Below are 43,638 nucleotides of genomic sequence, written 5' to 3' on the forward strand. Positions count from 1 at the left end.
GGTGCAATACCGAACTCATTTTATCCAAGCTTCCTAAATCAAAATAACCGTGTCTAACTTTTAGGGGTCACTTCACTCCTCCTTTTGAAGAAGTGGAATTCGTTCTTTTGTAATTAATAGAATTAAGCTGTTTGCAAGGCTTCAGTTGAGCCTTTAAGCGTTAGCATGACCATAAAGGAAATGCCATATAGTGCTGCTAAGTAAATCATGACGACTGTCATATCATAACTTTGTAAAATATAGCCGACAAAGATTGGTGAAAATCCTCCTATTGCTCGGCCAAAGTTAAAAATTGTATTTGTTGCTGTACTACGAATTTGCACAGGATAGAAGCTACTAATTAATGCACCGTAGCCAGCAAACATACCATTAGAGAAAAATCCTACAATGGCACCGCCCATTAATATAGCCACAGCTCCTGTCGCAAAGGAGTAGAGAAAGACTGCACATGCAGAAGCCAATAAAAAGATACCAAATGCACGTTTCGCACCAAAACGATCCATAAATCTTCCGAAAGTGAGCATGCCAATAATCATACCGACTGCCGTACTAATTGTCCACAATGCAGAGCTTGAAACAGATAAGCCTTGCGATTTTTGGAGCATTGATGGTAGCCAGATCATCAGACCATTATAGCCTGCAATTTGAACAGTAGCCATTAATATTAGGGAAAGGGTTGTCATAGTGACACGAGGTGTTACAAATAGCTGTGCCAATTTCCCCTTTTTTTGCATGTTGCTTTCATTTTTTTGCGATGCCAGCCATTCTGGTGATTCATGAAGATTTTTTCGTACAATAAAGGCAAAGATCACTGGCAATACACCAATAAAGAATAGTGCTCTCCATCCTAATGTCGGTAAAATAACGGCGCTTAATAAAGCTGCTAATATTACCCCATACTGTGCACCTACACTCACATAGGAAGATGCTCTTCCTTGTTTATTTTTTGGCCAAGCCTCAGCAACAAGCGCCATTCCAATACCGTATTCTCCACCAGCACCTAGTCCAGCGATAAATCTATATACATAAACTTGTTCAATACTGGTTGCTACTCCTGTCAGGGCTGTACCGATTGCAAACAAAATGATCGTATATGTGAACACTTTTACTCGACCATACTTATCTGCGAGCACACCGAAAATAATCCCACCTAAGAGCATGCCTATATTTGTGATGGATGAAATCAATCCACCTGTTGCAAGATCGATGTTAAATTCTGCAATAATCATTGTCATCGCAAAAGAAATAAACATAATGTCCATTCCTTCTAGCGTTAACCCGGCCACTGAAGCGACCACGGTTTTTTTACGATAATCCATTCTTTCTAACCTCCAGATGTTTATTGTCTTTCTCTTTTAGAGTTCAGGTGAATGGATTATAGCTGTCTTGTCCATTCTCTTTTGAAGCCTCACAGGACTTCCTTTAAAAGAGGTGTATTTGAACAAAAATAAAAGCCCTTTAGTCAGAGAAGACAAAAGGGCATGCTAAATTAAAGATATTATAAGCCTAAGAATATCATGTAGCCCTTTTCAGCCTCTCTGGACCGTATTAAAGGTAATTTATTTCGTTCATTTATACCGTTCTACATTCTATAAGATTATGCATAAAAAAGCAATGGTTGAATAGTGGAAACTAACTAGGTAACTCAATAAAGTTTTGAGCAAATTGATAGATAACATGAGCTGGTACAGCCAAATTAAGATTCTGACCATCATCAAATCCAGCTGTAATTAAACCGACCAACCTCCCTTGCATATCCAATAAAGCACCACCGGAACTTCCGTTTGAAATAGCAGCTGTAAATTGAACCATAGACATTTTTCGTATATCCCTAAATCCAGCAACAATTCCATCAGAGATCGAATTAAATAAACCTAGAGGACTGCCAATCGCTACAATCTTTTGTCCTCTGACTAAATGACCATCCATTTTAACAGGTAAAGGTTGGCTTGTTCTGTCCACTTTCAAAATAGCCAAATCATGTATATCATGATATTTCACAAATTGATGCGTAGTATATTCGTTTGAATCATTTTCATATAGCACAGAATAATATTCCCCACCACTTACAACATGCAGGTTCGTTAAAATATAACCCTCTTGATGAAGAACAACACCAGAACCAAAACATATCACTTTGTGATCTACTCCAAAGGTTTTAATCATGACAACTGATGTGGCTAAAGAAGCTAACTGTTCATAACTACACTCTTCTCTTGTAACCATTCTAGAACTAGGGGTTGGGAGAATCGTCGGTTGTTGTGGTGGTATGCTTTTCATTGAGAGCATTTCAGGAATTATGAATTCTTTTTCATAGTAATCCGAACAACTCTGCAAATTAGATGCGGCTGCTATGATAGGATACAAATTAGTGATATCCCCTTTAGGATTCATATAGCATATATCGCAGCCAAGTGTCGATAAGAAATATAAAAATAATGATTCATGCTGCGTAATGTCACCTATAAAAACAATTTTAGGGGATGCTTGATTTTCCTTAGAAAAAATTTGTGGTAAATAATAATCCATCCAATATAAAAATTTAACTGCAAAGTTTTTTAGTAAAGTGTCATTCGCATGCGGCTGTTGTTCTTTAAAAAGATGGAGAATATTTTTAAAGCTAAGCTTTTTTGTCCATTCGAGTTGATTATTCGCTAATTTACCGCATAAAGATGTCTCATACAGTAACTGTATACTATCAGCAGCAGCCTGCCATTCTCCCCAAAGCTCCGACAGTCTATCTGCATCTTTCTTATTATTGATGACCTCAAGCCTATGTAGTCGTAAATAAAATACGCTTTGCTTTGTGAAATACTCATCCATTTTTAAAATATCTTCTTTATAAAGATCTACAGAATCAGGTATACCAATATATCGTAGAAAGACTACTTCCTTCGTAAGGGCATTATTGTTAGGACTGATCTGCATAAACTCCTGAAAAGGATTAGCTAACTTTTTATACTTAATTTTTAACGGTCTCATTGTCACAACCATCTTCATACAACTCCTATAAGCACGTCATTACATATAATGGTACTTATATACAATTCTCTGACATCTCTCTAAATCCTCTATTCCTAACAAACAAAAATGCTCAACTCTATAAAGAATTAGACGTTTACTTCACCTTTCTCAAATAAAAATATGATACATATCACAAGTATGACTAATGGTAGGGCTTTGTATAAATAAAAAGCCATGCATAAAAACAAGAACCCCAGCACCAGCATCTGTAGCTTGAGAGCACCAATAGCTAATGCAAATGGCCATACAGACTGATTGAAAAGTCAAACCAGCTATACGGTGAGCTGTTTGAGAAGAAATCATGCCCGAATAAAATAAAAAGGAATGAACAGTGGAAGGCCTCGCTCAAATAATCGAAAAATTGAGGGCTCATTGGACATTAGCTAAGAGCTAGCTATCTGGAGACAACATAAAAATAGAGAAATCCAAATTTGAATGCCTCGAATTCAGATTTCTCATTAATTGAATAGTTATGTCCCAGTCTCTCAAACGATTCACTTACTTAAATACTTGTGCTGCAGCAACTGCCTTTTTCCATCCTCCATAAATTTTATCACGATGGTCATTACTCATATTTGGTGTAAATTGACGATCTAAATTCCAATACTTGCTGATTTCCTCTGTCGAATGCCAATAGTCAACTGCTAAGCCAGCTAAATACGCTGCACCTAAAGCTGTTGTTTCATTAATAATGGGGCGATCAACAGGAACATCCAATAAATCTGCTTGGAATTGCATTAAGAAATCATTGGCCACAGCTCCGCCATCTACACGTAATTTTGCTAATGGAATATTCGCATCAGCCTCCATTGCCGCTAATACATCCTTTGTTTGATAAGCTAATGATTCTAGTGTCGCACGTACAAAATGCTCCTTCGCTGTTCCTCGTGTTAAGCCAAAGATAGCTCCTCGCACATCAGAATCCCAATATGGTGTTCCTAAGCCAACAAATGCTGGGACAACATACACACCATCTGTTGACTCTACACGTGTTGCATATTGCTCTGATTCACTTGCACTGCGGAACATACGCAAGCCATCACGTAACCATTGAATCGCAGAACCTGCTACAAAAATACTGCCCTCTAAAGCATACGTTACTTTGCCATCTAAGCCCCAAGCTAATGTAGTCAATAGGCCATTATTTGACTTCACAGCCTTTTCTCCAGTGTTCATTAACATAAAGCAACCTGTGCCATATGTGTTCTTGACCATACCTTCCTCAAAGCATGCCTGACCAAATAGTGCTGCTTGTTGGTCACCTGCAGCACCCGCAATTGGGACAGCAGAGCCAAAGAATAATGCCTCCTCTGTATAGCCATAAACTTCAGAAGAAGGACGTACTTCTGGTAGCATTGAGGCTGGAACAGTTAAAATTTCTAATAGTTCTTCATCCCACTTTAAATCATGGATATTATACATCAATGTACGAGAGGCATTTGAATAATCTGTTACATGTACTTTTCCACCGGATAGCTTCCAAATTAGCCAAGTATCAATTGTACCGAATAGCAATTCTCCGGCCTCCGCTTTTTCACGAGCACCCTCAACATGATCTAAAATCCACTTCACTTTTGTACCAGAGAAGTAAGCATCTATTAATAGACCTGTTTTTTCTCGGAATAAATCATTGTAACCGCTTTCCTTTAATCGCTCACAAATATCATTCGTTTGACGTGATTGCCAAACAATTGCGTTATAAACAGGCTTGCCAGTATGTTTATCCCAAACTACTGTTGTTTCACGTTGATTGGTAATCCCAATCCCTGCAATTTGACTTGAACTCACACCTTTTTCTGATAACACTGTTGCAATACAAGATAGAATAGATGACCAAATTTCCTCTGCATGATGCTCTACCCAGCCTGCTTGTGGAAAATGTTGTTGGAATTCTTGTTGTGCTGTGTGTACGATTTTACCCGTTTCATCAAAAAGAATAGCCCTTGAGCTTGTAGTTCCTTGGTCTAACGCTAAAATATATTTTTTTCTGACATAGAAATCCCTCCAAATAAATTAGTCTTCTACTTGAACATTTTTAACGGTTAATTGTGCTCCTATGAAAATAGCAATCACAATCACTGCAACAATCCAAAATGCTAAACTATTTTTCCCTTCGAATATTTGTTGGAAAAACAATGCACCAAATGTACCACCAATAATGGGACCTACAACTGGTATCCAAGCATAACTCCAACCAGAATCACCTTTGCCTGCAATCGGTAAAATAAAATGCGCAATACGCGGACCTAAATCACGTGCTGGATTTATTGCATAGCCGGTAGGGCCCCCTAAAGCCATCCCAATTACAATAATTAACAAACCAACTAAAAATGGATTTAAACCATCTGTAATAGTATTTGTACCTAACGCTAAAATCCCTAAAACTAAAATAAATGTTCCTATCATTTCTGATAATAGATTTGATAAAGGATGCTTAATAGCTGGCATTGTGGAAAATGGTGCTAATTTAACATCAGCATCTGCTGTTGCCTGCCAATGTGGTAAATACATAAAGTAAACAAGCGTAGCCCCTAAAAATGCACCAATCATTTGTGCGGCAATATAGGATGGCACATCTGCCCAAGGAAAATTTCCAATCGTGGCAAGGGCAATGGTTAGTGCCGGATTTAGGTGAGCACCACTGATTCCACCTACTGCATAAGCTGCCATTGCAACCCCAAGCCCCCATGCAAAGGTAATAACAATCCATCCACCACCAAAGCCCTTTGATTTGTTTAACACGGCACCTGCTACTACGCCGCCACCAAATAAAATAAGAATCATTGTGCCGACCAGCTCAGCTGTAAACGTAGACATAGTTTAATCCCCCTTTGTGATAATAGCCCATAGAAAACAAAAAGGAACCCACATCCAATCAAACTACATTACTACATGTAGTTGAACAAATGTGGGTTCCTTTTCCTAACCACGTGCGTATGAACTTATGTCCATTTTAGAGAAAAAAACATACAGAGTCAACTATTTTTTGAAATTTTCCCATAATTGTCTATTGGATGTTGTAACGGCGATAGCACCACCAGCTAATGCTTCTTCAATATTGTCCACTGTACGCACTAAGCCACCTGTAATAACAGGGATTTGTGTACGCTCATAGATTTCCTGAATCATCGATGGAATAATGCCTGGTAATAGCTCAATATAATCAGGCTGCGCTGTTTCAATCATCGAATAACTTTTCTCAAGAGCAATCGTATCAATCAAAAACACACGTTGAATAGCCATAATTCCACGAGCTTTGGCTTTCATTAGCATATTGGAACGAGTTGAAATAATGCCAGCTGGACGAATATCATTACATAAAAAGTCTGCTGCAAAATTATCTGTTTTTAAACCATGAATTAAATCCGCATGAATAATTAATTTTTTTCCATGTCGATATGCCTCACGCTTTAAAGACATCAATAAGCTAATGTGCACCTCCAATAGCACAATATAATCGAATGGACTTGCTATTATCTCGTCAAACTGCTTGACGGTACGCGCAGCAGGAATCACCTGTTGATTATCAAAATGCATTCCATTCTCTCCTTCCCTTATAATACAGTGTGAATGCTCACCCTTATATTATGTTGAGAATAACTACCTCATTATAGCGCAGTTGTCGCTCGTTTTATTTCTTTCTTTACATCTTCTTCATATTGTGTCCGTTGCTGTGTTGTCCAGTTGAGTTGCTTAGCCATTTCATCTAAAATAGCCTCTTCATACTGTTGAACAGTGGCCATTTGAAAGAACATATATCCTGTCCGACGAACCAAAAAATCATTTGGATGAACGACCATTTCATGATGAATCCCATACATTAATTGTGCATATAGCCATGATGGTAAGATGGAATGCCCTTCCTTTACATAATTAAAAACAATCTCTACGTTGCTACCATAATGCTGCGATAAGAATTTCGCCTCCTCCTCCGATAAACCTATTTTCTTACCTAATCTTGTATGGTCATATAAGAAGGCATAAAATTTATTTGAGCCGCCCATATGGCCACCAGAAATCGGAATATTTTTTGTGGTACACGGTGAAGATTTAATGCCAAATTGTTGATCTAGCTCTTGTGCAATCGTATTTAAAACTGTTTCGGCCATTTTACGATAACCTGTTAATTTCCCACCTGCAATTGTTACAAGGCCCGATGGTGAAATCCACACTTCATCCTTACGAGAAATTTCAGATGGATTTTTTCCGTCCTCATGAATTAATGGACGAACACCTGCCCAGCTTGATTCAATATCCGCATCTTCCACCTTCACATTTGGGAACATATAATGAATCGCCTTCATTATATAATTGCGATCTTCTTGATAAATATCCATATTGCGAGCATCGCCCTCATAAAATGTATCTGTTGTACCTACATAGGTTTTTCCTTGTCGAGGGATGGCAAATACCATGCGGCCATCAGGTGTATCAAAATAAACAGCTTGCTTTAATGGGAATTTGGATTCATCAAAAACAATATGCACACCTTTCGATAAAATTAAATGCTTCCCTGCTTGCTTCCCTTCAATTGTGCGCACATCGTCCACCCATGGACCAGCAGCATTAACGACAGCCTTTGCACGAATTTCGATTGGATGATTTGTTAATAAATCCGTTGCAACAATACCCCTTATTTTTTGCTGTTCATTATATAAAAAGTTTTCGGCTTTTATATAATTCAATAATGTTGCCCCTCTTTCAATGGCTGCCTTTGCTACTTCAATGGTTAAACGAGCATCATCCGTACGATACTCTACATACATTCCACCGCCAAGTAATCCCTCAGTTTTCACTAATGGCTCCTTCTCAATGGTTTGACCTGTACTTAACATATAACGGCGCTCTGCTCGTTTAACTCCTGCTAAAAAATCATAGACACGCAAGCCGAGATTTGTAGAGTATTTTCCAAATGTCCCTCCCTTATGAAAAGGTAATAACATCCAAACAGGTGTTGTCACATGTGGACCATTTTCATAAACAATGGCACGTTCCTTCCCTAACTCTGCTACCTCTTTTATTTCAAATTGCTTTAAATAACGTAAACCGCCATGTACTAATTTTGTCGAACGGCTAGAAGTCCCTGCTGCAAAATCCTGCATTTCCACTAATGCTACAGACAGACCGCGAGCAATAGCATCCAGTGCAATACCACACCCTGTAATACCGCCACCAATTACTAATAAATCGTACTCCCTATCTTGAAGCTCCTCTATTGTTTGTTGTCGTTGTAACGCAGAAGCTGTACTCATCATTTATTTCCTCCCTTATCATTTTAACGATAAAAAAGACCATCAAAAGCATATGTACGCTAGGCACATATGTTTTCAATGGTCTCTCAGTTACTCAAACCTGCTATTAACTTACTTTTTATTGTAATATGCACATTCAAAAAAGGCAAGTTTCTGTTTAGTGTCAGGGTACTGCTTACCTCACCCTAATAAAGGTTATTCAACATGATTTGCTTCAAAGCGATCAAGCAATGCACGCACCTCATCTGTTGATTTCGTGTTCATCAATTGGCTTCTTAACTCACTGGCACCTCGGAATCCTTTGACATATATTTTGAAAAAGCGATGAAGTCCTGTGATAGAGCGTGGGAGTACTTCCTCATATTGATCTTGAAGATCGAGCTGCAGTCTTAAAAGGTCAAGATACTCTTTACTGCTATGCTCCTTTGGTTCTTTTTCAAAAGCAAAGGGATTTTTAAAAATACCTCGTCCAATCATTACGCCATCAATACCATATTTTTCGGCGAGCTCTAGCCCGGTTTGTCGATCAGGGATGTCTCCATTGATCGTTAATAGCGTATTAGGTGCGATACGATCGCGTAATTTTTTGATTTCAGGAATGAGCTCCCAATGTGCATCAACTTGGCTCATTTCCTTTCTTGTGCGCAAATGAATCGATAGGTTCGCAATATCTTGTTTGAAAATATGCGTTAACCATTCCTCCCATTCCTCTACATCCTTATAGCCAAGTCGTGTTTTCACACTGACAGGCAGTCCACCCGCTTTGGCAGCTTGAATCAATTCTGCCGCCACATCAGGACGTAAAATAAGGCCACTCCCTTTTCCCCTCGATGCCACATTTGGCACAGGACAGCCCATATTAATATCAATACCTTTAAAGCCTAGCTCTGCCATGCCTCTACTCATTTGACGGAAATACTCAGGATTATCTCCCCAAATATGTGCCACCATCGGCTGTTCATCTTCTGTAAAAATCAAACGGCCACGCACACTTTTCTGCCCCTCTGGATGACAGTAGCTATCTGAATTTGTAAACTCTGTGAAAAATACATCCGGTCTTCCAGCTTCACTGACTACTTGACGAAAAACAACATCTGTTACATCCTCCATCGGTGCCAGTACAAAAAATGGACGCGGCAAATCACGCCAAAAATTATCTATCATGTTCATTCCAAATCCTCTCACTATCTGTATAACTTTAATTCTGACTCAAAAACAAGTGGATGAAAAATTATAAAAAGCAGATGGTATAGATTTTTTCTATATCAACTGCTTTTCTATTATACCAACTCTAACCACGCAACCGCTTCACAATGTGTGGAATGCGGGAACATATCTACTGGCTGAATTTCTTGTGTTTGATAGCCGCCATTCTCCAAAATACGAAGATCGCGTGCTAGTGTAGCTGGATTACAGGAGACATAGACCACTCGTTTTGGACGCTGCTCTAAAATAGTAGTTAAAAGTGCCTCATCACAGCCTTTACGTGGTGGATCTACCACCAGTACGTCTGCTTCCTTTCCTTCCTTATACCATCTAGGTATAACTTCCTCAGCTGGTCCTGCCTCAAAATAAGTATTTGTAAAACCATTGAGTACAGCATTGCGTTTGGCATCTTCAATCGCTTGTGGGACAATTTCTACGCCCATAACTGCCCTTGCCTTTTGTGCCAGGAACAAGGAGATCGTTCCGATTCCACAATAGGCATCAATCACTCGTTCATCTCCTTGTAAGTTAGCATAATCAAGTGCTTGTTTATAAAGGACCTCAGTTTGCTCTGGGTTGACTTGATAGAAGGAGCGAGCAGAAATTTCAAAGCGTACGTCGCCAATTGTGTCAATAATAACGTCCTTGCCCCAAAGGTTCAATGTGTCGTCACCAAAAATCACATTCGTTTTCTCATGATTAACATTTTGCATAATTGAAGTGACGTTCGGAACAAGCTTTTGAATTACTGCAATGGCTGCTTCTTTTTGTGGAAATTTTTTCTTTTTCGTCACGAGAACAACCATGACCTCACCTGTTGCCCGTGCTTTACGAATGACAACATGGCGCAACATTCCTTCGTGGGAAAGTTCATTGTAGGGGCGCATGCCTATCGCCACTAATTCTTTTTTCAAGCCTACTAAAATTGCATCTGCTTCTCCCGTTTGAATCAAGCAACGCTCCATATCCACAATGCTATGCGTCTTCGTTTTATAAAAACCAGCAATAGCTTGTCCTGCTTCATTTTCAGAGAAAGGAATTTGCGCTTTATTCCGATAATGCCAAGGCTCTTTCATTCCTTTTACAGGCAGAACAGGTGCATCTATTTTGCCAATGCGTTGCATCACATTGCGTACCATATTTTCTTTCCATTTGAGCTGCCCCTCATACGATAAATGCTGTAATTGACAGCCTCCGCATTGCTTAAAGTAATCGCATGGAGCTTCTACTCGATCGGGTGATGGCTTAATAATATCTACAACTTTTGCAAAGCCATAATTTTTTAAGGTTTTCATCACATGGATTTCGGCTGTTTCGTTCGGAAGTGCGCCTTGTATAAATAATGGATAGCCATCTACCTTAGCAACACCATTGCCATCATGTGTTAAGTCTTCTATATAAACTGAAAGTCGTTCATTCTTTTTCACGGGTGCTGACATTCGTACATCCTCCATTTCAATCTCCTTATTGTAGCATGTGTTGGCGAATGAAAAAAGAACAAGACTTACCTGTTATGTCGTTCTCCTAACTAACTTGAAAAAAGAGCCGCTATTCGCGACTCTTTCCTTGCTCTTTTGTTATATGATAATCCCTTGGTGCCCACCAAAATGCACACAAGATTCCAAGAATGACGACAATAAAAGGCGCATAAAAAATTAAAAAACTTTGCATACACTCATTTCCTCCTATGCGTGATTGTCTTCTTTTCCAGTCACATAGTTTTTATTGAACAAGAATAATTTCATCAATAAATAAAGTGAAGGGAGCAGGAGACAAAGTCCTAAAATAAAGGCAATAATTAAAGCAATTGCCATTTGTGTACTTGTGAAGCCATCATAAATTGTTAAATATGGATACAGCAAATACGGATATTGCGCAATACCATAAGCGAAGAATGCTACTGCAAATTGAGCAATAAGAAGCGCAACTGCAAGCCCGTATTTTTTACGCAGCGCAATGAGGAGCACTGTAATCATAAATAATATGGCTGATATCGCAAACATCCACCATAGATTCACCATGTGCCCATAACTTTCAGGGTTAATGGACTTCATTTCATACATGATGCCTAACGCGCTAACCATCAAAGGGGCTGCCCATAAAAGTGCATATTTTCTCATTAGCTTCGTAGCTTCCTTGTCATTCGCTTTATGTGCATACCAAGTTAAGAATACTGCCGAAATGTAAAGTACAGCGGCAATACTCAGTACCACAATGCTCCAAGCAAATGGACTCGTATATAAAGTCCAGTAGTTTAAAACAGGCTGCCCATTAACGAGGTCCACATAACCTCCACCAGCAATAGCAAAGACAACAGACAAAGATGCGGGAATTAATAAACCTGCGACACCATATGTCAGCGTGTAACCAATATGTCCTCTCGTACCATACGATTCAAAGGCATAATAGGAACCCCGAATAGCCAATAGGACAAGAGAAATGCTGACTGGTATCAGTAAAATAGTTCCGTAGTAAAAAGCAGTTTGCGGGAAAAATCCTACAATCCCTACAAAGAAGAATACCAAAAAGACATTGGTTACTTCCCAAACAGGCGATAAATACCGTTTAATAATATTCGTTAAAATATGATTCTTCCCTATCAGTAAGCTATAGGCGTTAAAGAAACCAGCACCAAAATCAATCGATGCGACAATGACATAGCCAAATAGGAATATCCACAATACTGAAATACCTAGAATCTCTAATGTCATAGGATGTCACCACCTTTTTCAGAGTGGCGATCTTCAATCTCACGCTCAATTGGATTCTTTTTAAACATTCGCACCAAGACGACAATACTTCCTACCGCTAATACTGCATATACACCTGCAAACAACAACAGCATTAAATCCACATGATCACTCGTTGTGGCTCCTTCTGGTGTTCGCATCAAACCATAAAGAATCCATGGTTGACGTCCAACCTCTGCAAGCCACCAGCCTGCTTCAATGGCAATGATAGAGAGTGGGCCACCCGCCACAATGATCCATCGATACCACCGTGAATGTATAAACTGCCAGCCCCGTGCTTTCCCTACAACATACAGTAATGAAACTAGCACCATAAACATACCTATAGAAACCATGATATCAAAGAGATAATGAATATAGAGAGGTGGTAAATCCTCTTCCTCGAATTGATCTAATCCAATTACCTCTTCATTAGGATTAAAATGTGCAAGAACGCTCAAAGCATACGGAATTTTAATAGCATATTTCACTTCTTCTCCATCTAGTACGCCAAATAAGACAAGAGAAGCCTTACCTTCTGTTTCAAAATGCCATTCTGCTGCGGCTAATTTTTCTGGTTGATATTCCGCTAAGTATTTTCCCGAGAAATCTCCAATCACAGCTGCTGCAATAGAGAAAATTAAACCAATTTTCATCAGCAATAATAATGATTTTTTATGGTATACATGTTTCGATCCTTTCAGCATTCGGTATCCTGCAATAGCTGCTAATACAAATGCAGATGTCATATATGCTGTTACCAGTACATGCGCCACCTTTGTCGGCATAGCAGGGTTAAACATCGCTAAGAAGGGTTGAATATTAACAAGTTCCCCGTCGACAATATCGAAGCCTCTCGGAGCATTCATAAAAGCATTCACGATTGTAATAAATACAGCTGACATCGATGCGCCTACTGCAACTGGAATTAACAATAGCATATGCTTTTTCTGACTATCGAAGCGGTCCCAAGTATATAAATAAATACCCAAAAATATAGCTTCAAAGAAAAATGCAAACGTTTCCAAAAAAAGCGGTAAAGCAATGGTTTGACCAGCTAGTTGCATAAAGTTGGGCCATAATAATGATAATTGTAAGCCAATTGCGGTACCAGTCACAACACCCACTGCAACCGTTATGACGAAACCACGTGCCCAACGTCTTGCCATTAAAATATAATGCTCATCATTCTTTTTATACCCAGTCCATTGAGCAATCATGATCATTAACGGGACACCTACACCTATCGTTGCATAAATAATATGGAACGATAATGTTAATTCCGTTAATGCGCGACTCCAATAGACTGCTGATTCGTTTATCATCTCATTGCCCCCTAGCTTCCAAATATTCTTCCAAGAATGGAAAGTAGCATAATGATTGCAACACCAAAGCTTAGCCAAATAAGCTTCTTCTCCTGTGACTTATACAAAAGCAACACTTCCTTTCCCTTATCCATACCCCATTTTCCACTATTACAACGAAAAAAACCTTTATAATGGACCGGAATTTCAGCCTATTATTAAGGTTTCAAATTTTGTTCAAGTAATATACGCACATTTGCCAAACATTTTTCTTATTTCATTCACAATCCCTAATTCTAAAGGTTGGACTTACTACATATTGAATTTTTCGCTGCTGGTTATTTGATTTAGTCTATTATCTTTTTAATCGTTTCATACGAAATTTTAGTTGCCTATCAAGGAGTTTTTAACTTCGTTTCCTATACACAAAAAAGCTCACCCTCGCTAAAACAAAGATGAGCATTTCCTATTTTAAATACGGTCTTCCTCGCGAATATCTGCAAGAGGGACAAAAATTTCGATATGACGCTTTAAATTTTCAAAGGTAGCTGGAGCGTCTCCACCATATTCTCCATCTAGATTAAGATGGACTTCGTTTTCAGTCGTGACTTTGACAACACTCGCTTTTTTGTAAATGACCCGATCATCATTTAAATGTTCGCCTCTTAATGCCATAGCCGCCAATTGAATAAACTCAGGTAGACTTACTTTCTTTAACACTAATAATGTAAAGTATCCATCATTAATACTTGCATCTGGTGCAAGTTTTTCAAAGCCGCCTACAGAGTTGGTTAAACCACATAAGAACATCATGGCATCACCGTCAAACACTTCTCCATCGTATTCTATGCGCATATGGGAAGCTTTGATGGATGGAATCATCTCTACTGCTTTTAAATAATAGGCTAACTGCCCAAGCATTGTTTTCATTTTACTTGGTACTTCATATGTTAGCTCCGTAATGCGTCCGCCAGCAGCAATATTGATGAAGTAGCGTTCGCCATTTAATAGACCGACATCCACTGGCAATGTATCGCCCTGTATAATAATGTCTACCGCCTCATCAATATTTCGTGGGATATGCACAGCACGGGCAAAATCATTTGTAGTGCCCATTGGAATTAGACCAACTTTTGGACGGTTTTCAAATGGACTTACACCTGAAACAACTTCATTTAAAGTGCCATCTCCACCAACTGCGATGATTATATCAAAGCCACGGTCGACTGCATCTTTTGCTGCAAGTGTTGCATCGCCTTCACCGGTTGTTGCGTGACAGGATGTTTCATAGCCTGCTACTTCTAATTTTTCCAACACCTCTGGTAGATGTTTCTTAAACGCTTCGCGTCCAGATGTAGGATTATAAATGATTCTTGCTCGTTTCATAACATACCTTCCTGCTTCATAAGATTCTATTTCATTCAACGATTTACTCGCTAAAATGTTGCATTACGTTTGTTATTTTTGTAACGCGTTTGACACCTGTTTTTTAAAGTCGTCATAAACATACGTCCAATATGTTGGGTTCGTTATATTTTCCTCGCGAATTTCCGCATAAAGAGCTTTTTGAGCTTCTTCAAATGTGGGATCTTCTTTATCTGGTAAGCTTGCACGCTTCGTTACAACAAGCTCTTGTAATTCAGGTGCACGTGGACCCCACTTTCCAATCACCTCACCAGTGCTATCTAATAGCAAGTAAATAGGAATAGCACGACCACCGTTTGTTAGATAACGATCAATTAGATCTGTGTCCGCATCACGGAAAACTGTTCGCATGTCCAATTCAGCTGCTTCAGCAACACGACGAACAATGGGATTGTTTAACATAGCATCTCCGCACCAATCTTCCGTAATCGTTAAAATTTTAGGTTTTTTGTCTTTTAATAATTCAATAAAGCCATCGTTTGTTGGCACTACATAACTGTCATAAATGCGGAAACTCTCTTCTTTAAGAGTCGTCATATTGTCCATATATTGTTGAATTGAAATAGCTTCATTAAAATATTGTTGTTCTGATTTCATTAGTTCTCGTCCCCCTTATAATTATCTAATCTATATTTTGCTATGAATACTCCTTTTAAACAACTATTAAGTATTATAAATTTCAATATTGTTACATTTATGAAAAATAATAGCCGAGAAAGCAATTAAGCTCTCTCGGCTACTATGTTACAACGAGTAATTATCGTTTGGCAATTTCTTGTTGCAATAATTTATTGACCATTGGTGGGTTAGCTTGACCTTTAGTAGCTTTCATAATTTGACCAACTAAGAAACCAATAGCACGATCCTTACCATTTTTGAAATCTTCAATAGACTGTGCATTATTGTCTAAAACTTCTGTAACAATGGCAAGTAAAGCACCTTCATCAGAAATTTGAACTAAGCCTTTTGCTTTTACAATTTCTTGTGCAGAACCGCCATTTTCAACTAATTCAGCAAACACTTTTTTACCGATTTTAGAAGAAATAGTACCGTCAGTGATTAATTTCACCATTTCAGCAAGGTTTTCAGGTGTTAATGCAGTATCCTTTAAGTCTTTTTGTTCTGCGTTTAAATAAGCAGAAACATCACCCATCAACCAGTTAGCAGAAAGTTTCGCATCTGCACCGTTGACGATCATCGACTCGAAGAAGTCTGAAATTTCTTTAGAAATAACAAGAACTCCTGCATCATATGGTGTTAATCCTAGCTCTTCAACATAACGCTTTTTACGAGCATCTGGAAGCTCAGGAATTTCTGATTTTACGCGCTCTAACCAAGCGTCATCAATAGAAAGACGAACTAAATCTGGCTCTGGGAAGTAACGGTAATCATCTGTTCCTTCTTTCACACGCATTAAAATTGTTTTACCCGTTTTTTCATCGAAACGACGAGTTTCTTGCTCAATAACGCCACCTGATAATAATACATCTGCTTGACGTAATTCCTCATGCTCTAAACCACGACGAACATAGTTGAAAGAGTTCAGGTTTTTAAGCTCTGTTTTTGTACCAAACTCTTCTTGACCATAAGGACGAATAGAAATATTGGCATCACAACGAAGTGAACCTTCTTCCATTTTACAATCAGAAACATCTGTATATTGGATAATTGATTTTAATTTTTCTAAGTAAGCATAAGCTTCATTTGGCGTACGAATATCTGGCTCAGAAACGATTTCAACAAGCGGCGTACCTTGACGGTTAAAGTCCACTAGTGAGTGATCACCCGCATGTGAAAGTTTACCTGCATCTTCTTCCATATGAAGACGAGTAATACCGATACGTTTTGTGTATCCGTCTACTTCGATGTCAATCCAGCCATTTTTGCCGATTGGTTTATCAAATTGTGAAATTTGATAAGCTTTTGGATTATCAGGGTAGAAGTAGTTTTTACGGTCAAATTTCGTTTCTTGTTCGATTTCCATATTTAATGCAAGAGCTGCACGCATAGCGAAATCTACCACATTTTTATTCAGAACTGGTAGGACACCAGGATAACCTAGATCGATTACTGTTGTGTTTGTATTTGGTTCAGCACCAAAGTGAGCAGGTGCTGGTGAGAAGATTTTTGAGTTTGTTTTTAACTCAACGTGTACTTCTAAACCAATGACTGTTTCAAAGTTCATGTTATTTTCCCTCCCACATTTGAGGAACTTGTTTATGGAACTCCGTTGCTTGTTCAAAAGCATGAGCTACACGGTAAATAGTTGCTTCATCAAAGTATTTACCTATAATTTGTAAACCTAGTGGTAGTCCGTTGTCAAAACCACATGGAATGGAAATAGCAGGTACACCCGCTAAGTTCATCGGAATTGTTAAAATATCGTTTGCATACATGGTCATCGGATCATCAACATTTTCACCAATTTTGAAAGCTGGTGTTGGTGATGTAGGTCCAATGATAACATCAAAGTCTTCAAATACTTTGTCATAGTCTGCTTTGATCAGTGTACGTGCTTGTTGTGCTTTTTTGTAATACGCATCATATGTACCTGCGCTTAATGAATAAGTCCCAAGCATGATACGGCGTTTTACTTCATCTCCAAAACCTTGCGCACGTGTTTCTTTATATAGATCCATTAAATTTGTCACGTTTTCTGCACGGAAACCGTAACGAATCCCATCAAAACGAGATAAGTTAGAAGACGCTTCAGATGAAGAAAGGATATAATACGCAGCAAGCGCATATTTAGAATGAGGAAGAGATACTTCTTCTACAGTCGCACCTAAACCTTTTAATACCTCTAATGCTGCAAGCACTGATTGACGTGCTGCTTCTCCTACACCTTCACCGAGGAATTCCTTTGGTACAGCGATACGCAAGCCTTTTACATCTCCAGTAAGAGCAGCAGCATAGTTTGGCACCTCTACGTCAGCAGAAGTAGAATCATTTGGATCTAAGCCTGCAATAGCCTCAAGTAATAACGCGTTATCTTCAACATTGCGTGTAATGGGTCCAATTTGATCTAAAGAAGAGGCGAATGCCACTAGACCAAAACGAGACACACGACCATATGTAGGTTTCATCCCTACAACACCACAGTATGCTGCTGGTTGACGGATTGAACCACCTGTATCTGAACCAAGTGAAAATGGCACTTCCCCTGCTGCTACTGAGGCTGCAGATGCACCTGAAGATCCACCTGGCACATGATTTAAATTCCATGGATTTTTTGTTGTTTTGTAGTATGAGTTTTCATTCGATGAACCCATTGCAAACTCGTCCATGTTTAGTTTACCGACTGTAATCATACCGGCTTCACGTAGCTTGTTGACAACAGTTGCATCGTAAATTGGCATAAAGCCTTCCAAAATTTTAGAGGCACATGTTGTTTCTAAGCCTTCTGTTACAATATTGTCCTTCACACCGATTGGAAGACCAAATAGCGGTCCACGCTCTTCAAATGGTACCTTATCCATTTCAGCAGCTTGTGCAGTTGCTTTTTCTTCGTTTGAAGCAAGGAATGCTTGTACATCGCCATCAAGCTTTGCAATGCGCTCGTATGCTTCTTTCGTTAAGTCAGCGATTGATAAGTTACCTGCTTTAATTTCCGCTTGTAACTCCTTAGCTGAACGTTCAAATAACGTCATGAGGAATCCTCCTATGTTTTAGTATTACATGATAGCTGGTACTTTTACTTGACCATCTTCTTGTTCTCTTACATTTAACATCATTACTTCACGGTCTAGACCTTTTACTGCAACATCTTCACGCATTACATTAACTAATGGTAAAACATGCGTTGTAGGTTCAACATTCGCTGTATCTAGTTCGTTTAATTGCTCTGCAAAGTCAGTAATTTTACCAAGCTGTTCAGCAAACTTCTCAGCTTCCTCTTCAGTAATTGCAAGACGTGCTAAATTTGCCACGTGCTTTACTTCTTCTTTTGTTAATTTAGCCATTTTTTACACCTCCGAATACTTGCTCCATTTATTGTTTTTATTGATAACAATAGGGTTGGATAAAGTTAACCATGCCAATAATCATAACATTTTTCATATTAAAAATCACAACTTTCACCAAAAATATAGAAACTTTCACTACTATAACGAAGTGTTGTGAATCTATACCAGTTGTTTTCCTTTAAGTCTCTCTTTCTACATAAAAATATAGTCAGCACAAAGGCTGACTATATTATTCATAGACATGTACATAAGGGTCCGTGTCATTGGCCTTTTTATTGATTAATGCCTCGGGACCATTGACAGAAGTAATACTCACCTCAACATGAATATTATTAAATCGATTGATTAATATACCTGTCAAATATTGTGTGAATCCAATGATTTCTGCTTTGCCGAAAAATTGGATAGGAATTTCGATCGTCAGTTTTTGGATTTCTTTATTGCGATAGAAACCTGTACCAATAACACTCGTATAATTTGAGAAATATTTATCAACGTCTTGCTTAAAGATTTTGAAGTTTTTACTCACGTCTCGGTATACATCCTGCGAATCATCTGTTGGGAATAATACATAGTTTTCATCTATTCCTTCCCAATCAGCAATGTTGTTCTGTCCAGCTTTTGCTACACCATAGCTAAAATAGGCTCCAGGAATAATCTGATTCCGAGGTTGTTGCTTAAACAGGCCAACAACAATTGGAATATCCTTTAGCTCATCGCGCGTACGTAAACGTGAAACAATCTCAGCGGCCATTTTTTTCCCTTGCTCAACAAGCTCAGACTCTGATATTGGTTTCTCGTAATATTCGCCATACTGTTCTTTTTGATAATAATAAATAGAATTAAGCGCAAGACCTATTGAAATTCCACCTAATTTCACTTTATTATCTTTTGTTTTTGTTAAGTAATTTTGCTCAACAATATGAGATAAATAAATAGGTGCCTTTGTTGCTCGCTCTTCGGGTGTCATTGTATCTGTTGTTGGTGGATTTAATCCGTCTTCTGTCTGAGAGCTTCGAGCAAGCCAAGAGCTCACCGTACTTTCAGCTAAATATTGACCCTCTTGGAAGTAATAGTTTTCAGTGTCAAACTCATTGTGCGAAAGACGCATTAAACCTGCTTCCACTTCCTTCATATCATACTTCGTAAAAATATTTGATACAACTAGGCCTCTACTGGCACTCTCTTTATAAGGAATAAGTGTCTTATAATAAGAATCGTCAATTTGTATACTGGGGATAATGGTTGTTTCAGTTTTTTCATTTTGTTGTGTTTCCTGCGTAAGCTCTGTTCCCCCTTCATTAGAAGGTACACAGCCGACTAACATTGCAGCTGCTACAAGTGCTGGAATGAGTCGAAAAGACTTCATTATATTTAGTGCTCCTTTACTCATAATCAATTTGGTTCGACGAATCACTGAGATATAACCATTTAGCAAAACGCATGTCTTTTATGAGGTTATATCTTCAGTATATTTATTAGATAAGGTTAAGTTGTTCAATTAAGTTGTCTTCATTCCAAACTTCAATACCTAATTGCTCAGCCTTTGCTAGCTTAGAGCCTGCATCCTCGCCTGCGATAACAAGATCCGTTTTTTTACTGACACTACCTGTGACAGTCCCACCTAACTCTTCTATTTTCGCCTTTGCTTCGTTACGTGTCAATTGCTCAAGTTTACCAGTTAAAACAATTGTTTTTCCTGCAAAAGGATTATCGCCTACCACTACTTCTACTTTTTTTCCTTTAAAAGTCATATTCACGCCCACTTCAGCAAGACGTTCAATGACTGCACGTGCGTCATCATTGGAGAAGTATTCCACTAATGACGATGCCATTTTATCGCCAATCTCATAGATAGCCACAAGTTGTTCCTCTGTTGCTGCCATGACAGCTTCCATTGAGCCAAATTGCTCTGATACAATTTTTGCAGCCTTTTCACCAACGTGACGAATTCCTAGACCAATTAATAAACGTTCCATCGAATTTTCCTTCGAGGCTTGAATCGCATTGACTAAATTGGTTGCAGATTTTTCGCCCATCCGTTCTAGCTCAACCAATTGCTCAATGGTTAAATGATATAAATCAGATACATCATGTATTAAATCCGCACGCAATAACTGCTCAACCACTTTATCTCCAAGGCCATCAATATTCATAGCATTACGAGACACAAAATATTTAATGCTTTCTGCAATTTGAGCAAAGCATGCAGGATTTACACAGCGCAAAGCAACCTCACCCTCAATACGAATCAATTCACTATCACAAACCGGACAATTTTTAGGCATCTCAAACGGTACAGAGTTTTCAGGACGCTGCTCGATGAGCACACCAACAACTTGTGGAATAATATCACCGGCCTTTCGAATAATGACCGTATCCCCAAGACGTATATCTTTATCTCGTATAAGATCTTCATTGTGTAAGGAAGCACGCTGCACCGTCGTCCCCGCTACTTGAACAGGCGTTAAAATAGCTGTTGGCGTGACAACCCCTGTACGCCCTACTGTTAAATCAATATCTAGTAATGTCGTGACAACTTCCTCTGCAGGGAATTTATAAGCAATGGCCCAGCGTGGACTTTTTGCCGTATAGCCTAGCTCATCTTGTTGAGCATAGCGGTCGACTTTTATAACGATTCCATCTATTTCATAGGCTAGATGTGGACGATTTTCTGTCCAATGCTCAATAAAGGCCATAACCTCTTCAATTGTAGAGCAACGCTGACGCTCCTTATTGGAAGGGAAACCTAGATCCTCTAAATAATCAAGCATTTCTGCATGTCCATCGATGCCATAGATTTCACCATCTCCTCCAATGGCATAGATGAAAGTTGATAGCTGGCGACTTGCAGCAATTTTAGGGTCTAACTGTCGTAAAGAGCCTGCAGCAGCATTACGTGGGTTAGCAAATAGTTCTTCACCATTGTCAGCACGTTGCGCATTTAATTTTTCAAATGATTTTTTTGGCATGTACGCCTCACCGCGTACTTCGATTGTAATTGGTTCTTTTAAACGCAGAGGAATAGCATGAATGGTCTTTAAATTGGCTGTAATTTCTTCCCCTACAACACCATCTCCTCTTGTTGCACCCTGGACAAACACGCCATTTTCATATTTTAACGAAATGGCAAGACCATCTATTTTCAGCTCACATACATAGGAGAAATGATCACCAATAGCCTGTCGAACCTTACGATCAAATTCTTGTAAATCTGCTTCGTTAAAAGCGTTTGATAGACTTAGCATTGGGTAATCATGTGTCACCTTTTTAAAGCCCTCTACGACAGTTCCGCCAACACGTTGCGTGGGTGAATCGGGAAAAATAAGTGATGGATTGGCCTCTTCTAACGCAATCAATTCATGCAATAATTGATCATAAACACTGTCAGCAACGACTGGTTTATCTAGTACATAATAGGCATAACCATATTCATGTAATAATTTATTTAACTCCGCTATTCGCTGTTCTATTTCGTTCATTTACGTTCCTCCGCTTACGCTTTTTCAATCGGTGCAAATTGTGCCAGTAATCGCTTAATACCAATTGGTTGTGGAAAAGCGATATCAAGCTCTGTACTATCACCTTCGCCTTTTACACTTACAACCATACCTGTGCCCCACTTTTTATGGACGGCTTTGTCTCCAGCCTTCCAGCCGTACTGATCTCCGCCTGTCGATTGTAAGCGCGCTGTGGCAGGCTGAGTTTGTTGAACGGACCCAAGTGTACGTTTTTGATAATTACTTGAACGATTGCTAGTAGCAAACGGTACATTCGTTTTAGCACCAGCTTTGGAGATGGATTCGGTAATATCTTCGGAAATCTCACCTAAAAATCGTGAAGCATTATTAAAGCTCGAACGGCCAAAAATTGTTCGGCTTTGTGCACATGTTAAATATAGACGTTCCTCTGCGCGCGTCACACCAACATACATAAGGCGACGTTCTTCTTCCATTTCATCTTGATCATCAAGGGAGCGCGAATGCGGGAAGATATTTTCCTCCATACCGATAATAAAAACAATAGGAAACTCTAAGCCCTTAGCAGCATGCATCGTCATTAAAATAATATTTCCCTTGGAAGCATCCTCTTTATCAAGTGCATCGATATCAGCAATTAATGCTAAATCTGTTAAAAATGCTATTAAACTTTTATCATCACTGCGCTCCTCAAATGCTTTTGTGACAGATAAGAACTCTTCAATATTCTCTAAACGACTTTCAGCTTCAATCGTCTTTTCATTTTGGAGCATTGTACGGTACCCAGATTTATCAATGACTTGCTCAACAATTTCAGTGACCGATAAATATTCTTGCATTTCAGTAAAACCTTTAATCATTGCATAAAATTGCTCTGCTGAGTTTGCCGCTTTCCCAGATAGACCCATGAAAATAAGATCATTCATAGCATCAAAAATGGAACGATCCTGCTCAATAGCATAACGGGCCATTTTCTCAAAAGAAGTGGCGCCTATACTACGTTTGGGTTCATTAATAATACGTGCAAGTGATAAATCATCGTCATTATTAGCAATAAGGCGCAAATAAGCAAGTAAGTCTTTTATTTCTTTTCGATCATAGAACTTTGTCCCGCCAACAATTTGATACACCATATTGGATTTAACAAGTACTTCCTCCATCACACGTGACTGAGCATTCGTACGATATAAAATGGCAAAATCATCAAATGTACGGTTTTCCTTTTCCATCAACTGTTGGATGGTTTGTACAACAAATTGTGCTTCTTCCTGCTCATTATAAGCTTTGTATAACGCAATTTTTTCTCCCTCTGCATTTTCTGTACGCAGTTCTTTTGGGTAACGTGTTGTATTATTTTGAATGACGTCATTTGCTGCTTGGAGGATGCGTTTAGTTGAACGATAATTTTGCTCAAGCATAATCACCTTAGCATTCGGATAATCCTTTTCAAAGGAAAGGATATTACCGATATCTGCACCACGCCAGCGATAAATTGATTGATCAGAATCCCCTACAACACAAATATTTTTAAATTTTTTAGCTAATAATTGCACAAGTAAGTATTGGGATTTATTGGTATCCTGATATTCATCTACATGAATATATTGAAATTTATTTTGATAGTATTCCAACACCTCTGGTACGCGTTTGAACAACGTAATGGTTGTCATAATTAAATCATCAAAATCGAGGGATTGGTTACGACGTAATCTTTTTTCATAGCCTTTATAAACACGTGCAACGGTTTGTTCATAAGGATTTTTATCATTCATATGACCGGCGTAATCATCTGCTGTAATACACTCATTTTTAGCTGCACTAATAGCATTTAAAATTGCTCTTGGCTCAAAACGCTTTGGATCGATATTCTCATCCTTCATTACATTTTTAATCACTGAAAGTTGATCCGTAGAATCTAGGATGGAGAAATTACGAGATATGCCTAGTTGATCGATATTGCGACGTAAAATTCTTACACACATGGAGTGGAAAGTAGATACCCACATACTATCGCCTGTCCCATTGCCAAGAATACCGTCGATACGCTCTCGCATTTCACGAGCAGCTTTATTAGTAAACGTAATGGCTAAAACTTTGGATGGGTATACTTCCTTTTCTATAATTAAGTAAGCAATACGATGTGTTAATACTCGTGTTTTTCCTGACCCAGCACCAGCCATAATCAGTAGTGGTCCCTCAGTGGTTTTGACCGCTCTTTCTTGTTCAGGATTCATTCCTGCTAGTAAATTTTTTGTTAACTGTTCCATTTCGCACCGCCTTACAAACATTTGTTCTAAAATTATAACGTATTTTTAACAGCCTTAACAGTCGCAAGTGCAGCTTTTAAATCTTCATAAATAATATTTCCAACTACAACCGTGTCTGCATACTGTGCCATTTCCTCTGCCTGCTTGGCTGATGTAATGCCTCCACCATAAAAGAGCTTAGTGTGCTTCAATTCATTTTTCACAGCACTTACTACTTCTGGATTTCCGTAAATTCCACTGTACTCTAAATAAAACACCGGAAGTTTAAAGAAATTTTCTGCCATACGTGCATAGGCTACGATATCGTCTATCGATAAATCTGTTGTAGCACCTGTTACATGTGCCACTTTACAATCCGGATTTAAAATACAATAACCTTCTGCTACTAATTCATCCCACACCATAATATCTCCAAATTCTTTAATAGCTGCATGATGCAAATTTTTAATCCATTTTGGATCATCACTATTTAAGACCGTCGGAATAAAGTAATAGTCATAGCCTGGTGTAATCGCATCAATCGTTGAAATTTCCAAAGCTATCGGGACTTCGAACCGCCTAACACGAACAAGTAAATCTAATACCCCATCCAATGTCACATTGTCTGTGCCACCGACTAAAATAACGTCAGTTCCAGATTCACAAATTTTTTCTAAGTCTTCATCTGATATGTCCTTTGCAGGATCTAACTTGAACACATGTCTCCATTCTAAATAATCCATTTATTTTACCACCTATCGTTTTCTATCTATTCGTTTACAAGTATAGCTTATGATGGACCACAAAAAAATGAAAAAGACTGGGTAGAACATCTACCCAGTCTCTTTTTCAACTATTCTTTTGGTGCTTGAAATGGTTTCTCATCAGGATACAAACGACCTAGCATTTCATCATATGTATCGTTTCCATAATCGAAGCAACGTCGAACACGTGAAATCGTTGCTGTACTTGCACCTGTTTCCTTTTTAATGGATTCATAGGTTTTCTTTAAACGTAATAAATGTGCAACCTCAAAGCGTTGTGCCAACGATTGAATTTCACTAATCGTACATAAATCATCAAAAAACTTATAGCATTCTTCGATGTCTTTCAGCTCTAACACTGCTTTAAATAACTGATCTGTTTGATGCCCTCGAATTTTTTCGATTTGCATGCAATTTTCCTCCCTTTAAGGCTGCGTTTTCACCATTGCTTGTAACCCTGGTGAGGATGGTACAAAATGGACCCACGACTTTCCAGGTACTAGCTTTACAGGCTCCCCTGATTGCTCAACAGCCGTTGGTATTCCATTCACATTAGCCCATTTGACTTCCCTCAAATAGCCATTTTGAAATACGTACGCATTTCCACCAGAAGTTAAATCAATTGTTTGGCGACCAATATCATCGACTATTTGGTGATCCATTTCAAAAAATAGAACATTTGCCAATGATAATGCTTCGCCGGTTAACATATCTTTTGTGTCCACGCCAGCCGATTGTCGTTCATAATAATTACTTTGATGATCATACACATACGAATTGTGGAAATCTTCATTATTCCCGTAGTAAATATCAACTTGACTTGTTTCAATGCCTATTTTACCACGTTCATCGGGTTCATAAAAAGCCTGAAGTACTTTTTCACTGTAATTCATTGAAGCGCCTACCATTTCAGCACCTTTTCTGATCTTTTCCGATGTAATATATGAATTATGTGGTGCAACTCGTTCGCTTGAACGTTTAAAAAGTATACCATCATAAGCCATTCCGTTGATATTGTCGACTACACGATTATCGAGCATTGTTTTCGCCTCTGGACTATAACCATGAGCTACATAAAAGGCATTGAATCCTTTTGCTATATCGATAAAATAAGAGCGTGCACTACGAACCGGCCCTATATTTTCAGGTAGCTCACTTTGATAAACTGCTAAAAAGCGAGTCACATTGCCTTCCGCAAGCATCTCATAAATGATATCCGCTGCAGCTAATCCTGATTGCGGACGTGCAGCTGGATGATTATTAATCGTCACGACAATAGGCCGTTGAGTAATTTCCTCTTGCACTGCCTCTCCTGTAAGTGGCGCAACAAATGCTGGTTTCTGTATTTGCTCCTCAACTACTTTTTCTTCCTGTGTTACCCTCTCATCATCTTCTTTAACCTTGGGTGTATCCTTTGAGCATCCTCCGATCACTAAAGCGCTAAATGCCATAGTCATCCATAATTTCTTCGTTTTGAACACAAGCATTACTCTCCTTTGAACATTTCCATATGAAAGTACCTGTTTACACTTTCATATATTAGCGCATAACAGCAGGCAATAATAACTTATTCTTCATTACATCGAAAATCCCTTTCGGTGTTATACGAATATAGGGTAAATGAGTGGACTGTAAAAATAATAGCGTGTAAATAGCATCTCCTAAATGATACCCACGCTCTGCTAAAGCTTGCTTTAAAGCCTTTTCTTTCTCTGCTAGTGTCAATACATCCCCATCATATAAAAGTCCACCAATTGATAATGGTATATCTGCTATGACTTCCCCTTTTTCTACAAGGACGATACCACCATTCATGGCCTTCATTTCTTCGAAGGCTTTGATCATATCTTCTTTATTTTTTCCGATTAATAAAATATCGCCTGTGTTTGAGTAGGACGATGCAAAGCCTTGAACACCTGTTGCAAACCCTTTAATCATTGTATTAACATGCCAGTGACCTTGCCTGTTTATTAGCATTAAATAGCACTCATCGTGATCCGCTAGTTGCCCTTCTCTAGTAATTAATGAATTATACGGTTTTGTAATGACATCATTAACAAGCTGAATTCCAAAAGGCATAGAAAACTGGAAATCTTGTGCGTCTAATGAAAAATCTAAATGAAATGCGGGGATAGCAGAATAATCAATGGCTGCCAGCCTATGCACACGATCTCCATCACGTTTTAGCCAAACGCCTTTTGATAGGACACTTTCAGGTACAGGATGATATTCATCTTGTAAAATATTAAGTGAGGCAAAGCGACCTGTCGCGATAAAACCATGTAAATTGGACATATTATAATAGCGCGCTACATTATACGAAGCCATTTGGTAGGCATCGATTGGAGAAACTCCTGCATCTAGGGCTGCTTGTATACACTTATCCATCACCCCATCCTCATGGAACGAAGGTGGTGAACCATCTGTTGTCATCATTAAATGATCAAAAATAGGAAGCTCTTTTTCTACGATTCCTTTTAATAGGTGCGGTAAATCTGGTCGAATAGAAGAATGACGTAATGTAACAGCATAACCTTGCATTATACGACGTTCCACTTCTTCCACCATCATCGCCTCATGATCACCATCCGCACCAAGAAGTTTCATACGAGCTAAAGTTCTCTCAGAGGCTCCTGGAAAATGACCTTCGATTTTTTTACCTAGTCCCTTTGCCATTTGCATGCGATAAAGCATTTGATCGTCCCCATGTAATAGCTTAGGCCAGCCTGTCAACTCTCCCCCAAGCAAAACATCACTTCGCTCTAACCATTCTAATATAGACGTGTTAGAGAAAACTTCTTCCTCCTGCTCCAACTCAGTTTGCGAATCAAAGCGAGTCCACCAATAAAAAGAAAACGGCAACTTTTTTAAATGATCTAAAATTGAAAACGCTTTCTTATTTTCTAAATTTAAAACAAAACTTAAATTATCAGAAATAAAAGTTGTTGTCCCTAGCTGACCACAAAAATCTGCAAAGGATTGTGGGTGATAAAGCTGGAAAGGATGTACATGTGGCTCAATATAGCCTGGTACAACTGTTTTCCCTGTACAATCCACTACTTGTGTTCCTTCTATTAAAGGAGGCATCCTGTCACCAGCATAGACAATGCGGTCCCCTAAAATCCAAATGTTTCCTACAATCCACTGTTTCATCATACTATGCAAGTACCTTGCATTTTTCAGCACAATATCAGGCGCCTTTTTTCCATCAATTACAGCTAATTGCTGACGTATTTTTGTTATTTTCCATACTGGATCCATGCTATTCGCTCCTTCCTAAATTACGTAATTTTTCATTGTGTAAAATCAACCTTGAATCACATACTACTATTGCATAATCGCATACTTTCATAAAATTTATGCTTTATGCAATCATCTTGTTTCAATCGTAACACAGCACTTTCATAAAGCAAAGTGCACCTCGCTTAATTTTTTCCACAATGACTAAAGGAGGAAGTAATATGATGCAGCAAGCAAATTTAAGCGAAAAAAATGCATTTTGTCGTTTTGCCATGGGTACAAGTTTGACAGCATTCGGTATCGCTAAAGTTTCAAGAAATCCTAATTGTACAAAAGGTCGATTAATGATTGCATTAGGAGCCATGAAAATGGCAGAAGGAATCTTTAAATATTGCCCTGCCAAGGCTCTCATGAGCACCAATATGCAAAATGCCATGAACACCTCTATGCAAAGTATGTTCAGCGGGCAAAATTCTATGTCCTCTGAGCAAATCGATAAACTCATGAAGGATTTCTCTTCTGCAATAGCTGGCAATTCCTCAGGTTCACAAGATACCGCTTCAACGCAATCTGATACCAGCACTTCAACTCAAAATTCCTCAACAAGGAGCAATTCGACATCGAATACTGCTCAAAACCCTTCTTAGTCAAAGGAGCCGTCCCAATCTAATTTGGAGACGGCTCTTACCTCTTACGTTTGAAACTTTAAGAGGTTTCAAAAGAGGATTAAAAATATTTTAAATTTTAGTAAAAATAATGATTATTTTTTGAACGTACGCCATCCAATATCTTTGCGGAAGAAAAAGTGATCCCATGTTTCTTTAGTCATGCCAGCATATACTTTTTCCTGTGCTTCCTGTAAAGTAGGCGCTTTAGCCCCAACTAACAGAACACGACCACCATTCCCAACAAATTGGCCATCTACTAATTTTGTACCTGCATGGAATACAGCATATGACTTGGATATCTCCGCTAAATTGGGTAATGTTTTACCTTTTTCAACATCGCCAGGATATCCTTCAGCTGCAATGACAACGCCCAGCATAGCATCTTCAGACCATTGCAAATCAAAGGGTTGCTCGTTCATTAATGCCACCATAAATGCACCAAAGTCAGAAGCCATTCGAGGTAAAACTACTTGTGTTTCTGGATCACCAAAGCGTGCATTAAACTCAATAACCTTAGGACCCTTCTTCGTTAAAATTAAGCCTGCATATAAAATACCTGTAAAGGAAGCGCCATCCGCCTCCATCCCTTTGACAGTTGGCTTAACAATCGTTTGGTAAGCGATATCTACAACTTCTTGTGAGATTTGTGGTACTGGTGAGTAAGCACCCATCCCACCTGTATTAGGTCCTCTATCACCGTCATAGGCACGTTTATGGTCCTGTGCAATCACCATGGGATATATTTGTCCTTTATGCACAAAGGACATAAAGGAGAACTCTTCCCCGTCTAAAAATTCTTCGATGACAACGCGAGAAGATGATTCACCAAAGCGTTGATTGCCAATCATATCTTGCACAGCTTCAATGGCTTCTTGCTCTGTCATCGCCACAACAACGCCCTTACCAGCTGCTAAACCATCCGCTTTAATAACAATGGGTGCGCCCTGTTCTTTAATATAGGCAATAGCTTGTTCTGCATCAGTAAATGTTTTATGGGCGGCTGTTGGTATATTGTATTTACTCATCACATCTTTTGCATACGACTTACTACTTTCTAATTGAGCAGCCATCTTTGTCGGACCAAAAATTTGTAATCCACGAGCTGTGAAGAAATCGACAATCCCTTCAGCAAGTGGTTGTTCTGGGCCGACAAATGTTAAAGTAATATCATTTTCCTTAGCAAATTGGGCAAGTCCTGCAAAATCCATTGTGTCAATACTAACTACTTCTACCTCGCCTCGCATCCCGTCATTTCCTGGTGCTACAAATACTTGGTTAACGGATGGAGAAATGTTAAATTGTCTAGCGATTGCATGCTCACGACCGCCACTTCCGATTACTAATACATTCATTTTAGAGAATCCTCCTCTTTGTGAGTAAGACCGAGATGAACCCACATCTCGGTCTGTTTTATGTCAATATTAATTAGTGTTTAAAATGGCGTACGCCTGTAAATATCATCGTAATACCATATTCATTTGCTTTATCGATTGAATCTTGATCTTTAATAGATCCACCTGGTTGAATAATAGCTGTAATACCTGCTGCCGCTGCAGCCTCAACAGTATCACTCATTGGGAAAAATGCATCTGATGCCAATGCAGCACCCTTTGCTTTTTCACCAGCCTGCTCAAAGGCAATTTTAGCAGCGCCAACGCGGTTCATTTGACCAGCGCCTACTCCAAGTGTCATTTGAGAATCCGTTACAACGATCGCGTTTGATTTAACATGCTTCACAACAGACCACCCCAGTTGCAATGCTTCCCATTCCTGTTTTGTTGGTTCACGATCTGTTACTACCTTTATATCTGCATTGGCAAAACCATAGCGATCTGGTTCCTGTACAAGCAGACCGCCCTCTACAGATACTACATTAAATTGATCTTGCTTAGCTTGCTCGAATGGAATTGTTAATAAGCGAATATTTTTCTTTTTCGTTAAAATATCGAGTGCCTCTTGTGAAAAAGCAGGAGCAATAATAATTTCTAGGAAAATATGGCTTAGCTTCTCAGCAGTTGCTGCATCCACTTCCATATTAAGAGCGATAATTCCACCAAAAATAGATGTTGGATCTGCCTCATACGCTTTATCAAATGCTTCCTCTAATGTGACGCCTGTTCCAACTCCACAAGGATTCATATGCTTTACAGCAACTGCAGCTGGCATTTCAAACTCTTTCACGATTTGCAAAGCTGCATTCCCATCTTGAATGTTGTTATAGGATAACTCTTTACCATGTAATTGTGTGGCATAAGCTAATGAGAAATCAGACCCTAGACGTTTTTGGTAAAATGCCGCTTTTTGGTGAGGATTTTCACCATAGCGTAAGTTCTGCTTTAATTCATACGTCATTGTTAGGCTCTCTGGGAACTCTTCTTCTGTCAAATAATTCGAGATATACGAATCATAGGCGGCTGTGTGACGGAAAACCTTTGCAGCCAATTTACGACGTGTCTCAATTGTTGTGGCACCACCAGCTTTTAGTTCCTCTAACACTGTTGCATAGTCATTGCTGTCTACGATGACTGTTACATATTGATGGTTTTTTGCAGCAGATCGTAACATTGTAGGACCACCGATATCTATGTTCTCAATCGCATCATCCCATGTTACATTAGGCTTTGAAATTGTTTCAACGAATGGATAAAGATTGACACAAACAATTTCTATTGGCTCAATTCCATGCTCATTCATTTGTGCCTGATGAGAGTCATCATCAAATTTCCCTAATAAACCACCGTGAATCATTGGATTTAAAGTTTTAACACGGCCATCTAAAATTTCAGGAAACTTCGTTACTTCATCTACTGCCGTTACAGCTACTGCATTGTCCTGTAGCATTTTTTTAGTACCGCCTGTTGATAAAATTTCATAACCTAATGCTACTAATTCCTTTGCAAATTCTAAAATACCATCTTTATTGGAAACACTGATTAATGCACGTTTTGTCACAACAATATCCTCCTAATTTTTATCGTGCTTGCACGAACTAACTTGCTGTCATAGATTTATAGAGTTAGGTGTTGAGTAAGGTTCTCGACCTAACTCCTCCTTCAGTTATTGTAATAATTGCTGTAAAGCCTTTGTATATAATAAATGCTCTTGCTTATGAATAGCAGCTTCTGTTGCCTCTCGATTTCCTTCAATGACAGATACAGCAGCCTGTGCGATAATTGGGCCAGTATCCATTCCTTCATCAACAAAATGTACCGTTACGCCCGTTATTTTCACCCCATGATTCAATGCTTGTCCGATAGCATCCTTCCCAGGAAAGGCTGGCAATAAGGAAGGATGAATATTAACAATTCGCTGCGGAAAGGCCGCCAATAATACATCACTGATTAAACGCATATATCCCGCAAGCACAATCCATTTCACATCGCACTCATGTAGTGCATCGACAATTACTTTCTCGTAAGCTGCTTTCGAGGCAAAATCTTTTGGGTTCAAGGCTAATACAGGAATCCCCAAGTGTTCAGCACGTGTCACTACATATGCACCAGGCTTATCTGTCACTACTAGCTCAATCTTTGCATGCAGTTCCTTTCGTTCAATAGCCTCTTGAATGGCTTGAAAATTACTACCGCTCCCTGATGCGAACACGGCAATTTTTGTTGGTGCAGTCATTACACTAAACTCCCATCATGTGTTCCATTAAACACTACTCCATTGCCTTTAATAACACGACCGATTGTATAAGCCTTTTCACCATTTGCTTCTACTGCTGCCATCACTTTATCGGCTTCTGCTGCTGGAGCAGCTATGACAAAACCTATCCCCATATTAAACACATTATATAAATCCTTATCTTCTAACTGACCTTTATCCTTTAGGAATTCAAAGATACGTAATACTGGCCATGAACCTAAGTCAATTTCTGTAGCTAATCCTTCAGGCATCATACGTGGTAAATTTTCATAGAAACCTCCACCAGTAACGTGGGCACAGCCGTGTACATCTGCTGCTTTTAAAGCCGCTAATACAGGCTTAGCATAAAGCTTTGTTGGCACTAATAGCGCCTCGCCGATTGGTCCTAAATCCTCATAATTTTCTACAATGGCATCCACCGCATATTGACGATCTGCAAAGACAATTTTACGCACTAAAGAATAACCGTTTGAATGCACACCACTTGAAGCAATACCAATAAGTACATCGCCCTCGACAATTCTTTCTCCTGTCACAATGGCAGACTTTTCACAAGCCCCCACTGCAAAGCCAGCTAAATCATATTCATCCTCTTCATATAGACCTGGCATTTCTGCTGTTTCGCCACCAATTAGAGCTGCACCTGATTGCACACAGCCATCCGCAACACCTTTAACAATTTGCTCAATTTTTGCAGGTTCTGCTTTTCCAAGTGCTACGTAATCTAAAAAGTATAGCGGCTCCGCTCCTTGTGCAACGATATCATTCACGCACATTGCTACACAATCCACACCAATTGTATCGTGCTTGTCTACCATAAAGGCTAGCTTTAGCTTTGTCCCAACACCATCAGTTCCTGAAATAAGAACAGGTTCTTTTAGATTTAGTTCTGACAAGTCAAACATACCACCAAAGCCACCAAACGTTCCCATGACACCTAGACGGTTTGTCCGTTCAACATGAGATTTCATTCGTTTTACAGCTTCATAGCCCGCTTCAATATTTACTCCTGCTTGTTCATATGCCTTTGACACGCAGAGTTCCTCCTTATCATCTAAATCGCCTACCAGTATCCTAGAATTCATTTTTCAACCTTCTAGTAGACACTAATTCACTGCGATGTTTTTTTAACGTAAAAGTTCTTTTTCATGTGGTAAGATGGTATCCGGGAAAATCTCTGTTGGATATTTACCTGTAAAGCATGCAAGGCATAGTCCACGGTTTTCATCTTCATATGGACGTGCAATGGTCTCAACCATACCTTCAACAGAAAGGAATGTCAGAGAATCTGCACCAATTACTTCACGAATTTCATCCACATTATGACTGGAAGCAATAAGTTCTTCATGTGTTGACGTATCGATGCCATAATAACAAGGGTTTGTCATAGGTGGTGACGAAATGACCACGTGAACCTCTGCTGCACCAGCGTCTTTTAACATTTTGACAATTCGACGTGAAGTTGTTCCACGTACAATAGAATCGTCTACCATCACTACGCGTTTACCTTTGACAACTTGAACAACTGGTGAAAGCTTCATTTTCACACCACGTTCTCGTAATTCCTGTGTCGGTTGAATAAAAGTACGCCCTACATAACGGTTTTTAATCAGACCAAGTTCATAAGGAATACCACTTTCTTCTGCAAAACCGATAGCAGCTGAAATACTAGAATCCGGTACCCCCGTTACAACATCAGCCTCAATATGCGCGCATTCACGAGCAAGCTGTTTCCCCATACGTTTACGTGCCATATGGACATTAATACCATCAATATCCGAATCAGGACGTGCTAGATACACATATTCCATCGCACACATAGAACGCTTTTCCATCTCAGCAAAGCGGTCTGACTTTACACCCTCATCGTTAATAATTAATAATTCACCTGGTTCTACAGAACGAACGAACTCCGCTCCTATTAAATCAAATGCACAAGTTTCAGAAGCTACTACCCAGCCTTCTCCTAGCTTACCAAGAGAGAGCGGGCGTAAACCATGTGGATCACGTGCAACAAGCATTTCATCCTTTGTCATAATTAAGCAAGAATACGCACCCTTTAATAAAGAAAGGGCATTTTTCACTTTAGCCCGAAATGGTGAATGCGAACTTTTCTTAATAAGATGCGCCAGCACTTCTGTATCAGAGCTAGAGTGGAAAATACTACCTTGTCGCTCTAAATACTGTTTAAGATGTGTCGCATTGACTAAGTTACCGTTATGGGCAATAGAAAGGCTACCAGTTGAGGAATGAAATAGTAATGGCTGTACATTTTCAATACCGCCACCACCAGCAGTTGTATAACGAACATGGGCAATGGCTGCTTTGCCGTTCACTGCCTTTAATTTATCTTCGTTGAAAACATCATTAACTAGTCCTTCGCCTTTTACCGCGCGAAGGTGCTGACCATCGGAAACGACGATACCTGCGCCTTCTTGACCACGGTGTTGAAGAGCATGAAGCCCGTAATAACTAAGGTGTGCTGGATTTGGGTTACCCCAAATACCAAACACCCCACATTCTTCATTTAAGCCTCTGAGTTCAGCAAGCATGGGATTGCTCCTTTCCAATTAGAACGGAATTCCTCCACTGTACCTTCTACAAGCACACCTTTGTCCCCGTTGATTTTAACAAGTGCATCGTTTGTTACGACGCCAATTTTATGAGCATCTTTGATGATTTCGACAAATGTAGCTGCATGTTCTTCTTTAACAGTAACAACAAATCGTGATTGACTTTCACTGAATAACGCAGTTGTAGCAGAACCTGTTAATGTAACCTCAACACCAAGACCATTTGCACTGAAAGTTTTTTCTGCAATAGCCACTGCAAGACCACCCTCAGCCACATCATGCGCAGACTGCACAATACCAGCTTTTATAGCCTTTAATAAAGCCTGCTGACGTGCTGCTTCTATCTCTAAATCGATAGCTGGTGCTTTCCCAGAAATAACGCCATTATTTAATAATTTTTGAAGCTCTGAACCACCGAACTCAGTCGTTGTTTCACCAATGACAAATACGATATCTCCTGCGCCCTTTACTTCCTGTGTTGTAACATGCGCTAAGTCTTCGATTAGACCTACCATACCAATTGTCGGTGTTGGATAAACGGCTTCACCAGAGCGCTCATTATAAAGCGATACGTTACCGCCAATTACTGGTGCATTCAATGCTGTACATGCTGCCGAAATACCATCAGCAGATTTTTCAATTTGCCAGAAGATTTCTGGCTTCTCTGGATTACCAAAATTTAAGCAGTCTGTAATTGCAAGTGGTGTACCACCAGTAGCAACAATATTACGAGCTGCTTCAGCCACTGCAATAGCGCCACCGACTTCTGGATCTAAATAAATATAGCGAGAGTTGCAGTCTGTTGTCATTGCTAAACCTTTATTTGTACCACGTACACGAATAACTGCAGCATCTGAACCTGGTTTAACAACAGTTGACGTACGAACCTGATAATCGTACTGATCGTAAACCCATTCTTTTGAAGCAATTGTCGGTGCTTTTAATAAAGCATTTAACGTTTCTTTATAATCTGTTACAACTGGCTCTGTATTTTCAATTGCTTGGAACTGAGCATAGTAAGCAGGTTCAGCAGATGGCTTATGGTAAACTGGAGCATCCTCGGCTAACGCATCCGCAGGTACTTCTGCCACTATTTGTCCATTGTGTAAAAGGCGAAGCATTTTATCATCTGTTACACGACCAATTGCTACCGCATCTAAATCATATTTATCAAAAATAGCCTTAATTTCATCCTCGCGACCCTTTTTCACGACTAGCAGCATACGCTCTTGAGATTCAGATAGCATCATTTCGTATGCTGTCATACCTGTCTCACGTTGAGGTACTAAATCTAAATTCATTTCTACACCAGAGCCAGCTTTTGAAGCCATTTCTGCTGAAGAAGAAGTAAGACCAGCTGCGCCCATATCTTGAATACCAACTAGAGCATCCGATTTCACAACTTCTAAACAGGCTTCAAGTAAAAGCTTCTCCATGAATGGGTCCCCTACTTGTACCGCTGGACGTTGATTTTCTGATTCCTCCGTTAATTCTTCAGAAGCAAATGTCGCACCATGAATTCCATCTCGCCCTGTTTTCGCACCCACGTACATCACTGTATTTCCAACACCTGCTGCAATACCTCGTTGAATATCTTTATGATCAATTAAGCCTACACACATCGCATTAACAAGTGGATTGCCTTCATAGCAAGGATCGAATTGAATCTCGCCACCTACTGTAGGAATACCGATACAGTTACCATATCCAGCGATTCCAGCTACGACTTCTTCAAATAAAAATTTACCGCGCGCTGATTTTAATTCACCAAAGCGTAATGAGTTCAGCATTGCGATAGGACGTGCCCCCATAGAGAAAACATCACGTATAATACCGCCAACACCAGTTGCAGCCCCTTGGTATGGCTCAATTGCAGATGGGTGGTTATGAGATTCCATTTTAAACACTACGGCTTGTTCGTCACCGATATCAACAATACCTGCACCTTCCCCAGGTCCTTGTAAAACTTGTGGCCCCTTTGTAGGGAATTTACGTAATACCGGTTTTGAATTTTTGTATGAGCAGTGTTCAGACCACATTACTGAGAAAAGACCTGTCTCTGTCCAATTAGGTAGGCGTTCTAAAATACCTTCTACCAATGCAAATTCTTCGTCTGACATCCCCATTCCAGCGTATAGCTTTTCATCTTTAATTTGCTGTGCTGTTGGCTCAAACTTAGTTGTTGACATGATTTTCCCTCCACTGCTTCACAATTGATTTAAATACTGCTAAACCGTCTGCGCCACCCACCAGTGCATCAACAGCTCGTTCTGGGTGGGGCATCATCCCTAATACATTGCCGCGCTCGTTTATAATCCCTGCGATATCTTCCAAAGAACCGTTTGGATTGTCACCTGAGTATGTGAATACGATTTGATTATTATCTTTTAATGATTGTAATGTCTCCTCATCACAGTAGTAATTCCCTTCACCATGTGCGATTGGGATATGAATAATTTGACCTTGCTCGTATTGGTTTGTGAATAATGTATTGTTGTTCTCCACTTTTAGCTGCACTGTACGGCACATAAATTTCAAGTTTGTATTGCGTAATAAAGCACCTGGCAATAATCCCGCCTCTGTTAGGATTTGGAATCCATTACATACACCTAGTACAGGCTTACCTGCGTCTGCTACTTTCTTAACTTCTGCCATAATGTTAGATTGATTAGCCATTGCACCACAACGAAGATAATCTCCATATGAAAATCCTCCAGGTACTAATACACCATCAAAGCCACTTAGATCTGTTGCTGTATGCCATACATATTCTACTTCTTCACCTAGCTCGTCTTTAATCGCATGATACATATCGATATCACAGTTTGACCCAGGGAATACGAGTACTGCGAATTTCATGATTAGTTAGCCTCCTCGACTTCATAACGGTAGTCCTCAATGACAACATTCGTTAAAACCTTTTCACACATTTCTTTTACTAGAGTATCAATGTCACGCTCTGTATCATTAATTGATAGTTCAAGATATTTACCGATACGTAAATCCTCTACTTCACCGTAGCCCATTTTAGCTAAAGAACCCTGTACTGCAGAGCCTTGTGGATCAAGAATGCTCTCACGTAATGTTACATAGATTTTTACTTTTTTCATTGTTATTTGCCTCCGAGTCTAGAAAGTATAATAGTATAAACTTCAGTTAAATTACCAAGGTCTCTACGAAAAACATCTTTGTCTAACTTTTGCTTCGTTGTTGCATCCCAAAGTCGACATGTATCTGGTGAAATTTCATCTGCCAATAAAACATGACCATCAGCATCACGGCCAAACTCTAATTTAAAATCAATTAGCGTCACATTGACATCAGCAAAGATTGGCTGTAGAACTTTGTTAATAGCTAGTGCCTTATCGTAAATAGCCGATACTTCAGCAGACGTTGCAAGCTCAAGAACATCTATATGCTCTGTCGTGATGAATGGATCACCTAACTCATCGTCCTTATAGTAAAACTCGACGATTGGTCGTTTTAAAGGTGTCCCCTCTTCAAGACCAATACGCTTTGCTAAACTTCCTGCAACTATATTACGAACGACTACTTCAATCGGAATAATATCTACTTTTCTTACAAGTTGTTGCGTATCAGATAATTGTTTTACGAAATGTGACGCAATTCCGTTTCCTTGTAATTTTTCGAAAATTAATGAAGTAATGCGATTATTTAAAATGCCCTTACCTTCTATTTCTTCTTTCTTTTCACCATTGAATGCAGTCGCACTATCCTTGTACTCCACAAGCAGCACATTCGGCTCCTCAGTTGTATACAATTTTTTTGCTTTACCTTCATACAAAAGTTGACCTTTAGTCATTCGTTTTTCCCCCTGATATTATGAGATACGCTTTTATGAATGATCAGAATCGAACCGTGTTCTCCACGATTCAATTCTGAAGCATTTACTGGTGGCTCTAACATTTATTTTGTATTGGCGAAATAAATATTAGTTAAGTCCTAGACGTTCAAAAATCATATCAACATGCTGTAAGTGGTAGTTATAATCAAAGCACTCGTCCAGCTCTTCTTTTGTTAAATAAGATGTGATTTTTTCACTTGCATCCACTAATGTGCGGAACTGTACCTGCTCGTCCCATGCCTGCATAGCTAAAGGCTGTACAGTATCATAAGCTTCCTCACGTACTAATCCTTTATCAATTAATGCTAACAAAATGCGCTGAGAGTAAATAAGACCGAATGTACGAGTCATATTACGTTTCATGTTTTCAGGGAATACTGTTAAGTTTTTCACAATATTACCGAAGCGATTTAACATATAGTTAAGAGTAATCGTTGCATCCGGTAAAATAACACGCTCTGCAGAAGAATGAGAAATATCACGTTCATGCCATAAAGCGACATTTTCATAAGCAGTCACCATGTATCCGCGCATTAAACGAGACATCCCAACCATGTTTTCAGAGCCGATTGGATTACGTTTATGTGGCATTGCTGAAGATCCTTTTTGACCTTTAGCAAAAGCTTCTTCCACTTCGCGTGTCTCAGATTTCTGTAAACCACGAATTTCTGTTGCGAATTTTTCAATGGAAGTAGCGATTAAAGCTAATGCACCTAAATATTGTGCATGACGATCACGCTGTAAGGTTTGTGTTGAAATCGGTGATGCAGCTAGACCTAGTTGATCACAAACATATTGCTCAACACGAGGATCAATATTGGCATATGTTCCAACGGCGCCAGACATTTTTCCAGTTTCAATTACTTTAGCTGCTGCTTCAAAACGTTCCAAGTTACGCTTCATTTCCTCATACCATAAACCCAGCTTTAAACCAAAAGTTGTTGGCTCTGCATGGACACCATGAGTACGGCCCATCATCACTGTATGTTTATGTTCTTTTGCCTTAACAGCAATAATATCAATGAAATTCACGATATCTTTACGTAAAATATCATTTGCTTGTTTGATTAAATAAGAAAGTGCTGTGTCTACTACGTCTGTAGAAGTTAAACCATAATGTACCCATTTACGCTCTTCACCAAGGGTTTCTGAAACGGCACGTGTAAAGGCTACTACGTCATGACGAGTCTCTTGTTCAATTTCTAAAATACGGTTCACATCGAATGAAGCATTCTCACGAATTTTAGCAACATCCTCTTTTGGAATATCGCCGATTTCAGCCCACGCCTCACAAGCTAGGATTTCTACCTCTAGCCAAGCTTGATATTTATTTTGTTCTGTCCAAATTGCGCCCATTTCGGGTCTTGTGTAACGTTCAATCATTGCGTATCTCCTTCTATTCTGACCAAATGCCAGAACTCTCGATTTGTTGTAATGTTTCTTCTAAGTTTTTTGTCATAATCGTTACATGGCCCATCTTACGGTTAACCTTAGCCTCAGCTTTCCCATAAAGATGGATAGACCATTCAGGATATTTAGCAATGGAGTTACTCAATGGCACGACATGCTGCCCTAATACATTGATCATAATGGATGGTGCCCAAAGCTCTGGCTTACGTAATGGCCAACCACAAACAGCTCGTATATGCTGATGGAATTGTGAAACATTACACGCTTCTATTGAATAGTGCCCTGAATTATGAGGTCTTGGTGCTAATTCATTAATCACAATGCCACCATCTTCTAGCACAAACATTTCTACCGCTAACGTTCCTACTAAATGTAAGTAATCTGCAATTTTTAAAGCTTCTCGTTCGGCAGCCTGGGCTGTGCTTTCTGTTATGCGAGCAGGCACAATTGTTTCGTGCAGAATATGATGAACATGAATGTTCTCTCCAACTGGCTGGCAATACGATTCACCACTACCATTTCTTTGAACAATGACTGATACCTCTTTTACGAAGGGTACGAATCCTTCAGCAATACATGGAGAATGCATAAAGAGTTCTTTCGCTAACGGAAGATCTTCAGTTGATGTTAACAGCTGCTGTCCCTTGCCATCATAACCACCTCTTGCTGTTTTGACTATACAAGGATAACCAATCGAATCAATATTGGCTACTAATTCTTCATAAGTTTTTGCAACAATATATGGTGCTACTGGGCAACCAGCTCTCACAATCGCGTCCTTTTCGGTTATGCGGTTTTGTGTAATGCGTACCAATTCAGCTCCCTGAGGAACATAAGCCATTTGTGATAAACGCTTTAAGCCTTCATAATCAATATTTTCGAATTCATATGTGATGACATCACTGACTTCTGCAAGTTCTTCTAAAGCAGCTTCATCATCATAGGGAGCTACAATACGAACATCTGCCACCTGCCCACAAGGTGAGTCCATTGCCGGTTCCAGTACAGCAATTTTAAAACCAGACTCCTTTGCAGCAAGAGCCATCATTCGACCAAGCTGCCCCCCGCCTATAATACCTATCGTTTGTCCAGGATAAATAATTTTTGTCACACTAAGTCACCTGTGCTTTCTAAAACTTGCTGCTTTGTAGCTTCACGTCGAGCATCTAACTTGTCAGCAAGTTCTGCATCTGTCGTTGACAAAATCTGAGCTGCTAGTAAACCTGCGTTTGTTGCTCCCGCTTTCCCAATAGCTACAGTTGCTACAGGCACACCACCAGGCATTTGAACGATGGATAGCAGTGAATCAAGCCCATTCAGTGCACGTGATTGAACTGGTACACCGATGACAGGTAAAGTTGTTTTAGCTGCTACCATTCCAGGTAAATGTGCAGCTCCGCCTGCCCCAGCTATAATTACTTGTATTCCCCGTTTGCGTGCTGTTTCCGCATATTCAAACATTAAATCTGGTGTTCGATGTGCAGATACAACCTTCTTTTCGTACGGTACTTGTAATTCGTCTAAAATATCACATGCATGTTTCATTGTTTCCCAGTCACTTGAACTACCCATAATGACACCGATTTTCGGATTCATAAATTGTCGCTCCTTTTAAACGATAGAAAAATGATCAATTATTGTGCAAGCCTCTATATAAAATAGCTCTGCAATTTTTACCTTTTTACAAAGAAAATCCCCAAATAAACTACTCTCTACCTTTACGCGTGAAAGCAGCTTACTTGAGGACTTATAAGGGCAAGAATTTGTCCATATACAATTTTGTACATGGATCTTCTCATAAAAGCCAAAAGTGCTTTCCCGCATAGTCCAGCATTTACGGTGCCGGGTAGAGACACTAGAGCCAATCCTCTAGCATATATGTGGGATTTATTTGTTTTTCCTTATCATATTTTAACAAGGGATCGTATTATCGTCAATGCAAAAATGCGAACATTTTTTTATAACCTAAAAAAAACGTTCGGATTTTAGTCAAAATCATTCCATATCTTGAGTAAGTATAGCTTTAAATTGAATTTTTTGACGTAATAATGTTGGTTCACCATCGACTAAATGAAATAGTGGCTCTTCTTTTCGTCCAATTGCCATGTACCCATCGTTTCGCATTCTTTCTAAACATTCTTCAATGGATTCGTTTTCTTGTACTTCATACCAAATTTGCTTCTTTCCCAACTTTTTCTCCCTTTCAATAACATAATTTATTTCCTAGCACTTGTTACTTCATTATACCTTGAGTTGCCTTAGGAAGTGTGTAAGAACTAATTAATTGTTTGTTAAATATAAAAAACTGCAGATATATATCCGCAGTTTTACTTGCAAGTTCAGTAAAATCCATATAAAGCTTTTATATAGATGCCTAATATTAGTAGCAACAAGAATGAATGAAGGACAACAAGAATGAAACGATATTCTTTAATACCTAAAAAGGTACTAACCATACCTATTCCTCCTAGTATAAATGGCGTAAATATACTCAGGTCAGAGAGGAATTTAAAAAAACTCCCATACCATTTTGTAGAATCATATCCAAACATTAAGAATGTTAGGAGTAGGCACAGAATCGAAAGAGTCGAAAACATATTACGCTTCATTTTCATTCCTCCATCATTCCATTCAAGATAAGTAGGAAGTGCTGTCTATTTTAATTATCCTTACATCAGTATAAATTTAACATTTAGTGAATTATACCACTACTTTTTATTTTATAAAATAAAAAAAGCCATGGAATATATCCATGACTTTTTAAGTGCCTAGCGACGTCCTACTCTCACAGGGGGAAGCCCCCAACTACCATCGGCGCTAAAGAGCTTAACTTCCGTGTT

At 39.1% G+C, this 43,638-nt stretch carries 37 protein-coding genes, 1 rRNA gene and 1 riboswitch; of the genes, 1 reads left to right on the forward strand and 37 read right to left on the reverse strand.

The genetic code is table 11. The features are described from left to right. Window positions 1–122 precede the first annotated feature (122 nt). The 23 genes from ACP3VS_RS22360 to ACP3VS_RS22470 all read right to left on the reverse strand — a co-directional run bounded on the left by ACP3VS_RS22360 (window position 123) and on the right by ACP3VS_RS22470 (window position 28,655). Window positions 123–1,319 (reverse strand): MFS transporter, encoded by a 1,197-nt coding sequence (locus ACP3VS_RS22360; protein ID WP_012292042.1) that lies wholly within the window; start codon window positions 1,317–1,319, stop codon window positions 123–125. A 313-nt stretch (window positions 1,320–1,632) separates the two neighbouring features. Further along, window positions 1,633–2,994, reverse strand: a complete 1,362-nt coding sequence (locus ACP3VS_RS22365; RefSeq protein ID WP_031416810.1) for a serine protease — start codon at window positions 2,992–2,994, stop codon at window positions 1,633–1,635. A 528-nt stretch (window positions 2,995–3,522) separates the two neighbouring features. Next, window positions 3,523–5,034: a glycerol kinase GlpK gene (gene glpK / locus ACP3VS_RS22370; RefSeq protein ID WP_426390043.1), complete on the reverse strand. Its 1,512-nt coding sequence runs from the start codon at window positions 5,032–5,034 to the stop codon at window positions 3,523–3,525. A 3-nt stretch (window positions 5,035–5,037) separates the two neighbouring features. Continuing rightward, complete coding sequence (locus ACP3VS_RS22375) at window positions 5,038–5,841, reverse strand: MIP/aquaporin family protein (RefSeq protein WP_012292038.1); 804 nt, start codon at window positions 5,839–5,841, stop codon at window positions 5,038–5,040. A 162-nt stretch (window positions 5,842–6,003) separates the two neighbouring features. Beyond that, window positions 6,004–6,561: a glycerol-3-phosphate responsive antiterminator gene (locus tag ACP3VS_RS22380; protein ID WP_012292037.1), complete on the reverse strand. Its 558-nt coding sequence runs from the start codon at window positions 6,559–6,561 to the stop codon at window positions 6,004–6,006. Between the two features lie 71 nt (window positions 6,562–6,632). Next, window positions 6,633–8,276 (reverse strand): glycerol-3-phosphate dehydrogenase/oxidase, encoded by a 1,644-nt coding sequence (locus tag ACP3VS_RS22385; RefSeq protein WP_031416806.1) that lies wholly within the window; start codon window positions 8,274–8,276, stop codon window positions 6,633–6,635. A 195-nt stretch (window positions 8,277–8,471) separates the two neighbouring features. Further along, the gene (locus ACP3VS_RS22390; protein WP_031416805.1) at window positions 8,472–9,440 is read right to left on the reverse strand and encodes a tRNA dihydrouridine synthase; all 969 of its coding nucleotides are present in this window, start codon (window positions 9,438–9,440) and stop codon (window positions 8,472–8,474) included. Window positions 9,441–9,556: 116 nt separating this feature from the next. Then, a complete protein-coding gene (rlmD, locus tag ACP3VS_RS22395) occupies window positions 9,557–10,921 on the reverse strand; it encodes a 23S rRNA (uracil(1939)-C(5))-methyltransferase RlmD (protein ID WP_036162511.1) in 1,365 nt (454 codons plus the stop codon). Window positions 10,922–11,030: 109 nt separating this feature from the next. Further along, complete coding sequence (gene cydS, locus ACP3VS_RS22400; protein ID WP_012292033.1) at window positions 11,031–11,153, reverse strand: cytochrome bd oxidase small subunit CydS; 123 nt, start codon at window positions 11,151–11,153, stop codon at window positions 11,031–11,033. A gap of 14 nt (window positions 11,154–11,167) precedes the next feature. Next, window positions 11,168–12,193, reverse strand: coding sequence for a cytochrome d ubiquinol oxidase subunit II (locus tag ACP3VS_RS22405; protein ID WP_031416799.1), 1,026 nt, complete (start codon window positions 12,191–12,193; stop codon window positions 11,168–11,170). Further along, window positions 12,190–13,536, reverse strand: coding sequence for a cytochrome ubiquinol oxidase subunit I (locus ACP3VS_RS22410; protein WP_012292031.1), 1,347 nt, complete (start codon window positions 13,534–13,536; stop codon window positions 12,190–12,192). The genes ACP3VS_RS22405 and ACP3VS_RS22410 overlap by 4 nt, the downstream gene beginning before the upstream one ends. A gap of 450 nt (window positions 13,537–13,986) precedes the next feature. Then, window positions 13,987–14,901, reverse strand: a complete 915-nt coding sequence (locus ACP3VS_RS22415) for a diacylglycerol kinase (RefSeq protein ID WP_025115774.1) — start codon at window positions 14,899–14,901, stop codon at window positions 13,987–13,989. A 72-nt stretch (window positions 14,902–14,973) separates the two neighbouring features. After that, window positions 14,974–15,537 carry a thioredoxin family protein gene (locus ACP3VS_RS22420; RefSeq protein WP_012292030.1) on the reverse strand — a complete coding sequence of 188 codons (564 nt, stop codon included), beginning with the start codon at window positions 15,535–15,537 and terminating at the stop codon, window positions 14,974–14,976. A gap of 160 nt (window positions 15,538–15,697) precedes the next feature. Continuing rightward, window positions 15,698–17,125 (reverse strand): Asp-tRNA(Asn)/Glu-tRNA(Gln) amidotransferase subunit GatB, encoded by a 1,428-nt coding sequence (gatB, locus tag ACP3VS_RS22425; protein WP_012292029.1) that lies wholly within the window; start codon window positions 17,123–17,125, stop codon window positions 15,698–15,700. A 1-nt stretch (window position 17,126) separates the two neighbouring features. Further along, window positions 17,127–18,590, reverse strand: coding sequence for an Asp-tRNA(Asn)/Glu-tRNA(Gln) amidotransferase subunit GatA (gatA, locus tag ACP3VS_RS22430; protein WP_012292028.1), 1,464 nt, complete (start codon window positions 18,588–18,590; stop codon window positions 17,127–17,129). A 24-nt stretch (window positions 18,591–18,614) separates the two neighbouring features. After that, the gene (gene gatC, locus ACP3VS_RS22435; protein WP_012292027.1) at window positions 18,615–18,902 is read right to left on the reverse strand and encodes an Asp-tRNA(Asn)/Glu-tRNA(Gln) amidotransferase subunit GatC; all 288 of its coding nucleotides are present in this window, start codon (window positions 18,900–18,902) and stop codon (window positions 18,615–18,617) included. Between the two features lie 232 nt (window positions 18,903–19,134). Beyond that, complete coding sequence (locus ACP3VS_RS22440; RefSeq protein WP_031416797.1) at window positions 19,135–20,274, reverse strand: CamS family sex pheromone protein; 1,140 nt, start codon at window positions 20,272–20,274, stop codon at window positions 19,135–19,137. 109 nt (window positions 20,275–20,383) lie between these two features. Then, window positions 20,384–22,387, reverse strand: a complete 2,004-nt coding sequence (gene ligA / locus ACP3VS_RS22445; RefSeq protein ID WP_012292025.1) for an NAD-dependent DNA ligase LigA — start codon at window positions 22,385–22,387, stop codon at window positions 20,384–20,386. A gap of 14 nt (window positions 22,388–22,401) precedes the next feature. After that, a complete protein-coding gene (pcrA, locus tag ACP3VS_RS22450) occupies window positions 22,402–24,651 on the reverse strand; it encodes a DNA helicase PcrA (RefSeq protein WP_012292024.1) in 2,250 nt (749 codons plus the stop codon). A 32-nt stretch (window positions 24,652–24,683) separates the two neighbouring features. Continuing rightward, complete coding sequence (locus tag ACP3VS_RS22455) at window positions 24,684–25,373, reverse strand: heptaprenylglyceryl phosphate synthase (RefSeq protein WP_031416796.1); 690 nt, start codon at window positions 25,371–25,373, stop codon at window positions 24,684–24,686. 110 nt (window positions 25,374–25,483) lie between these two features. Continuing rightward, complete coding sequence (locus ACP3VS_RS22460; RefSeq protein WP_004225717.1) at window positions 25,484–25,804, reverse strand: YerC/YecD family TrpR-related protein; 321 nt, start codon at window positions 25,802–25,804, stop codon at window positions 25,484–25,486. 15 nt (window positions 25,805–25,819) lie between these two features. Then, window positions 25,820–26,875 carry a DUF3048 domain-containing protein gene (locus tag ACP3VS_RS22465; protein WP_036160415.1) on the reverse strand — a complete coding sequence of 352 codons (1,056 nt, stop codon included), beginning with the start codon at window positions 26,873–26,875 and terminating at the stop codon, window positions 25,820–25,822. 58 nt (window positions 26,876–26,933) lie between these two features. Next, window positions 26,934–28,655 (reverse strand): adenine deaminase C-terminal domain-containing protein, encoded by a 1,722-nt coding sequence (locus ACP3VS_RS22470; RefSeq protein WP_426390037.1) that lies wholly within the window; start codon window positions 28,653–28,655, stop codon window positions 26,934–26,936. Between the two features lie 200 nt (window positions 28,656–28,855). Between ACP3VS_RS22470 and ACP3VS_RS22475 the strand changes: the two genes are divergently transcribed. Continuing rightward, complete coding sequence (locus ACP3VS_RS22475; protein WP_051563166.1) at window positions 28,856–29,281, forward strand: YgaP-like transmembrane domain; 426 nt, start codon at window positions 28,856–28,858, stop codon at window positions 29,279–29,281. 113 nt (window positions 29,282–29,394) lie between these two features. Here the strand turns inward: ACP3VS_RS22475 and purD are convergent, their stop codons facing one another. From purD to rrf, 14 genes are all read right to left on the reverse strand, one after another. Continuing rightward, window positions 29,395–30,654 carry a phosphoribosylamine--glycine ligase gene (gene purD, locus ACP3VS_RS22480; protein ID WP_012292019.1) on the reverse strand — a complete coding sequence of 420 codons (1,260 nt, stop codon included), beginning with the start codon at window positions 30,652–30,654 and terminating at the stop codon, window positions 29,395–29,397. A gap of 73 nt (window positions 30,655–30,727) precedes the next feature. After that, the gene (gene purH / locus ACP3VS_RS22485) at window positions 30,728–32,254 is read right to left on the reverse strand and encodes a bifunctional phosphoribosylaminoimidazolecarboxamide formyltransferase/IMP cyclohydrolase (RefSeq protein ID WP_012292018.1); all 1,527 of its coding nucleotides are present in this window, start codon (window positions 32,252–32,254) and stop codon (window positions 30,728–30,730) included. Window positions 32,255–32,359: 105 nt separating this feature from the next. Then, window positions 32,360–32,929 (reverse strand): phosphoribosylglycinamide formyltransferase, encoded by a 570-nt coding sequence (purN, locus tag ACP3VS_RS22490; RefSeq protein ID WP_012292017.1) that lies wholly within the window; start codon window positions 32,927–32,929, stop codon window positions 32,360–32,362. Next, window positions 32,929–33,984, reverse strand: a complete 1,056-nt coding sequence (gene purM, locus ACP3VS_RS22495) for a phosphoribosylformylglycinamidine cyclo-ligase (RefSeq protein WP_012292016.1) — start codon at window positions 33,982–33,984, stop codon at window positions 32,929–32,931. The genes purN and purM overlap by 1 nt, the downstream gene beginning before the upstream one ends. 93 nt (window positions 33,985–34,077) lie before the next feature. Further along, window positions 34,078–35,502, reverse strand: a complete 1,425-nt coding sequence (gene purF, locus ACP3VS_RS22500) for an amidophosphoribosyltransferase (protein WP_031416793.1) — start codon at window positions 35,500–35,502, stop codon at window positions 34,078–34,080. After that, window positions 35,478–37,712: a phosphoribosylformylglycinamidine synthase subunit PurL gene (purL, locus tag ACP3VS_RS22505; protein WP_289449800.1), complete on the reverse strand. Its 2,235-nt coding sequence runs from the start codon at window positions 37,710–37,712 to the stop codon at window positions 35,478–35,480. The genes purF and purL overlap by 25 nt, the downstream gene beginning before the upstream one ends. Further along, window positions 37,699–38,382 (reverse strand): phosphoribosylformylglycinamidine synthase subunit PurQ, encoded by a 684-nt coding sequence (purQ, locus tag ACP3VS_RS22510; protein ID WP_012292013.1) that lies wholly within the window; start codon window positions 38,380–38,382, stop codon window positions 37,699–37,701. Before purQ ends, purL begins: the two co-directional genes overlap by 14 nt. A 2-nt stretch (window positions 38,383–38,384) precedes the next feature. Next, window positions 38,385–38,633, reverse strand: coding sequence for a phosphoribosylformylglycinamidine synthase subunit PurS (gene purS / locus ACP3VS_RS22515; RefSeq protein ID WP_012292012.1), 249 nt, complete (start codon window positions 38,631–38,633; stop codon window positions 38,385–38,387). A 2-nt stretch (window positions 38,634–38,635) separates the two neighbouring features. Continuing rightward, a complete protein-coding gene (gene purC, locus ACP3VS_RS22520) occupies window positions 38,636–39,346 on the reverse strand; it encodes a phosphoribosylaminoimidazolesuccinocarboxamide synthase (protein ID WP_012292011.1) in 711 nt (236 codons plus the stop codon). Window positions 39,347–39,475: 129 nt separating this feature from the next. After that, the gene (gene purB, locus ACP3VS_RS22525) at window positions 39,476–40,771 is read right to left on the reverse strand and encodes an adenylosuccinate lyase (protein ID WP_012292010.1); all 1,296 of its coding nucleotides are present in this window, start codon (window positions 40,769–40,771) and stop codon (window positions 39,476–39,478) included. 13 nt (window positions 40,772–40,784) lie between these two features. Next, window positions 40,785–41,909, reverse strand: a complete 1,125-nt coding sequence (gene purK, locus ACP3VS_RS22530; protein WP_012292009.1) for a 5-(carboxyamino)imidazole ribonucleotide synthase — start codon at window positions 41,907–41,909, stop codon at window positions 40,785–40,787. Next, window positions 41,906–42,394, reverse strand: a complete 489-nt coding sequence (purE, locus tag ACP3VS_RS22535) for a 5-(carboxyamino)imidazole ribonucleotide mutase (protein WP_031416790.1) — start codon at window positions 42,392–42,394, stop codon at window positions 41,906–41,908. The genes purK and purE overlap by 4 nt, the downstream gene beginning before the upstream one ends. Window positions 42,395–42,601: 207 nt before the next feature. Beyond that, window positions 42,602–42,700: riboswitch (purine riboswitch) on the reverse strand. Between the two features lie 93 nt (window positions 42,701–42,793). Further along, a complete protein-coding gene (locus tag ACP3VS_RS22540) occupies window positions 42,794–42,988 on the reverse strand; it encodes an NETI motif-containing protein (protein ID WP_012292006.1) in 195 nt (64 codons plus the stop codon). A gap of 576 nt (window positions 42,989–43,564) precedes the next feature. Continuing rightward, window positions 43,565–43,638 (reverse strand): 5S ribosomal RNA (gene rrf / locus ACP3VS_RS22545); the annotation flags it as partial.

Source organism: Lysinibacillus sp. VIII_CA (assembly GCF_049943995.1).
GTDB classification, from domain to species: domain Bacteria; phylum Bacillota; class Bacilli; order Bacillales_A; family Planococcaceae; genus Lysinibacillus; species Lysinibacillus pinottii.

Bases quoted from the DNA above. Each gene is read 5' to 3' on its own strand.
- ACP3VS_RS22360 (WP_012292042.1), bottom strand. From the start codon at position 1,319: ATGGATTATCGTAAAAAAACCGTGGTCGCTTCAGTGGCCGGGTTAACG.
- ACP3VS_RS22365 (WP_031416810.1), bottom strand. From the start codon at position 2,994: ATGGTTGTGACAATGAGACCGTTAAAAATTAAGTATAAAAAGTTAGCT.
- ACP3VS_RS22375 (WP_012292038.1), bottom strand. From the start codon at position 5,841: ATGTCTACGTTTACAGCTGAGCTGGTCGGCACAATGATTCTTATTTTA.
- ACP3VS_RS22380 (WP_012292037.1), bottom strand. From the start codon at position 6,561: ATGCATTTTGATAATCAACAGGTGATTCCTGCTGCGCGTACCGTCAAG.
- ACP3VS_RS22385 (WP_031416806.1), bottom strand. From the start codon at position 8,276: ATGAGTACAGCTTCTGCGTTACAACGACAACAAACAATAGAGGAGCTT.
- ACP3VS_RS22390 (WP_031416805.1), bottom strand. From the start codon at position 9,440: ATGATAGATAATTTTTGGCGTGATTTGCCGCGTCCATTTTTTGTACTG.
- rlmD (WP_036162511.1), bottom strand. From the start codon at position 10,921: ATGTCAGCACCCGTGAAAAAGAATGAACGACTTTCAGTTTATATAGAA.
- cydS (WP_012292033.1), bottom strand. From the start codon at position 11,153: ATGCAAAGTTTTTTAATTTTTTATGCGCCTTTTATTGTCGTCATTCTT.
- ACP3VS_RS22405 (WP_031416799.1), bottom strand. From the start codon at position 12,193: ATGACATTAGAGATTCTAGGTATTTCAGTATTGTGGATATTCCTATTT.
- ACP3VS_RS22410 (WP_012292031.1), bottom strand. From the start codon at position 13,536: ATGATAAACGAATCAGCAGTCTATTGGAGTCGCGCATTAACGGAATTA.
- ACP3VS_RS22415 (WP_025115774.1), bottom strand. From the start codon at position 14,901: ATGAAACGAGCAAGAATCATTTATAATCCTACATCTGGACGCGAAGCG.
- ACP3VS_RS22420 (WP_012292030.1), bottom strand. From the start codon at position 15,537: ATGAAATCAGAACAACAATATTTTAATGAAGCTATTTCAATTCAACAA.
- gatB (WP_012292029.1), bottom strand. From the start codon at position 17,125: ATGAACTTTGAAACAGTCATTGGTTTAGAAGTACACGTTGAGTTAAAA.
- gatA (WP_012292028.1), bottom strand. From the start codon at position 18,590: ATGACGTTATTTGAACGTTCAGCTAAGGAGTTACAAGCGGAAATTAAA.
- gatC (WP_012292027.1), bottom strand. From the start codon at position 18,902: ATGGCTAAATTAACAAAAGAAGAAGTAAAGCACGTGGCAAATTTAGCA.
- ACP3VS_RS22440 (WP_031416797.1), bottom strand. From the start codon at position 20,274: ATGAAGTCTTTTCGACTCATTCCAGCACTTGTAGCAGCTGCAATGTTA.
- ligA (WP_012292025.1), bottom strand. From the start codon at position 22,387: ATGAACGAAATAGAACAGCGAATAGCGGAGTTAAATAAATTATTACAT.
- pcrA (WP_012292024.1), bottom strand. From the start codon at position 24,651: ATGGAACAGTTAACAAAAAATTTACTAGCAGGAATGAATCCTGAACAA.
- ACP3VS_RS22455 (WP_031416796.1), bottom strand. From the start codon at position 25,373: ATGGATTATTTAGAATGGAGACATGTGTTCAAGTTAGATCCTGCAAAG.
- ACP3VS_RS22460 (WP_004225717.1), bottom strand. From the start codon at position 25,804: ATGCAAATCGAAAAAATTCGAGGGCATCAAACAGATCAGTTATTTAAA.
- ACP3VS_RS22470 (WP_426390037.1), bottom strand. From the start codon at position 28,655: ATGGATCCAGTATGGAAAATAACAAAAATACGTCAGCAATTAGCTGTA.
- ACP3VS_RS22475 (WP_051563166.1), top strand. From the start codon at position 28,856: ATGATGCAGCAAGCAAATTTAAGCGAAAAAAATGCATTTTGTCGTTTT.
- purD (WP_012292019.1), bottom strand. From the start codon at position 30,654: ATGAATGTATTAGTAATCGGAAGTGGCGGTCGTGAGCATGCAATCGCT.
- purN (WP_012292017.1), bottom strand. From the start codon at position 32,929: ATGACTGCACCAACAAAAATTGCCGTGTTCGCATCAGGGAGCGGTAGT.
- purF (WP_031416793.1), bottom strand. From the start codon at position 35,502: ATGCTTGCTGAACTCAGAGGCTTAAATGAAGAATGTGGGGTGTTTGGT.
- purL (WP_289449800.1), bottom strand. From the start codon at position 37,712: ATGTCAACAACTAAGTTTGAGCCAACAGCACAGCAAATTAAAGATGAA.
- purQ (WP_012292013.1), bottom strand. From the start codon at position 38,382: ATGAAATTCGCAGTACTCGTATTCCCTGGGTCAAACTGTGATATCGAT.
- purS (WP_012292012.1), bottom strand. From the start codon at position 38,633: ATGAAAAAAGTAAAAATCTATGTAACATTACGTGAGAGCATTCTTGAT.
- purC (WP_012292011.1), bottom strand. From the start codon at position 39,346: ATGACTAAAGGTCAACTTTTGTATGAAGGTAAAGCAAAAAAATTGTAT.
- purB (WP_012292010.1), bottom strand. From the start codon at position 40,771: ATGATTGAACGTTACACAAGACCCGAAATGGGCGCAATTTGGACAGAA.
- purE (WP_031416790.1), bottom strand. From the start codon at position 42,394: ATGAATCCGAAAATCGGTGTCATTATGGGTAGTTCAAGTGACTGGGAA.